The organism is Scopulibacillus darangshiensis, from assembly GCF_004341035.1.
GTDB lineage: Bacteria > Bacillota > Bacilli > Bacillales > Sporolactobacillaceae > Scopulibacillus > Scopulibacillus darangshiensis.
The window spans coordinates 56,041-113,711 of sequence record NZ_SLXK01000003.1; the positions used below are offsets into that span (position 1 = coordinate 56,041).

51 protein-coding genes and 1 pseudogene (2 of these 52 only partly in view) are annotated in these 57,671 nt (G+C 40.9%); 43 read left to right on the plus strand and 9 right to left on the minus strand.

The window, feature by feature from the left end; genetic code table 11:
- The 7 genes from dxs to EV207_RS03595 all read left to right on the plus strand — a co-directional run.
- Positions 1-282: the 3' portion of a 1-deoxy-D-xylulose-5-phosphate synthase gene (dxs, locus tag EV207_RS03565; RefSeq protein ID WP_132743728.1), read on the plus strand. Its footprint begins 1,611 nt before the window's first position; the window shows 282 of its 1,893 coding nt (coding positions 1,612-1,893); its start codon lies beyond the left edge, outside the window; the stop codon is at positions 280-282.
- A 1-nt stretch (position 283) separates the two neighbouring features.
- A complete protein-coding gene (locus EV207_RS03570) occupies positions 284-1,102 on the plus strand; it encodes a TlyA family RNA methyltransferase (RefSeq protein ID WP_132743730.1) in 819 nt (272 codons plus the stop codon).
- Positions 1,103-1,176: 74 nt separating this feature from the next.
- Complete coding sequence (gene recN / locus EV207_RS03575) at positions 1,177-2,880, plus strand: DNA repair protein RecN (protein WP_132743731.1); 1,704 nt, start codon at positions 1,177-1,179, stop codon at positions 2,878-2,880.
- Positions 2,881-3,044: 164 nt separating this feature from the next.
- Positions 3,045-4,337: a SpoIVB peptidase gene (gene spoIVB, locus EV207_RS03580; RefSeq protein ID WP_132743733.1), complete on the plus strand. Its 1,293-nt coding sequence runs from the start codon at positions 3,045-3,047 to the stop codon at positions 4,335-4,337.
- 205 nt (positions 4,338-4,542) lie between these two features.
- On the plus strand, positions 4,543-5,331 hold the full coding sequence (gene spo0A / locus EV207_RS03585) for a sporulation transcription factor Spo0A (RefSeq protein WP_132743735.1): 789 nt from the start codon (positions 4,543-4,545) through the stop codon (positions 5,329-5,331).
- A gap of 456 nt (positions 5,332-5,787) precedes the next feature.
- Positions 5,788-10,125 carry a S8 family serine peptidase gene (locus EV207_RS03590; RefSeq protein WP_481405016.1) on the plus strand — a complete coding sequence of 1,446 codons (4,338 nt, stop codon included), beginning with the start codon at positions 5,788-5,790 and terminating at the stop codon, positions 10,123-10,125.
- A 476-nt stretch (positions 10,126-10,601) separates the two neighbouring features.
- Entirely contained in the window at positions 10,602-11,423 is an 822-nt protein-coding gene (locus tag EV207_RS03595; RefSeq protein WP_132743739.1) for a hypothetical protein, read from the plus strand.
- 89 nt (positions 11,424-11,512) lie between these two features.
- On the opposite strand, the gene EV207_RS03600 is transcribed toward EV207_RS03595, so the two are convergent.
- The 5 genes from EV207_RS03600 to EV207_RS03620 are packed head-to-tail and all read right to left on the minus strand — an operon-like array spanning position 11,513 to position 14,901.
- Entirely contained in the window at positions 11,513-11,929 is a 417-nt protein-coding gene (locus EV207_RS03600; protein ID WP_132743741.1) for a hypothetical protein, read from the minus strand.
- A gap of 22 nt (positions 11,930-11,951) precedes the next feature.
- Positions 11,952-12,683 (minus strand): hypothetical protein, encoded by a 732-nt coding sequence (locus EV207_RS03605; protein ID WP_132743743.1) that lies wholly within the window; start codon positions 12,681-12,683, stop codon positions 11,952-11,954.
- 27 nt (positions 12,684-12,710) lie between these two features.
- A complete protein-coding gene (locus tag EV207_RS03610; RefSeq protein ID WP_132743745.1) occupies positions 12,711-14,216 on the minus strand; it encodes an LXG domain-containing protein in 1,506 nt (501 codons plus the stop codon).
- Positions 14,213-14,500 (minus strand): YwqI/YxiC family protein, encoded by a 288-nt coding sequence (locus EV207_RS03615; RefSeq protein WP_132743747.1) that lies wholly within the window; start codon positions 14,498-14,500, stop codon positions 14,213-14,215. Before EV207_RS03615 ends, EV207_RS03610 begins: the two co-directional genes overlap by 4 nt.
- Before the next feature lie 11 nt (positions 14,501-14,511).
- Positions 14,512-14,901 carry a YwqH-like family protein gene (locus EV207_RS03620; RefSeq protein ID WP_132743749.1) on the minus strand — a complete coding sequence of 130 codons (390 nt, stop codon included), beginning with the start codon at positions 14,899-14,901 and terminating at the stop codon, positions 14,512-14,514.
- Positions 14,902-15,127: 226 nt separating this feature from the next.
- On the opposite strand from EV207_RS03620, the gene EV207_RS22930 reads away from it, so the two are divergent.
- From EV207_RS22930 to EV207_RS03655, 8 genes are all read left to right on the plus strand, one after another.
- On the plus strand, positions 15,128-15,277 hold the full coding sequence (locus EV207_RS22930) for a hypothetical protein (protein ID WP_165886822.1): 150 nt from the start codon (positions 15,128-15,130) through the stop codon (positions 15,275-15,277).
- 195 nt (positions 15,278-15,472) lie between these two features.
- On the plus strand, positions 15,473-15,766 hold the full coding sequence (locus EV207_RS03625) for a WXG100 family type VII secretion target (protein WP_132743751.1): 294 nt from the start codon (positions 15,473-15,475) through the stop codon (positions 15,764-15,766).
- A gap of 85 nt (positions 15,767-15,851) precedes the next feature.
- Positions 15,852-16,091 carry an ESX secretion system protein YukD gene (gene yukD / locus EV207_RS03630; protein ID WP_132743753.1) on the plus strand — a complete coding sequence of 80 codons (240 nt, stop codon included), beginning with the start codon at positions 15,852-15,854 and terminating at the stop codon, positions 16,089-16,091.
- 14 nt (positions 16,092-16,105) lie between these two features.
- The gene (essB, locus tag EV207_RS03635) at positions 16,106-17,434 is read left to right on the plus strand and encodes a type VII secretion protein EssB (RefSeq protein WP_132743754.1); all 1,329 of its coding nucleotides are present in this window, start codon (positions 16,106-16,108) and stop codon (positions 17,432-17,434) included.
- A gap of 47 nt (positions 17,435-17,481) precedes the next feature.
- Positions 17,482-21,966, plus strand: coding sequence for a type VII secretion protein EssC (gene essC / locus EV207_RS03640; protein WP_132743756.1), 4,485 nt, complete (start codon positions 17,482-17,484; stop codon positions 21,964-21,966).
- Positions 21,963-24,881, plus strand: coding sequence for a type VII secretion protein EsaA (esaA, locus tag EV207_RS03645; protein WP_132743758.1), 2,919 nt, complete (start codon positions 21,963-21,965; stop codon positions 24,879-24,881). Before essC ends, esaA begins: the two co-directional genes overlap by 4 nt.
- Before the next feature lie 4 nt (positions 24,882-24,885).
- On the plus strand, positions 24,886-25,377 hold the full coding sequence (essA, locus tag EV207_RS03650) for a type VII secretion protein EssA (RefSeq protein ID WP_165886823.1): 492 nt from the start codon (positions 24,886-24,888) through the stop codon (positions 25,375-25,377).
- 4 nt (positions 25,378-25,381) lie between these two features.
- Complete coding sequence (locus EV207_RS03655) at positions 25,382-25,864, plus strand: T7SS effector LXG polymorphic toxin (protein ID WP_132743762.1); 483 nt, start codon at positions 25,382-25,384, stop codon at positions 25,862-25,864.
- A 915-nt stretch (positions 25,865-26,779) separates the two neighbouring features.
- Here EV207_RS03655 and EV207_RS03660 read toward each other — a convergent pair.
- Complete coding sequence (locus EV207_RS03660) at positions 26,780-28,702, minus strand: BglG family transcription antiterminator (RefSeq protein ID WP_132743764.1); 1,923 nt, start codon at positions 28,700-28,702, stop codon at positions 26,780-26,782.
- A gap of 190 nt (positions 28,703-28,892) precedes the next feature.
- Between EV207_RS03660 and EV207_RS03665 the strand changes: the two genes are divergently transcribed.
- The 4 genes from EV207_RS03665 to EV207_RS03680 are packed head-to-tail and all read left to right on the plus strand — an operon-like array spanning position 28,893 to position 32,306.
- Positions 28,893-29,210: a PTS sugar transporter subunit IIB gene (locus tag EV207_RS03665; RefSeq protein WP_132743766.1), complete on the plus strand. Its 318-nt coding sequence runs from the start codon at positions 28,893-28,895 to the stop codon at positions 29,208-29,210.
- 20 nt (positions 29,211-29,230) lie between these two features.
- A complete protein-coding gene (locus EV207_RS03670; RefSeq protein WP_132743768.1) occupies positions 29,231-30,463 on the plus strand; it encodes a PTS sugar transporter subunit IIC in 1,233 nt (410 codons plus the stop codon).
- Positions 30,464-30,487: 24 nt separating this feature from the next.
- Positions 30,488-30,844 carry a PTS sugar transporter subunit IIA gene (locus EV207_RS03675; protein WP_243646929.1) on the plus strand — a complete coding sequence of 119 codons (357 nt, stop codon included), beginning with the start codon at positions 30,488-30,490 and terminating at the stop codon, positions 30,842-30,844.
- 31 nt (positions 30,845-30,875) lie between these two features.
- Entirely contained in the window at positions 30,876-32,306 is a 1,431-nt protein-coding gene (locus EV207_RS03680; protein WP_132743772.1) for a glycoside hydrolase family 1 protein, read from the plus strand.
- A gap of 73 nt (positions 32,307-32,379) precedes the next feature.
- Here the strand turns inward: EV207_RS03680 and EV207_RS03685 are convergent, their stop codons facing one another.
- Together EV207_RS03685 and EV207_RS03690 are read right to left on the minus strand one after the other, a co-directional pair.
- Positions 32,380-33,573, minus strand: a complete 1,194-nt coding sequence (locus EV207_RS03685) for an MFS transporter (protein ID WP_132743774.1) — start codon at positions 33,571-33,573, stop codon at positions 32,380-32,382.
- 24 nt (positions 33,574-33,597) lie between these two features.
- The gene (locus EV207_RS03690; protein ID WP_132743776.1) at positions 33,598-34,179 is read right to left on the minus strand and encodes a TetR/AcrR family transcriptional regulator; all 582 of its coding nucleotides are present in this window, start codon (positions 34,177-34,179) and stop codon (positions 33,598-33,600) included.
- 153 nt (positions 34,180-34,332) lie between these two features.
- On the opposite strand from EV207_RS03690, the gene EV207_RS03695 reads away from it, so the two are divergent.
- The 15 genes and pseudogenes from EV207_RS03695 to EV207_RS03765 all read left to right on the plus strand — a co-directional run bounded on the left by EV207_RS03695 (position 34,333) and on the right by EV207_RS03765 (position 45,856).
- A complete protein-coding gene (locus tag EV207_RS03695) occupies positions 34,333-35,109 on the plus strand; it encodes an NUDIX hydrolase (RefSeq protein WP_132743778.1) in 777 nt (258 codons plus the stop codon).
- A 62-nt stretch (positions 35,110-35,171) separates the two neighbouring features.
- Positions 35,172-35,720: a cysteine hydrolase family protein gene (locus EV207_RS03700; RefSeq protein ID WP_132743780.1), complete on the plus strand. Its 549-nt coding sequence runs from the start codon at positions 35,172-35,174 to the stop codon at positions 35,718-35,720.
- Positions 35,721-35,735: 15 nt separating this feature from the next.
- Entirely contained in the window at positions 35,736-37,205 is a 1,470-nt protein-coding gene (locus EV207_RS03705) for a nicotinate phosphoribosyltransferase (protein ID WP_132743781.1), read from the plus strand.
- A 15-nt stretch (positions 37,206-37,220) separates the two neighbouring features.
- Positions 37,221-37,835, plus strand: coding sequence for a nicotinate-nucleotide adenylyltransferase (gene nadD / locus EV207_RS03710; protein ID WP_132743783.1), 615 nt, complete (start codon positions 37,221-37,223; stop codon positions 37,833-37,835).
- A 13-nt stretch (positions 37,836-37,848) separates the two neighbouring features.
- On the plus strand, positions 37,849-38,667 hold the full coding sequence (nadE, locus tag EV207_RS03715; RefSeq protein WP_132743785.1) for an ammonia-dependent NAD(+) synthetase: 819 nt from the start codon (positions 37,849-37,851) through the stop codon (positions 38,665-38,667).
- Between the two features lie 111 nt (positions 38,668-38,778).
- Positions 38,779-39,072, plus strand: coding sequence for a WXG100 family type VII secretion target (locus EV207_RS03720; protein WP_132743787.1), 294 nt, complete (start codon positions 38,779-38,781; stop codon positions 39,070-39,072).
- A 125-nt stretch (positions 39,073-39,197) separates the two neighbouring features.
- Positions 39,198-39,626, plus strand: coding sequence for a YwqH-like family protein (locus EV207_RS03725; RefSeq protein WP_132743789.1), 429 nt, complete (start codon positions 39,198-39,200; stop codon positions 39,624-39,626).
- Positions 39,627-39,887, plus strand: coding sequence for a DUF5344 family protein (locus tag EV207_RS03730; RefSeq protein ID WP_165886824.1), 261 nt, complete (start codon positions 39,627-39,629; stop codon positions 39,885-39,887).
- Entirely contained in the window at positions 39,884-41,893 is a 2,010-nt protein-coding gene (locus EV207_RS03735) for a T7SS effector LXG polymorphic toxin (protein WP_132743791.1), read from the plus strand. Before EV207_RS03730 ends, EV207_RS03735 begins: the two co-directional genes overlap by 4 nt.
- 6 nt (positions 41,894-41,899) lie before the next feature.
- Entirely contained in the window at positions 41,900-42,361 is a 462-nt protein-coding gene (locus tag EV207_RS03740) for an immunity protein YezG family protein (RefSeq protein ID WP_132743793.1), read from the plus strand.
- A 171-nt stretch (positions 42,362-42,532) separates the two neighbouring features.
- The gene (locus tag EV207_RS03745; RefSeq protein WP_243646930.1) at positions 42,533-43,018 is read left to right on the plus strand and encodes an immunity protein YezG family protein; all 486 of its coding nucleotides are present in this window, start codon (positions 42,533-42,535) and stop codon (positions 43,016-43,018) included.
- A gap of 39 nt (positions 43,019-43,057) precedes the next feature.
- Positions 43,058-43,474, plus strand: coding sequence for an Imm6 family immunity protein (locus tag EV207_RS03750; RefSeq protein WP_243646931.1), 417 nt, complete (start codon positions 43,058-43,060; stop codon positions 43,472-43,474).
- Positions 43,475-43,561: 87 nt separating this feature from the next.
- A pseudogene (locus EV207_RS23850) lies at positions 43,562-44,830 on the plus strand (DNA/RNA non-specific endonuclease); the annotation flags it as partial.
- An 11-nt stretch (positions 44,831-44,841) separates the two neighbouring features.
- Complete coding sequence (locus EV207_RS03760) at positions 44,842-45,306, plus strand: DUF600 domain-containing protein (protein WP_243646932.1); 465 nt, start codon at positions 44,842-44,844, stop codon at positions 45,304-45,306.
- Between the two features lie 439 nt (positions 45,307-45,745).
- On the plus strand, positions 45,746-45,856 hold the full coding sequence (locus tag EV207_RS03765; RefSeq protein ID WP_132743799.1) for an immunity protein YezG family protein: 111 nt from the start codon (positions 45,746-45,748) through the stop codon (positions 45,854-45,856).
- Positions 45,857-45,946: 90 nt separating this feature from the next.
- Here EV207_RS03765 and EV207_RS03770 read toward each other — a convergent pair whose 3' ends face one another.
- A complete protein-coding gene (locus EV207_RS03770; RefSeq protein WP_132743801.1) occupies positions 45,947-46,270 on the minus strand; it encodes a hypothetical protein in 324 nt (107 codons plus the stop codon).
- A 421-nt stretch (positions 46,271-46,691) separates the two neighbouring features.
- Here EV207_RS03770 and EV207_RS03775 point away from each other — a divergent pair, with 421 nt between their 5' ends.
- From EV207_RS03775 to eat, 9 genes are all read left to right on the plus strand, one after another.
- On the plus strand, positions 46,692-47,099 hold the full coding sequence (locus tag EV207_RS03775; protein WP_132743802.1) for an immunity protein YezG family protein: 408 nt from the start codon (positions 46,692-46,694) through the stop codon (positions 47,097-47,099).
- A 529-nt stretch (positions 47,100-47,628) separates the two neighbouring features.
- On the plus strand, positions 47,629-48,972 hold the full coding sequence (locus EV207_RS03780) for an APC family permease (protein ID WP_132743804.1): 1,344 nt from the start codon (positions 47,629-47,631) through the stop codon (positions 48,970-48,972).
- 19 nt (positions 48,973-48,991) lie between these two features.
- On the plus strand, positions 48,992-50,617 hold the full coding sequence (locus EV207_RS03785) for an amidohydrolase (protein WP_132743806.1): 1,626 nt from the start codon (positions 48,992-48,994) through the stop codon (positions 50,615-50,617).
- 222 nt (positions 50,618-50,839) lie between these two features.
- A complete protein-coding gene (locus EV207_RS03790; RefSeq protein WP_132743808.1) occupies positions 50,840-52,249 on the plus strand; it encodes a sensor histidine kinase in 1,410 nt (469 codons plus the stop codon).
- The gene (locus tag EV207_RS03795; protein WP_132743810.1) at positions 52,246-52,833 is read left to right on the plus strand and encodes an ANTAR domain-containing response regulator; all 588 of its coding nucleotides are present in this window, start codon (positions 52,246-52,248) and stop codon (positions 52,831-52,833) included. Before EV207_RS03790 ends, EV207_RS03795 begins: the two co-directional genes overlap by 4 nt.
- Before the next feature lie 84 nt (positions 52,834-52,917).
- Positions 52,918-54,360 carry an NAD-dependent succinate-semialdehyde dehydrogenase gene (locus EV207_RS03800; protein WP_279389162.1) on the plus strand — a complete coding sequence of 481 codons (1,443 nt, stop codon included), beginning with the start codon at positions 52,918-52,920 and terminating at the stop codon, positions 54,358-54,360.
- Between the two features lie 17 nt (positions 54,361-54,377).
- Positions 54,378-55,799, plus strand: coding sequence for a glutamine synthetase family protein (locus EV207_RS03805; RefSeq protein ID WP_132743812.1), 1,422 nt, complete (start codon positions 54,378-54,380; stop codon positions 55,797-55,799).
- 49 nt (positions 55,800-55,848) lie between these two features.
- Complete coding sequence (locus tag EV207_RS03810) at positions 55,849-56,616, plus strand: SDR family NAD(P)-dependent oxidoreductase (RefSeq protein ID WP_132743814.1); 768 nt, start codon at positions 55,849-55,851, stop codon at positions 56,614-56,616.
- Between the two features lie 64 nt (positions 56,617-56,680).
- A protein-coding gene (eat, locus tag EV207_RS03815) for an ethanolamine permease (RefSeq protein WP_279389163.1) crosses the window boundary here: on the plus strand, positions 56,681-57,671 show its 5' portion. It continues 440 nt past the right edge of the window; 991 of the gene's 1,431 nt are visible here — the first part of the coding sequence; it begins with the start codon at positions 56,681-56,683; the stop codon falls past the right edge of the window.

A 57,671-nucleotide genomic window follows, 5' to 3' on the forward strand; every position in this document is an offset into this window, starting at 1 on the left:
ATCAAACCTCTAGACAGTGGGATGCTGCGGAAGCTTGCTAACATGAACATGCCGATTCTTACTGTTGAAGAAAGTACGCTTGAAGGCGGATTTGGAAGCGCGGTGCTTGAATTTTTCCATGAACAGGGGTTTCACGATATGATCGTAGACCGAATGGGGATTCCAGATCGATTCATAGAACACGGCAGTGTGAAGGATTTGTTAAAAGAAATCGGATTAACAGCAGGGAATATCGCACATCATGCGAAGCTGCTGCTTCCCAAGCATCGGCAAAGGGCATAGTATGAAGGAACGTATCGATGTGTTGCTTGTAAAACAAGGTTTGTTTGAAACGAGAGAAAAGGCCAGGCGTGCAGTAATGGCAGGGATCATTTATTCCGATCAACAGCGAATAGATAAGCCCGGCACCAAAATGGATACGGATGCGGCAATTGAAGTAAAGGGCAACTCTATGCCATATGTCGGACGCGGTGGTTTGAAGCTTGAGAAAGCATTGGAGGTCTTCGATTTATCAGTCGATGGCAAGGTGATGCTTGATATCGGTGCATCAACAGGCGGTTTCACGGACTGTGCCCTGCAAAATGGAGCAAACAGTGTCTATGCCCTTGACGTCGGCTATAATCAGTTGGCTTGGAAGCTTCGCAATGATGAAAGAGTAACCGTAATGGAGCGGACAAACTTCCGTTACTGTGTCCCCGAAGATTTTAGCCAGGGGTTGCCAGAGATCGCCACGATTGATGTATCGTTTATCTCACTGACCAAGATTCTCCCTGCACTCGCTGCCATTTTATGTGTTAATGGAGAGGCCATGACATTAATCAAACCACAGTTTGAAGCGGGGAAAGATGAAGTAGGCAGGAAAGGGATTGTCAGGGATCCAAAGGTTCATGAACATGTTGTTGAAGAAATTCTGACCTTTGCGGCTTCTCTTGGTTACGATGTCATGGATCTAAATTATTCTCCGATCACAGGCGGAGACGGAAATATCGAATTTCTTGCCCATCTCAAGTGGCGCGGGCATGGGCATCAAGGGAAGATGGCAAGTCAAAGGAAAATCAACCAAGTCGTCCAAGCTGCTCATCACGAATTAAAAAAGGCGTAATTTGAAGAAGAAGCATTTATGTTTCTTCTTTTTTAAACATAAGAAGAACCGGGGGAAAGGAGCCTCTTGTTTCAATGTTATTGGAGCTACGCGTAGAAAACTTTGCGATAATTGAAAAACTGACTATACCATTTGAACAGGGATTAACTGTTTTTACAGGAGAGACCGGGGCCGGTAAATCAATTATCATTGATGCCATCGGCCTGCTTGTCGGTGGCAGGGGATCAGCCGAATATGTGCGTCATGGGGCAAAAAAGGCTGAAATTGAAGCATTGTTCGACATTCAATCCAATCATCTGGTTGCCCAGATCCTGTGTGACCTCGGTATTGAGCATGAGGATGACATGCTGATTCTAAGACGACAAATTTATGATAGCGGCAAAAGTATCTGCCGTATTAATGGCAAGCTTGTGACGCTAACTAATCTCAGGGAAGTCGGACAGCGGCTTATTGATATTCACGGACAGCATGAACACCAAGAGTTAATGCACACTGATAAACATATGGCGCTGCTTGATCGATTTGGCGGACAAGCTCTGCTAAAGCTTAAAAAGGATTTTCGAACAGCGTATGGTCAAGCAAATGATATTTATACCAAAATGAAAAGGTTCAGTCAAAACGAACAGCAAATCGCTCAACGAATCGATCTTTTGAAATATCAAATAAAGGAAATTAAAGATGCTGATTTAGAACCTGGTGAAGAGGCATCACTTCTTGAAGAACGGCGCCGTTTGAACAATTATGAAAAAATATATCAGGCCTTGCACATTAGCTATGAAGCGCTCAATGGTGAAAGCAATGGTCTCGATTATATCAGGCAGGCAGTGAATCAGCTCGAATCCGTGCAAGATCTTGATCAAGATCTGCAAAAATTGTCTGAGGCGATCTCTGGCAGTTTTTACATTTTGGAGGAAAATGCCTTTGGCTTAAGGGAGCAGCTTGAGCAATTAGAGTTCAACCCTGAGAGGTTGAATGACATAGAGTCAAGGCTGAACGATATCTCCAAGTTAAAAAGGAAGTACGGTCAGACCATTTCCGAAATCCTTGATTATTTAAGCGGGATTGAAATGGAATATGCAGAGCTTTCAGATCGCGATCAAAAGATAGATGATCTTGAAAAATCTTTAAAAGCCGTGGTCTTTACATTAAAAGAAAAAGGCGAAGCATTATCGGTCAAACGTTATGCCGTTGCGGAGAATCTTCAAAGGGAAATTAACGCTGAGCTAAAGGATTTATATATGGAGAAATCTGTATATAAAGTACATATACAGTCGTCGCAGAAGTTAGAGTCCTTCCAATCCTTTAAGCCGGACGGCATAGACACGGCCCAATTTATGATATCAACTAACCCCGGTGAACCTTTAAAACCTTTAGCAAAAATTGCTTCGGGTGGTGAGATGTCACGGATTATGCTTGCGATAAAATCTAACTTTAAATCATTAATCGGTCTGACATCCATCATCTTTGATGAAGTTGACACGGGTGTAAGCGGCCGGGTTGCTCAAGCAATGGCGGAAAAGATTCATCAGCTGTCAGATGCTTCGCAGGTTTTTTGCATTACACATTTACCGCAGGTTGCCGCGATGGCTGACCAACATCTTTATATATCCAAAAGGATAAAGAACAAACGGACTCAGACAAACGTTCAGGCACTTAATAATGAAGAACAGGCCAAGGAAATTGGCCGGATGATCTCCGGTGCGGAGATGACAGACCTTACCAAGAAGCATGCTAAAGAATTACTTCATTTAGCCAAGGAAATAAAAGCTTCTTTATGAACTGCTATCCAAATTAGGGTAGCATTTTCTTCGTCTTCAGTTATAATTATTCCCGCCAAAGGCAACCTTATAAATGCAGCACAATTTCTTTTGTTTCTGCGAAAAATGTACAATATCACTTGTTTTATATAAGGGGTGTGGGTTAGGACGAGGAGAGTGAACGAATGAGGAAGCGGGATTTTTTTAGACGGGTGACCGGTTTAATTCTACTTGTTTTATTGGTAGCATTAGGATTTTTTCAACCGGTTAGAGATTATTTAAGCATTCCGGATCAAATCACTTTGTTTGAAAATGAAACATCAGCATTTTCCGCACATTTACCGGCGTTGTCACATTTTTCACTACAAAATGAGACAGTGGCGTCATCTGCCGATGGGAAACATCTAAAAGGACAACAGACAGGTCACACTGATATGATGGTATTAATGGGGAACATGCCCGCTAAGAAGGTGGATGTTAGAGTGTTACCAGACCTTCGTTTGATACCGGGCGGGGAATCAATCGGTGTTAAGCTTAACACTAAAGGTGTTCTTGTCGTTGGGTACCATCTTGTGGATGCTGCTAATGGTGAAAAATCACCCGGCGAGAAAGCTGGAATACAAGTCGGTGATATTATAACCAAAATTAATAATAAAAAAATTGAAAGCATGTCAGATGTTAAAGAAGTGATCAGAGATTCCGGTGACTCCGGTGACCCGTTAAAGTTAAGCATTGTAAGGCATAAGAAGCATATTCAAAAAGAACTGGCACCAATAAAGGATAAGAATGACAATAAGTATCGAATCGGTCTATATATCCGTGATACTGCAGCAGGCATCGGGACATTAACCTTCTATGAACCAAAATCGGGGAAATATGGTGCGCTTGGTCACGTGATATCAGATGTTGACACAAAACAACCGATTGTTGTTAATGACGGGGAAATTGTTCGTTCGACAGTGTCATCAATTGATCGTGGACAAGATGGCCACCCTGGTGAAAAAATCGCGTCTTTCCCAGCTGATGAAAAAGCAATTGGGGATATAACCAAGAATACGCCATTTGGCATTTTTGGACGGCTAAATACAGATATCGATAACGGCTTAATGGATAAAGGGCTGCCTATTGCCTTATCGAATGAAGTGAAGGAAGGCCCCGCAAAAATACTGACAGTTGTAGGTGGAAGCAAGGTTGAAGCCTTTGACATAAAGGTATTAAGTTCGGTACCTCAGAAATTCCCCGCAACAAAGGGCCTTGTCATCAAGGTGACTGATCCGAAACTTTTGAAGTCTACGGGAGGCATTGTCCAGGGTATGAGCGGGTCGCCTATCATACAGGACGGAAAAATAATCGGAGCAGTGACCCATGTCTTTGTTAATGATCCGACATCAGGTTACGGTGTTCATATTGAATGGATGCTTGAGGAAGCAGGAATAAATATTTATCAAGGTGACCACGAAAGGAAGGCAGTGAGCTAGGAGTAAAGCTCCTCCTTTCTCCTACATATATTCGACAAAAAGAAACAAAATCTATGGTGAATCATATCGTATTCGCTCGAAAAATCGAGGAAATGGAAGGAATACAGAGAAAGAAATAATTAATCTTAAAGAAAATTATAGAGGGATACACTTATGGTTGTCGAAGTCAGTATATGTGGAATTTTGAACAAGAGGAGGAAGGGTTTTGGAAAAAATTAGAGTATGTTTGACAGATGACAACCAAGAACTTATTAAACTGATAGGGCAGTACCTTGAGCATCAAGAGGATATTGAAGTCGTTGGCACAGCGCATAATGGTGAGGAATGTCTGACAGTTATTAAAGAAGTCGAACCGGATGTCCTGGTTTTAGATATTATTATGCCGCATTTAGATGGGCTTGGTGTTTTGGAACAATTAAGAGTGGATGACAGCATGCCTCAGCCAAATGTTATTATGCTGACAGCGTTCGGTCAGGAGGATGTGACCAAAAAAGCAGTTGATCTAGGGGCCTCATACTTTATTCTTAAACCGTTTGATATGGACAATTTAGTAAATAATATTCGTCAAGTTGCCGGCAGACAAAAAACGGTTGTTCCTTCTTCCAAACGAAATAATGCAGTGATAACGAACAAGAAACCGCAAAATCTAGATGCCAGTATTACGAGCATTATACATGAAATCGGTGTCCCTGCACATATTAAGGGCTATATGTACCTTAGGGAAGCCATTTCTATGGTGTATAACGATATCGAATTGCTTGGCTGCATAACAAAAGTTCTTTATCCCGATATTGCCAAGAAATATAAGACGACCTCCAGCAGGGTTGAAAGGGCGATTCGCCATGCCATTGAAGTTGCCTGGAGCCGCGGCAACATCGAATCAATTTCATCTCTCTTCGGTTATACGGTTTCAATGACCAAAGCGAAACCTACTAACTCAGAGTTCATTGCGATGGTCGCTGATAAATTGAGGATTGAACATAAGGCCGGTTGAAAGTGAAAGCAGCTCCACTAATAGAACACCTCCGAAAAGTGGTTATTAATCATTTTTCGGAGGTGTTTTTTTGGGGTTTGTTTACAAATTTTGTATAGGACGTTAATACCATACAGTAACAGGGTACAAAGTCCGCCCTTTTTCGATTTTTTTCTTAATAATATGAGTTTAGCCACAAAAAGGCTAAATGGAAGAGTCATGCGTTATTCCCATTTTTCGAAATAATTAGAAAAATAACTGGAAATTATTATTATTTCGTTTATTATAAATACTGACAACAAGAATGTAACAAAAATGACATATTTAAAGGAGGGTTAAGGAAATTTTGTGTTCTAACATCAGGTACAGTCTTCCGGTCAGCACTGTCACACATGCCAAACCAATTTGAAGGGAGAATGGTGAGTGTTGGTTAAAAGACAAGATGTCACCCGGTTGCTAAGCCTATTGTTATGTCTCATGCTGCTGATGCCGACTTTTGCTTATAAAACAGCGGGGGCCGAATCAGGGACGAACAACCATTCAGTTTCCATGCTGGATGCTGCTAAGGTTCAGTCTAAGAACAAAATAAGCAAGAGGCTTCTTGAACGCTACAAAAAAGATGATGTTGTTACGTTTCTTGTGAAATTCAGAGACCAAGTCGATACGAAGAAGGTTGCGGGCGCCGCGGCATCCAAAGCAAAGAAGTCTAAGGCCACAGCTTACAAACTTGAGCTGATGAAACGTTCAGCAATTGTTTCCTCACTTCGAGCAAAGGCCAATGAAACCCAGCATGATGTCAAATCATATTTGACCAAGCAAAAAAAGAAAGGTGAGGTTAAATCCTTCCACTCTTATTACATTGTTAATGGAATGGCTGTTACAGCGACAAAACAAACAGCAGAAAGACTTGCCACATTCCCGGAAATCGAAAAAGTCCTTCCTAATGAAACCAGACAGCTTGATCCAATCAAGAAGAAACAAGTTAAAGCCAAAAAGTCAAAGGCTAATTCTCAGACATCCTCAATTGAATGGAATATTGAAAAAGTGGGAGCACCTGAAGTGTGGGATATGGGCATTGATGGATCCGGCACGGTCGTTGCCAATATTGATACCGGTGTGCAATGGAACCATCCCGCACTTAAGGAAAAATATCGTGGTTACGACGCAGCAAGTAACACTGTGGACCATGAATTTAACTGGTTTGATGCCACAGCGGGACAGTCAGCCCCTTATGATGATCAAGGCCACGGCACACATACCATGGGTACGATGGTCGGATCTGACGGTGACAATCACATCGGTGTTGCTCCTGGTGCTAAATGGATCGCGGTTAAGGCCTTTACAGCAGCTGGCGGGACGGATGCCGATTTGCTTGCCGCGGGGGAATGGATCCTGGCACCAAAAGATGCTGAGGGTAACCCGCACCCGGAAATGGCTCCCGATGTTGTTAATAACTCATGGGGCGGGGGACCGGGGCTAGATGAATGGTACCGGCCGATGGTGCAAAACTGGAGAGCGGCAGGTATTTTCCCGGAATTTTCGGCGGGTAACACAACGTTAACAAATCCCGGCGGTCCCGGTTCGGTAGCAAACCCGGGCAACTATCCGGAAAGCTTTACTACTGGTGCAACAGATATTAATGATCAGCTTGCAGGCTTTTCACTTCAGGGACCGTCTCCTTATGATGAAATCAAGCCCGATGTGTCAGCACCAGGCGTAAACATTCGCTCATCAGTACCGGGAAGTCAGTATGAAGGCGGATGGAATGGAACATCAATGGCCGGACCCCATGTTGCAGCGGCGGCAGCACTGCTTCTTCAAGCAGATTCATCCTTAACAGTGGACGACATTGAACAAATCTTAATGGATACTGCAGTCCCATTAACAGATGAAGAGTTTCCCGAATCGCCGAACAATGGCTACGGTTACGGACGAATTGACGTCTACAATGCTGTTCAAGCTGTTGCTGACGGTTTGGGAACAGTTCAAGGTCAAGTCACAAAAGATGGTGAAGATCTGGAGGCGCCGGTCTACCAGCATGATGGTCCAAATGAGGCATATGCCGGTGCCGCTATACCGCTCGACATCAGTGTGCAGGATAATGTCAGCATTACTAAAGTAGAACTGCAATATCGTGTGCAAGGTGCAAGCGAATGGCAGACGGTTGAAGCTGAAAAAACAAGTGGTGATTATCGCAATGCTGTCTACCAAGCCGTCATACCCGGTGATGTTGTCGCCGAACCGGCTATGGAGTATAAGTGGACCATTACAGATTATGGCCAAAATAATGTAACAAGCGATCAATATGATGTCACCATTCATCCAGCTTTGACGAATGGCTACCAGCAGGATTTTGAAGCAAATCCAATTGGCTGGCTATCCTACGGTGACAATAATACATGGGAATGGGGCAAGCCGACATCTGGACCGGCCGCAGCAGCGTCTGGTGAAAAAGTCTATGCCACAAACCTTGATCGCGACTATGAAAATAACAGTAATATGACACTCATGATGCCACCCGTTGCTGTACCTGAAGCCGGGAACATGTTCTTACAGTTCAAACAATGGTACAACATTGAAAACAATTATGATTACGGTCATGTGTTTGTATCAACGGATCAGCAAAACTGGGAGCAGCTGGCTGAATTCACCGGTGAAAGCGATGGCTGGCAATCAGCGGAAGTTGATTTATCGGATTATGCTGGACAAACTGTCTTTGTGGCTTTCCATGTCCAATCTGACGGAAGTGTGCCAAAAGCCGGTTGGTATTTGGACGATGTTGCTCTTAGCGATACGGCAATGGGTGAAACAGCCAAAGCCCATTTAGGCGTACAGCCTAAGCACGGCGACAAAGACAAAAAGGAAAATAAAATAGTGAAGAATGAGAAGGCAAAGGATAAAAAGGCAAACAAAAAGCCGGTCGATCCAAGTAAAATGAAGCCTTCCAAACCAGATGTTCTTGTTACACCTGACCATCTGAATGTGAACAAGGATGCGAAAGTAAAACCATCCTCGTTGCCGCTTGCTGCTTCGGTCACCGTGCTCGAAACTGATCGTTCGGTGAGGACGGACCCTGCTGATGGCCATTATACGATGACCCATGCTGCAGGGGATTACACATTAAAAGCTGAAGCGTACGGATTCCATCCAGTTGAGCGTTCCGTAGAGATTCCTCGTGATGGATTCGTTACAGCGGACTTCAAGCTCGATCCGATTGCGAAAGGTACCATCACAGGGACAATCACCAACAAAGCAACAGGCGAGCCTATTGCTGGCGCTGACATCATGCTGATGGAGGATGCTGCTGTTGCTCCTGTCTCGACTGATGAGAACGGGCATTTTTCGATTGAAGCATATGAAGGCGACTATACGATGCATGTCAGCGCACGAAAATTTTATAGCCAAGATGTGTCAGTTACCGTTGAAGGCGACCAATCGGTTGAAAAGGATGTCAATTTGAAGCCGTTCATTGGCTATCCTGGTGAAATCGGCTATGATGATGGCACAGCTGAAAATGCTCACGCTTTTTATGATGCAGGCAACGGCTGGGCGGTTAAAATGTCGCTTCCGGAAGGAAAAGATCATGCGCTTGTTACCGGCGGATTGTTCCGATTCTGGAATACCGAATGGCCTGTTCCAGGCGGAACGGAATTCCAAGTTGCCATTTATGATGCATCCGGTCCTGACGGGGCTCCGGGCAAAAAGCTGGCTGGACCAATCGACGCAACAGCGCTAAGGAATGATCAATGGACGAATGTTGATCTATCGGGAGAAGGGGTCGTTGTTGACGGTGATTTCTACATGGTCTACATTCAGACCCAAGCTAATCCGAATGCACCTGGCCTCGCAACAGATGAAAATGGTGAAAATCATGAACGCAGCTGGCAGCTTGTCGGTGGTGCATGGTCTAAATCACCGAAAGAAGAAGGAAACTATATGATCAGGGCTCAGGTCAGTTATGAAGCTGCGGCACCCGTGATCACCTCGCCGAAGGATGGTACGTTTACAAAGAATGACAAGGTAACCGTTGAAGGTGAAGCAGCACCGGGTATGAAAGTAACCATTTTAAATAATGGTGAGAAAGCAGCAACAACCAATGCCACGGATGAAGGGACATTTTCTAAGGAAATCACCCTTCAAAAAGGCGAAAACAAACTGACCGCAACCGTATCGACAGATAATGGCACAACTGATCCATCCGAGCCGGTGACGATTGTCCTTGATCAAATCAAACCGAAGCTCTCGATCGACAGCCCAAAGGATGATTATAAGACGAATAAAATGGCCGTTAAGGTTGAGGGGAAGGTTGATGAAACTAACCTTGCATGGGTCAAGGTCAACGGGCAAAAGGCTAAAGTGAATGATGATGGATCGTACGAACACCGCATGCTGTTAGATGACGGAGATAATACGATTAAAGTTGTCGCAAGGGATAAGGCTGGCAACAAACGGACGAAGCGGATCACCGTTCACGCCAAGTTCGATGCCCCAGTTGTGGAAAACCTGAAGCCTGATGAAGATGTTAATTTGAAATCGGGTGAATCGGTAAAAATCGAGCTGGACAGCGAGCCTGGCCTAAAAGCAACCTTCGCCATCCGCATGCCGCTTGTCAATACTATTGCGAATACGGCTAACGTCAATGAGTTGCCGATGATGGAAACCGAAGACGGCCACTATGTCGGCTACTGGACCGCACCGTCTGGCCTCAAAGCCGACGGCGGAGAGATCGAGGTTATCCTAAAAGATGATTATGGCAATGAGACAAGAGAACTTGCAAAAGGAAAGCTTCATATTAATGTGAAGAAGAAGAAGTAACCGATTGATGAAAAAAGTTGAGCGTTCCCTTTGGCGGGAACGCTCTTTTTCGTGTCAGTGGGAGGGGGGGCGGTGATGGAGGAAGACCCAAAGTCAGCAAAAAATCGGACGAAGGGTCAAATTTTAATCTCGTTTATGGTAAGAACTCCAAATTAATGATAACATAATAACATGTAAAATATACTATTTTGGGGAATTTTTATCGTCTTGGCCTGGTCAATTAGTCCGCTGGCTAGATTAATTTTTAGCGCCATGCCTATAAAATTAATAAAATAGTAAACAGGTTTTGGCTTTTTTAGTTAATCAGAAAGTATAACTTTCTGACGCACATAAGTGCACTGGCTAAAGACGTAACATCCTGTTACAACGCCAGTACTAGCACGTCCTGTGCGTCGCAACTACGCCTCTGTCTTCGCCAATCGGCGAGTTTTCTTTACATACCTTGCCAAGCAATTAGCTAATGGAGTGGATATTAGATGGAAAAGATACAAATACATTTAAGTAATAAAGAAATATTTGTGTTACTAGGGCTATTAGAAGCTCCCGCGGTAATAGGAATAGATAATCCTTTTTCTGGATTACAAGAAGAGGGATTAAAGTATGAATGGGAGTCGGTAATTAAAAACCTTAAAGATCGAGAGCTGGTTGGAAAAAGGGAAGATGGGGAACTTTGGATCGATGAAGGACTGATTTCCGCATTATCGGTTATGGCTTACTCCAATACAATTATTCAGGTTGATGCCCCTGATAAATCATCACAATCGTTTTTTTATTTTGCTGAGGAGTTTGTCATCGAATGTGGGAGAATAAACGATGATTTATACTATTTGCAACAGAAAAGTGAGCCTAAAATAGCGCTGAAAAATGAGATCTTTCCAAAGGTTGGACTAGAACATAATCAAATATCAAAATCGGGAACGTTGGTTTTACCTGGCACGTTAATAAACGATTGGTTAAATGAGAAGGGTGATTTCAACAATTTGGATAGCATTATATGTAGGATCAATAACCTAAACCAAATCCCAGCATTATGGGCTGACCTTAAGAAGTCATTACATAGAAATGAGAGAATCAATCGAATGATGATGTATCACTTTAATAAGGATCATTGGACTGCAGAAGGGCTATTTGTTGTTTTTTCGCCTTCAAATAATTGGACACTAAGAATGATAGAAAAGAATGGAAAAGAACTTTTAGAAGCAAAGCAAGTGGATTTATTTGGATTAACAAAGGAGTACCTTTCAGTGGCGGAAAGCGCTCTAAACGTTGGAAATAATAAAACAATTTTACAGAGGTAATTTAAAGAAGTTCTTATTATACCGCTCATAATTAACCAAGAGGAATGTACCCCTTGGTTAATTTAGTAGGGAATACTAAAATTATTGTATTATTGTATACCCTCAAAATAATTAATAACCTCATTTATGTTATCTGTATGGAAAACAGTATGTTCAAAATTAAGCATATAGTCTTGAGTAGCGTAGTGTAATTCGGTGGGACTTATCATTTTTAGCATATTCTTTATCCGATGCTTTTGTTTGTATTCATCTCTAATTTGATTCATTTTTTCATTTAGTCCCCGAGTTATTAGGAAATAAGGATATTTCCCGGGTTTTATGTCGTTTTTTAAAACCATGTCTTGGTTTTCTGTAATATATTTTTGTTTCATTATTGATACGTCGAGGTCATCGATATCTGTGGATACTCCAATTTCGTCAACGACTTCTTCTATTTCCTTATCGGAAAGATCATTATTAAGATCAAGTAAAATAATATTATAATGATATTCAGGGATATTGGTCACTTTATTGCTCCTTTCTTATTATTCATTTGGATTGCTTTTTGCGCTTATGTGACTTGCTATTCTTTGGTCTTTTTTGGAAAATCCTTTCTTTCTTAGGTTTGTTAAGTGTTGGGTATTTTGCCAGTAATGCATCTTTATTTTTTATGAAAAAAAAGTATTGATGCAGAAGCTTAACAAACAGAATTGGAAAAATCATTGCTCCTAAAATACATCCAACAAATATAAGTGCTTTTATATCATCGCTTTTTATAATGGAAAAGATCATTTGACCAAACACGTAACTAAAACCCGGTACTATAGCAATCCATTTCGTCCAAGCCCCGGGACCTTCCGGGATTTTAATCTTACCATTTATGGATAGATGTTGAATGATGATGACACCGCTAACACTGATTAAATATAAGGCAAGACCAAGATAAAAGAAAAGCAACGTTTCAAAGTGCAAAATGTTATACAAAAACTTTTGGGTAACTAAAAAATATAAAAATGATGTTAGCACTCCCCAAACGCCCTGAAAAAGGGTAAAGGATAATTCAAATCGATAAGGCGCGATAATATAAACGAGCAGCCAAATGTTCAAGATTATTACTGGAATGATTGCAAGATTAATAAAGAAGGGTAGCCTTGGTATCCCAAGCAACGGTAAAAAACCCAAAAGATCTGAAAAAAACAGAACATTCATCATTGCAATAAAGCGAATATCGGTAGGAAATGTTCTTAAAATCAAATATTCATTAAACGTTTTTTTATCCATAAATATTCCTTTCACAAAGGATGTTAATTAAAATAAATGTCCAAAAAAGTGTTTTACTCCTTCTATTGCTTTAGTAGTCCCTTTTTGAATGACGTCACCCACAGAATCTGATTTTCCATCACCGTCTACATCGAACCACTTTACCTCACTAAGGAAATAGGACGTTCCTGCACCTATTAAAAATCCCGCTGCCATACCCACTGGTCCTGCCCAAGCACCGGCTAAGGCACCTAATTGTCCTCCAGCAAAGGCTGAAGCACCAATTGAAGCTACACCAACGGCCACATCGCTAACAATAAGGCCGGTTATATCACTTCCTGATTGATCTTGTTTTAAACCATTTGATAAATCGGCAACTGTGGATATACCTAATCCTAACAATCCTAATTTACCTGATATTCCTTTAAATTTAAGGGCATCTTTTAAGGCGACTTTACCGTTAATTAAGGCATGCACCTCAGCTGGTTTACCATTAATTAGGTTATACTGGGTGTATGATTTTTTATTAACGCCAAATAATTCGGGTTTGGTCAATCGTAGTCTATATGTATCCTTACCGCGGGCAGTTGTGTATTTTTCTTTTAGAACACTGCCTCCCATTTTCTTTATTCTTACCTGCTTAAATACTTGGGCTCCGCCATATCCATTTTGTAGTAATGTAGCACCGGATTTTATGGGATGATTCGGATCTAAACCTAATGTATTTAACCCATTCCCAAAAACTATCCCTGCTTCTTTTGGTTTCTTTGGCAAACAAATTTGTGGCTTGGATAAAGTTGTGTTGTTTCTAACCCTTGCTAGGTTGGCGAGAGTATCATATTTATGTAATTGATTTGTTCCGGGCTCCCCAATACTAAAGTTCACATCTTCAATCATACCTTGTATAGCTTCATTTTCCCAGACACTATCTTCCATTTTGTGAATCTTGCCTGTGTCTAAGATTAGCCCATTTTTAGACCACTCGTTAAACTTTTTAACAAGGCTATTAAATCCATCTAAATTATTTTCCGATTCTTTTAATTTCGCCATACTTGCTTCATCAAGCGCATTTAATTTAGTAATTGTTTTTCTATTATGCGCTTCAGCCTCATCCATCCGCTTTACAAACGGCATGATAGTAACAGGCTGATCGTTTACCAAATCACTGACTTCCATGAAATGATCATTGATTTTCCCTACTGTTTCATGGGTCAGTTCTTCAATTCTGTCGAGGCTTTTTTTGACATCCTCAATGATGAATTCTTCGCGGACAAGGCCGTTATGATCCTCGAATTCTTTAACACTATTTTTGATATCTTTCAAACCATTTATGTACCGATCCAGGAATTGATTAAGAAGAAGAATGACAGGGATGTGGAGGACTTTGAAGTATTCCTTAATCGCATTGCCGCCTTCGCCCTTAAGGGAGTCGCCCAAATCAGTGACTTGATTCATCGCATCACGAATCGCAAGAATTTGGTCCTTTTCGTTTTCCTTCTTTTTAATCGAATGATCAATCCCTTCAGTTATTTCCGATACCTTTAATACTTTCATCGCCTTGACCCCTTGCCAATGTTTGCCGCCAACTCTTCTTCAACATCAATGAACGACTCGATGTTCGTCCAGGCGTCATCCTCAGCTTTTAAAAGAAGTGCTTTGTATTTACTAATAGCTTCATAGTAGGTGTCCTCGATATCTATAATTTTTGTCACAACATCCAGTACAGAAGTACTAAATTCGATCGTCGGATTCGAGGTGTTAAGCTCATTTATCTTCCCTTTAAGATTGCTGAAAACCGGTTCAACATCGCCTTGATTAACTTTTATTTCTGGCATCATACGCCCCCCTTTTACGCACCGTGCATATGGTTTATTCTATTTCTTTTCGATGAAATATCGTCTGACAGGTCAAGATTAGCATTCTCTAATTGTGAGATTTTGTCTTCTATGCCCTGCAATATAGATTCGACCTGTATTGTCACAATATCATTATAAGCGTTATCGATAGTTTCACGGATGTCTAAGAACTCAGCAGCATGCTTGCCGGCCCATGATTCTGATGTGAGATCAGGGTTTTTTATCAGATTTTTATACTCAGACAGATCATCTTGCCCACCAGTAATATGCCTTTTTGCTTTATGTAATCGTGCTATTTTTTCCTGGTTATCATGTAATGTACTCTGCAACGAAGCAATATCATTATTCAGCATTCTAATCATAACTTCATTATCCGGTAACACGTCATCCACTCCCGCGCATTCATTTCATATATTACAATATTACACAATTGTTTCAGAAAAATAAACATATAAAGGGAAAAACTCCCTAGATACAAGGTTACGCGTCTATCTAAATCACGACTTTTTTTGTCTTTAATCTACGATTCAAATGACAAAAGGTGACAGATTTCGAAAAATTAAATATAGCTTTTGTGGTCTCCATTATTTTCAGAAGGAATTGGTTTTAATGTGTATAAATGGTTTGGATCTGATTAAATTGGCATATTTCATCACCCTTGTCGAATCACCTAATCGGTTAAGCCAAGTCATTTTCTGGACAATAACACCTAGAATGGATGAAAATCGGCCGACATTTAAGAAGGCAGCACTAATCTAAACAGTTTGATGCGCAGATTGGTATAAATATCCATTTTATATTTTAACATACTTTATAGTTTGAAAAGTATGTTAAAATTAATCTAGATATTTTTGTCGAAAAATACGACGAATTATTTAAATTAACCGTTGTTTCCCATCTGAGTTTATTTTATAATACCAAGAGAGGGAAATATATGTAAAAGGAGAGGTTGAAATGGCAGGACAAATTCGTGTAACACCTGAAGAGCTCCGTGACATGGCAACGCGTTACAATAACGAAAGCGGTAACGTTGAGGATTTGGTTGGCCGTCTTGACACAATGAAGGGCCAACTTCAAGGCATGTGGGAAGGTGCTTCAAGCGATGCTTTTGCCGCTCAGTACGAAGAACTTAAGCCTTCCTTTGTGAAAATGGCTAATTTACTTGCTGATATTTCGAAACAGCTTGGTGATACCGCAAATATTATCGAAGACACTGATAATCAAATCGCTGGTCAAATTCGCGGTTAACTTCATCTAACAATCTAATGAAATGTGAAGTAGCGCTGAATTCCTAGGGATGAAGCGCTTCTTCCATTTCCTGGGGTGGAATACTATGTACATTGAGATCACTGTAGACCTAAAGCATTATACCGGAGAAACGTTTGACTTGCGTCTTTCAAACTACCATTCGATAAAGAAAGTTATAGATATCGTATGGCAGGCGAAGCGGATCCCTGAATTGCCGCGGGAAGGCTGCTGGGTTCGAGTGACCAACAAACGCACTGTCTTTTCAGGCGTTTATCAGCTTGCAGCTTGCGGTATTACAACAGGTGATCGTATCGAAATCTTATGAAGGAGCTTATGGGGATGTCAGTAGAGAAGCCGACTTACTTAGAAAAGAAACTCGAAGCCGCCATAACGAAAGATAACGGCTACGCCTTTATTTTTCAAAACGAAAAAATCAAGCTTGATCATGAATTGGAAATTGATATGATAAAAGAAATTGATCCTTCTTTTAATAAGGAAATTATCATGACGGAAGATGAATTGAAGATCACGATTCATCCACCCGCTGAGTATCAAAGCTTCCAACGTATACATAGCAAAGATGACAGAAGCAAGTGGCTGTTTTCCCACCACCTGGTTAAACGAGTGATGAAGCATTCCCTTCACCGCCTTCATCTTATTGTTTGCCCGGAAAATATCATGTTTGACCGAAGCCTGGAGCCGGCCTTCCTGCATTATGGTGTTATGGAGAGTCTTCCTCCATACGAAAACGAAGAGGAAAGGCTTTTGCTTGAAGTTAAAGCTACGGTTGCAGCCGCTGTTGATAAGAGTTATACATTTGAACAATATTTAAATTTCCATGAGACGTTAAAGCTTGGACCGGATACCAAAGAAATATTTACCGTAAAAGGTCTGGATGACTTGCTTGCACTGATTCAAGATCATATCGATCAATTGGAGAAAAAGGATAAGACTTTAGTGCATATCCCAAACAAAAAGTGGAAGGGTCAGCGCTACGTTATGATTGGTCTTATTGTTTGCCTCGTCCCTGCTATTATTTATACATGCTACTCAATCTTTTTTTTACAACCCAAACAAGAAGCGTTTGCAGAAAGCGGTCAATCTTTCCTTAGCAATGACTACAGTCAAGTCGTTGATGCATTAGGCCGTTACAGTGTCGATGAGATGCCAAAAGTGGTCCAATATGAGCTCGCAACATCTTACATCATTAACGAATCGCTCACTGAGGAGCAAAAGAAGAATGTCCAAAGTACGCTGACACTTCAATCAGATCCACAATATTATGCCTATTGGATTCACGTTGGCCGAGGTGAAAGTGAAAAGGCGCTTGATATCGCTCGATCGTTAGAAGATCGGGATTTAATCATGTTCGGACTGCTGAAGTACCGTAAAGAAATCAAAGCGGATGATGATCTGACAGGGGAAGAAAAGCAGCAAAAGGTTCAAGATATTCAAAGCGAAATTGATGAATATATGAAGGAACAGAAAGAACAGGAACAGCAGGATCAGCAAAGTCAAGAAACACAGGCACAGCCTGAACAGAAGGCAGATCAACAGGATGCGAAAACGCAAAAGAAACAGCCTGCTGATAATAAAAAGGAAGATAAAGCAAAGGATGCTGCTTCCAAAAAGGCTGACCAGCAAAAAAAAGAGTCCCCTAAAGAGTAGACAGGTTAAAAAACTAAAATGAAATTTCGTCACAGGATGTGAATTTAATGAGCTTCCTTTGGGTTTTCTATGATAAAACCTATCAACAACTGCCGATCAATATAGCTTCTTTAGATGTGATAACGATTGGCTCTGAACAGCAGCATATGTTGACGATTCGTTCGTTTCCTTTTTCAGGGGGATCACTTTCAGTTAAAAAAAGTAAAAACGAATCGGAATTGGCTGTTTTACAGGGCGATAAGTCCATAGGCACATTATCGGTGACTGAAGCGGTTCACCTTACAGAAGGGCAAGAAACCCTTTCATTGTGTCTAACGGACTCGCCGGCAATCACCCACAGTTATTATGTCGGCACTCGTCATGATTTGACCTTTTCAATGGCTGATGATAAGGCTGATGTTTATAAAAAAGAAGATACCCCCGCCTTAATACATGCAAAAGGGTTTAGTTTTCTAAAGGTCAAACAACAATGGTTCGTATCCCCGAGTGGTAATGGCCTCTTTTTGAATGGCCGGTTGGTAACAGAAGAAACCAACATTAATATTGGCGATATCATCACCTGGCCTTATATGACGATCAGTTTTCAAGAAGATGATGTGATGCAGATCACAAGTGTAGAAGAATGGAAGACGGAGCTTCCGTTATTCGAACCGCCGATTTCGGAAATGAAAAAGAAATATCCGCTTTACCGGCGGACACCAAGGATGATTTATGATCTCCCGGATGACAAGGTGAACTTATCCTTTCCTTCCCAAGAAGGGGAAAATAACAACCGCGGCCTGTGGTTAACTATTTTGCCGCCGCTTCTTATGCTGATTGTCATGGGTATTGTAGCTCTCGTCAGGCCGAGAGGGATCTTCATTATTATTTCAATGGTCATGTTTACAACAACTTTATTTACATCGACCGTCTATTATTTTAAAGAAAAGAAAAACCGCAAGACACGGGAAGAGAAAAGGCACAGAGTGTATACAAAATATTTGGAAGATAAGCGTCATGAATTACAGGAGCTTGCGGAACAGCAAAAACAAGTGCTTTTCTTTCATTACCCTTCCTTTGAAAGAATGAAATATTTGACTGAGCAAATTTCCGATCGGATTTGGGAGCGGACACTTGACAGCAATGACTTCCTGCAGCTCAGGATCGGCATAGGAACTGTTCCATCAAGCTATGATATTTCTTTAAGCAGCGGGGATATGGCAAACCGTGAGATTGACGACCTTCTTGAACAATCACAGGTGATGGCAAGGGTCTATAAGGATATTGAAAATGTGCCAGTCACTGTTAACCTTGCCGAAGGGGCCATGGGTCTAATCGGGAAGGAATCGGTCGTTAAAAATGACATCCATCAGCTCATTGGCCAGCTGGCATTTTCCCATAGTTATCATGACCTTCGTTTTGTTTTTATATTTAATGAAGAAGAATATAAGGATTGGGAATGGTTGAAGTGGCTGCCGCATTTTCAGCTGCCCCATGCCTTTGCTAAAGGGTTTATATATAACGAACAAACGAGAGATCAGCTGCTCTCATCTTTATATGAAGTCATTAGGGAACGCGATTTGGATGAGGAAAAAGGAAAAAGGCGGTTTTCACCTCATATCGTCTTCATCATTACCAATCAGCAACTGATATCCGAGCATGTCATACTCGAGTACTTAGAAGGAAATGATCCGCATTTAGGTATTTCAACGATTTTCGCTGAGGGAACAAAAGAAAATTTGACTGAGCATATCCACACTCTTGTCAGATATATTAACGAACACGAGGGGGATATCTTGATTCAGAACAGAAAAGCGACTCAGATTCCCTTTCAGCTTGACGTGCATAAGCGGGAAAATAATGAAACATTTGCCCGCAGGCTAAAAACTTTGAATCATCAGGTCGGAATGACCAATTCGATTCCGACGAGTGTCTCGTTCTTGGAATTGTTAAAAGCAAAAGAAGTCGAAGATCTTCAGATTGATCAAAAATGGTTCACAACTGAATCATCGAAGTCATTGGCAGTTCCAGTCGGCTTAAAAGGCAGAGAGGACATTGTGGAATTAAACCTTCATGAAAAGGCACACGGTCCTCATGGTCTACTCGCGGGAACAACCGGGTCTGGTAAAAGTGAATTTTTGCAGACGTACATCCTATCTCTAGCTGTGCACTTCCATCCACATGAAGTCGCCTTCTTGCTGATTGACTATAAAGGCGGTGGGATGGCTCAGCCGTTTAAAGACATTCCGCATTTATTGGGGACGATAACGAATATTGAAGGCAGCAAGAACTTTAGTGCCAGAGCCCTAGCCTCGATTAAGAGCGAACTGAAAAGGCGCCAGCGCTTGTTTGATCAATACCAGGTCAATCATATTAATGATTATACCGAGCTGTACAAACAAAACACGGCGGAAGAACCGCTGCCGCATTTGTTCCTCATATCCGATGAGTTTGCGGAGTTAAAGACGGAAGAGCCTGAATTTATCCGCGAGCTGGTCAGTGCGGCCCGGATCGGGCGAAGCTTGGGTGTACACCTAATTCTGGCAACGCAAAAACCAGGCGGTGTCATTGATGACCAGATCTGGAGTAACGCGCGGTTTAAAGTCGCATTGAAAGTTCAGGATGCTTCAGATAGTAAAGAAGTGTTGAAAAACGCTGATGCCGCATCCATAACGGTGACCGGACGGGGCTATTTGCAAGTCGGTAACAATGAAGTGTATGAACTATTCCAATCAGCCTGGAGCGGGGCGCCTTATATGGAAGATACGGCAAGCGGAGAAGATGATGTCGCGATCGTCACTGATCTAGGTCTTATTCCGCTATCGGATGTTTCTGGGCAAGAACATCAGAAGAAGGACGAGAATACGGAAATCGACATGATTGTGGACAAAATTGAAGAGCTCCAGCAGACATTGAACATCAAGAAACTTAACAGTCCTTGGCTGCCACCGTTAGAACAGCGGATAGCCCGATCCGCATACGTGTCAGAGAGCGAAGGCGAGTTCTACATCGGCTTAACCGATGAACCGGAAAAGCAGAGTCAAGATCCATACCCTTATCAATTAATAGAGGATGGCAATATTGGCGTATTCGGTTCTTCCGGCTATGGCAAATCGTTGACGGTGACAACATTATTGCTCGGTTTTGCATCAAGTTACAGTGCTGAAGATCTTCATTATTATATCTTTGATTTTGGAAACGGCGGCCTTTTGCCTTTAAGACAAATGCCGCATACTGCTGACTATTTCCGTATGGATGATGAGCGGAAAATCGATAAGTTCATGCGCATCATGAAAGAGGAAATTCATCGCCGCAAACAACTGCTTCAGAAAAAGGAAGTCAGCAATATCAAAATGTACAATGCATTAAGTGATGAGCCGCTTCCGCTTATTTTCATTGCCATAGATAATTTCGATTTTGCGAAGGAAGAGCTTGAGGATTTGGAAATGCAGTTGACACAGTTTGTTCGTGACGGCCAGTCACTTGGCATTTACATGATTTTCACGGCAACAAGGGTGAACGCTATTCGTCAGGCGTTGATGAACAACTTAAAGACGAAGATTGTCCATTATCTAATGGATGCTGGTGAAGCGCAAGGGGTTATAGGAAAACTTCCTTACGCGCTTGAGGCGATTCCTGGGCGTGCGATTATCAAAAAGGATCAGGCTTATCTCGCTCAAGTGTTCTTGCCTGCTGATGGTGACGATGATCTTAGTGTCTTTGAGCGGGTGAAACAAGATATTCAAATGATTAAAGCGCGAAATGAAGGGAAGAAGCTTCCTGATGCGATTCCAATGCTTGCGCCAAAGTTAACGATGGGTGATATGGAAGCTGACAACAGGGTCGAATATAAACCTGGTTTAATCCCACTTGGGCTTGATGAAGAATTTGTTATGCCGGTCTATGTTGACTTGATCAAGAATAGGCATTGTTTGATTTTCGGTCAGACGCAAAAAGGAAAAACAAATGTGCTTAAAGTGGTTTTAAACACATCCTTATCTTGGGATACGAGCAGTATCGGGGTGTTTGATTCCATTGACCGAGGGTTGTCAGAATTCGCCACGATGGAAGGCATCAGCTATGTGGAGACGAAGGAGCATATTTTGAAGTGGCTTGATGATACTGAAGCTTTACTGCAAGGAAGGGAAGAGGAATATTTGACCGCTGTTCAAAATGGGACGGCGAATCGGCTTTCCTTCGCACCGCTGCTGCTTGTCGTGGATGGCTTTGGCAGATTCCAGCAGACGGTAGATAACAAGATTCAGGATCGCTTGAGCATGTTCATGAAGAACTACAGTCATTTAGGTTTTAATTTAATCGTTGCCGGAAATCAAAATGAGTTTTCAAAAGGGTTTGATACGCTTACGACGGAAGTTAAGCAAATTCGTCAAGCTGTCATCCTAATGAAGAAATCTGAACAAAATCTCTTTACTTTTCCATTCAATCGTAAGGAAACTGATATCAATCCAGGCTTCGGTTATTATGTTGAAAACGGGAAGGATACGAAAATCCAAATTCCACTCTGTGCTGCTGAAAGGGGGATACTTGCATGACGGGAAAATGGAAGCCTATAGTTAAAGTTGTTATTACAGTCGTCATTATATTGGCGCTGCCTTCATTGTTTTTCGAATACATAGGTCAAAATCCGATGAAGGTTAAGGAAAATGCAACGCGTAAGATTGCGGTTGTTAATGAAGATCTGGGTGTTAAAAATGACAATGGAGACCCGACGCGTTTTGGGCAAGATATTGTGCCGGTTTTGGAGAAGAATTCTGATTATACGTGGACGGTTCTGAGCCGAAGTGCGGCTGATAATGGACTGGAAAGTTTGAAATACGATGCGATCATTTATATTCCGTCGCATTTCACACAAAATATTTTGACTTATGATGAGGACCAGCCGAAGAAGGCGATGCTTCATTATGAGGTGCAGGATCAGCTGAATGCGGTTAACAAAGAGAAGGTATTAAGGGAATTGAAGAGTGATACTGATAAGGTGAACAATCATATTTCGTCACTTTATTGGAGCTATGTGTCTCAGGAGGTTGATAATGTCCGCGGTCAGTTCAATGATATTTTGAACAAGGAGATTGCCTTCCAAGATGCGATGATTTCGTTTTACAGCCCGAGTTCGAAGAATTTGACAGATGAACTGAATAGGCAGAAGGAATTGTTAAAACAGCTGCAATCTAATATTAAGAGTGCTGAAGAAGGTTCTGCGGAACGAAAGGGCGACGTCCAACAGGTTGAGGACAGACTTACTAACTTCGTAGACTATGTTAATGCCTATAAAAAGTATCAGGAAAACCAAAAGAAAATTTTACAAAAGGTCCAAGGCCAAAGTGAAGAAACAATCACTCAGGGGATGGATACCATTTCCAAAAGACAAAGCCAGCTAGACCAAACATTCGGCAACCACGCCGCTCCAATGCTTGCCAATATGACAACCATACAGCAGATGATTAATGGTAATAATGAGAAGTTTGCAGACCTGAATAATATGAGATTAGACCAGATTGATGAACAAAAGGAACTATTGAAATCTCTTTTCAGTAAACCAATAGATCAAAATAGTCAAACTATGGTGGCTAAGTTAGATGGTTTACAACCAAAAATCATTACATTAAGAGAATCCTTAAAGAATTCAGATGAGCAAAACGAAAATAATAGTGAAAAAGGTGAATCAGGAGAAATTTCTCAAACTGGGTCGGGTCAAAATAATGAAGATGTTCACCCACAGTCTGGTCAGTCTGATGTGAAAGCACCTAATACTGAGACAGAACAAAGTAAACTAACAGAAATTGCTGGGAAAATGGATGTCTTGAAAAAGAAACTATCAAACTTACCGGAACCACCACCTAAAGAAACGATTAATCAATTGGATAAATTAGCTAATGAAATCCGGAAGACAAAGGATAGCCTTGCTGTACATGATAATAACGATAAGGCATGGCTTGAGAAACAACTTGGGTCACTTCGCGGTACTATTGAAGATTTGCAAGGTCAAATAGAAGACTTAGGGACTGAAAATGATAATTTAAAGAAAGTTAATAACGAATTACAATCGAAAATTAATGAATTAGAAAAATCACTTGGCGAATCAAATGCAAATGTGGATAAATTAGTTAAAAAAATTTACGATAGGGAACAAGACATCTTAAAATCAGCATTATCACAAGATAGAAAAGATAAGCTGTATCAAGCTTTCGATGCAAAAATTAAAAGTAGAAATGTAGAAAAACTTGTCCAATATTATGACTATCTTGCTCACTATCAGTCATTTTTTAATGGATTAGCTCATGATAATGCATTAAAAAACAGTATTACCGATGGTGAAATAAGTCAAGGAATTACAAATATCATTTCAATGACAGATAAGGAAAAAAGTGAATGGAACGAATTAACTGGTGGATTAAGCAGTGCCAAACAGACAATGGCTGATTTCAAGAAGTCTAACGAGGATTTTGTGAATAGTTATAACAAATACATCGATGAGCAGCAGGCGGCGGTGATGGATAGTCTTAATAGCATCCAAGAGAGTGCTGGTGTGATCGATGAGAAGCTGCAGCAGCCTGATGATATTGTGACTGACGGGTCGACAGCAACTGCGAGTCCGGACGGAACGATTTTACTCAACTTGCAAAAAGGCATGGGTCAAGAGCTGAAAAGCATGAATAAGTTGATGGACTCGATGGGTGAGCGGCAAACTAATATTGTCGATTACACCAGCCAGTTGCAGAAGAAGGTAGACGGTGTTCAGGAAAAGGCTGATACTCTGAATAACAAATGGGCAAAGAACGTGTCTTCAACGAGATTGGTTAAGAAAAACGTTTATGACATTCTTGGCAACACACTTGTTGATGGACAGGACAATGGCTATGTTTATAAGTATCTATCAAACCCGCTGCAAATCAGCGGTGAGGTGCCTACTGATAAGCAGAAAACTGTACCGCCGGTAGTTGTTCTTGTCATTATTTTAATCAGCAGCTTGCTAATAGGCTATTTCAGCCACTATTACAAAGATGCACCGTTATTAGTAAGAGGATCCTTATTCGGTCTTCTGAATATTATTGTCGGGCTTATGATCAGCGTATTTGGTTTAAATATCTACTCACTCGCTGATGACCGAGCCATTCAATGGTCCATCTTTACGATTCTATTGTTACTCGCAAGTTCAACATTAGTTCGCGTCGGCTTTGGTCTTGGATCCTTAATCGGCTGGTTTGTGAGCATCGGCCTCATTTTGTTCTACATCACACCGCTCTTAGACTTGGCAATGCCGAACTTTAATTACCAAGATCCAATTTCAAAAGTCTACATGTCAATACAATATGATCCTTCCAGCCAATTCGTTGTAGGAAGCGTGTTCTTACTTGTCATCACGGCCATGCTTACCGCTATTCCGTTTATCGCCCGACTGATCAAATCGGACACAAACCTAGAGAGCGAGCAAAGTCATGAGGCATAATAAAGTGATAAAGAGAGCCATCTTATTGATGGCTCTCCTCATCCTTATTCCCGCAGCTGTTGCCTCAGCCGAAACGGATATAGAGAAATTAAAGCCAAATGTTTTTAAAGACAAACACGTTGATTTAAACACAGATTATCTTCATGACAATTCAAGATACAAACAAAAGTATGCTATTCCGGAAGAACAGAAACAGCTTACTTTTAAAAAGGACGATAAGGATCCTTTAAAAAAGGTTAAAGAGGTTTTATTCAATGGAAGCAAAAAAGAGAACAACTCAATTACAGCAAAGTCTGCACAATTACACTTGTTTTCGGGCAAACCCGAATCAACCCTTCGTGAAATGAATGATGATAAAGGAAGCACCGGGTCATCCACCTTGATGATATTGTACCTGACAATCATAGCTGGGGGGATTTTGTTGTTATTTCTCCTCTTAATTCCATGGATGATGAAGAAGCAAGGTAAAGGACAGCCAACAATGAAGCGATGGTGAGAAAATGATACAAGTATCTTCACAAGGAGGAGGATCGTCCCATAAGGTTTATGATGCAAAGTCACTGGTCGCAGCGATGAAGGAACGCCACGGCCATTATCAAGGCCTGGAAGATCAGATGACCTCATTAAGGAATGTCATGCTTGACATGACCAAGCTGGACGATGCCTTTCAAGGCAAAGGCGCAGATGCGATCAAAGGTTTTTACGAAGCCCAAGTCGATGTTGTCGACGCCTGGCTTGACTTAATTAAAATCCAGCTCGCCTTTTGTAAAGGTGTGGCTGCCGCGACGGAAGACAAGGATTTGGATGGTGACAATAATTTTATTCAATATCCTCAGACGGGACATGGATTCACTGCTGCGGAAAATGGACGCATTGTTCCTGAATTTGAAACGAAATATATGGATGGTGCTGTTCCAACTACCGGTGAAATATATAGCATTAAAGAGGATATCGAGGAACTTGTAGGTGTTTATGATACATAATTAGAAAGATTTATTAGGATTAGGGAAGGTGATTAGAATGATTAGAAAAGGGGTTTATGGCAAATATAAAAAGAATTTTCGCTCAGGAAAATGGACGGTAGGATCCGCTTAAAATCATCAGACGCCTCCAAGGATCTCAACTTAGTATCTCATGCAAAGTATGAATATAATATAGATGTCTCTTCAAAAAAATTGGATATTATGGAAGAAAGAAGACCAATTCTTGGATTTGGAAAATAATAAAAGAAGAGGAGATGTCCTCTTCTTTTTAAGTGCCCATCAAAAATGGACTGGATAATAGCGATCTACCTTAGGGTATAAATTTATAAACATTATGGTGAAAAGTATAAGGTATTCGTAAATGAACAAAGTCATCGATTTATCAACTCTATTTTTTATGGAAGACTTTCGATTTTAATAGTCATATCTTTACCTTCCTCGGCGGATAAAGTCCGCCTATACACATTCTGTAAGCAAAAGGTAACATAGGATGGCAGCGGCTTCCACAATTATGGAATCCGCTGTTGTGTGCGGCGGGCAGTAGCACCGAATGCAGTGATTGAATTGAGGAACAATACTGTGGTAAAAACGACTCCCGAAATCTAATGCCAATGCCGCGGCAGATGGGTCTCTCCCTTATGGAAAGCTTTCCATAAGGGGAAAACACACTTGGCAACCAAATGTACAACTTACGTCCGATAAACATCTGAACAATTTCAATAAGGCAAGTAAAACTATTAAACCTAGAAATAAAACCTCCGTACCCCTAAAAAAATTGAATTAAAAAAGACAGAGTTTACCCTGCCCCGCCTTTTTATGTTCGTTGCTCTTTATAAACTCTTGATTTAATTTCATCCATGTTCCTGTAAAGAAAAAATTATAGGGTATGGTCATCCTTAAGACTAGGGGGTTCACTCAGTCTTCCATTAACGATATAAGGTTATTTATAAACCCATCATAATTTTTAGACTTTAATAACAAATAAACATTTTCTGGTTCTGATAATATTTTAATAAAACTATCATAAATATCCCGAAAAATGCTCCGTTCGTCCTTGTTAAGGGCGATTAAGGCTATGATTTGTACAGAATTATTTCCCCAATTAACAGGTTTATCGTTTAATACAATCGAAATAGAAGACTTTAATGCATCCATATGCATCGAATGTGGCACGGCAACATTATTATTAAATGAAGTGGAAGACATTTTCTCCCTTTCAATTATATCGTAAATACCTCCCGGTTCGATAAATCCCAGCTGTACCATTTTCTCACCAATGAATCTTATCATTTCAAATTCATCCTGTAGGTAAATATTTTGTTGAAACAGGTGGGGATCAAATAGACTGGCTAAATGATTTTTTAGCTTAATATGACTTCGCTCTTTTTTAATTTGGTTGATACTATTTTGGATTTTTAGAATGTCCTCTTCCAAAATAAATGGATTTAAATAAATAACCTCAAAACCAATCAAATAGGGAATCTGGATTGTTGTGATAATAATGTCGGAGTCTATATGACCCAAATCAAAATCAGCAGTTGTAATCACTCGGCTGATTTCCATTTGGAGTCCAAAAGATTTTTCCAATCTTTTTATCAAGGAAATATGCATATTATAATATTCAGGACAGACCACAGTGCATGTAATTTTATGTTCAAGCACTTTTTGACGTTCGAGAAAGGCGCCGATGTGAAAAGCTATATAGGCGATCTCATCTTCATTGATTTGGATATGTTCTTTTTTTTGTATCTCATTCGAAATAAAAACAGCCAGATCATAAATTAGTGGATAAGAAGATTTAATCTGCTTGGTTAAAGGATTTTTTGATAGATAATTATGCCTTGCCCGGTTAATTAAATTCCGAATGTGCAAGGTGAATTTTATCAGAAATTCCTCATCGTAAATATCCACAAGATAATAATCTTTAACTTTTTGAATGATTTCGTTTACTAATCGAATATATTGTTTTTCAATATATTCACAGAGATTTTCTTTGTTAAGGCTGTCATAACTCAAAATCGTTGTTTTACTAATTAAAAGAACCGATAAGTAATAAAGCTCTGCCCCTTCAAACGTTACCCCGAATTTAGTTTTTATTAACTTTGCTATATCTGATGCTGCTTTATATTCCTTCGTTTTCGTCAATGTCTTTATGTTTTCTTCCGAAATGGTTCGATGTTGGCTTATCCGTTCGGTTGCAATTACGATGTGAAGCAGGATGTTTCCAATAGTGTATTCATTTACGTATAGATTATAGGATGCGAACACTTTGACGAGCTCTTCTTTAAAATTTTTTAAATCATAACCAAAAGCTTCCTGAATGCTATCCAAATGCAAAAATTGGTCTTTTGTTTCTTCATAGAAAATATGACTCATCAATTTTCGCTTATCTTGTTCCAGTCCGTTTAAAATTATTAAATCTCCATCCCGTTTAAAAGATAAATTGAATTTTTCCAAAAGGCTTTTTGCCTTTTTTAAATCACCTTCGATTGTGGAGGTACTTACATAAATTTTTTCACTTAGGTCAAATATATCCATACCTTCAGAGTGGGTAATAGATTGCTTTAATAGGTAATAAAGACGCTCAAGAGGGGTCTGTCCTTCGGGTGTTTCTTTCTGTTTCTTCCGTTGCATTTCATAGTAATCATTTTCACTAAGTTTATAACCAAGGTTAGAGGACATGATCAAAACGGATGGAGACGTTTCATTTATTTCATTTACGTATTTCCGGATGCTTCGGCTGGACACAGAAAATTGTTTAGCCAAAATATCTGCTTTTACCCAATCATTTCTGCTTAACAAGAATTGAATAATCGCTTTTTCTCTTTCCTTTTTCATGCCATAAAACCCCCAAAGGAATATTTATCGTTAGTTACCCACTTATATAGTTTAAAAAAACACATTATAAATTAAAAGTAGAAAAAGTTCCTAACCCCCGGAATTTTTTCTACTTGAGCGGAATCATAAAAAAGTAGGACAATGGCCTCAAATAGTTTAATTCAAATTTACATCTTAGGAGGAATGTAATATGACAGAAAAAAATATCTTATTAGTTTGCGGTGGCGGTGCTTCCAGCGGATTTATGGCTCAAAACATCCGGAAGGCAGCAAAAAAAAGAAATATTGAATTAAATGTAATCGCTCGCAGTGAATCTGAAGTAGATGAATATGTAAATGACATTCATGTGCTGCTTATTGGTCCGCATCTGAAATATATGGAAGAAGATTTAAAAACAAAAGTACAACCTTATAATATTCCAGTCGCGGTGATTCCACAAAACATATACGGTCTTATGGATGGAAACAAAGGTCTGGATCTTATTTTGGAACTTCTTGGAGAAAAATAAAATAGAACGGGGGGTTGTTCATGAACACGTTCATTAATTGGATGAACCAAAACTTTACGCCTAAAATGAACAAAATCACGAGAAATGTATGGGTTTCATCGATCCAAGATGCCATCATGGCGATTTTGCCTTTGATTCTTGTTGGATCCCTGATTACATTGATTTCAATCTTGAATAACTATTTTTCAAGAATGCCTGATTTTTCACCAATCAGTACTTTTTCATTTGGACTTATCAGTATATTTATTGCGTTATTAACTCCTTATTTCATTATGGAAAAAAAGAAAAAGAACGATCGAAAAATAATCTCGGGATTAACCGGTGTTTCCCTGTTTTTAATGTTACTTATGCCAAAGCTCACAAGCGATGGTGGTATTACCTTCAAATTGGAGCGGTTTGGCGGTAATGGTATGTTTGTTGCTCTGTTCGTTGGTCTTATTGTAGGTTTGGTAATGTACCTTTTTTCAAAGTTCTCATTTTTTAAAAACTCAAGTTCTTTACCAGATTTTATTATTGTATGGTTTGACACAATTATCCCAATAACACTCTTATTATTTTGCGGTTGGTTGTTTACTTTCCAAATGCATCTTGATTTGTATGATTTAATTTTAAAAGTCTTTCAACCGATTTCATTCATCGCCCAAAGTTTTACTGGATTTGTGTTAATCACATTTATTGGCATTTTCCTTTATTCCTTTGGAATCAGTGCCTGGGTGTTGTATCCGATTATGTATCCAGTTTGGCTGGAAGGTATTCGGGCTAATGCGAAAGCATTGGCCCATGGCCTACATCCTCATAATATCCATACGTTTGAAACCCTTATGGCCTGGGTATGGGTTGGAGGTATGGGAACCACACTACCATTGGTACTAATGATGCTATTCTTTGCAAAGTCCAATCAATTAAAAGCAATTGGTAAAGTAACAATTATACCGGGTATATTCAATATTAACGAACCTTGCATTTTTGGAGCACCAGTGGCATTTAATCCAATTTTAATGGTTCCAATGTGGTTGAATGGACTGATTATACCAGCCATCACTTACATTGTTTTAAATCTAGGGTGGGTTACAATCCCAGCGAAGCTCTTTCAGCTATGGTATATGCCGGTGGGAATTTCAACGTTCCTCGTTAACTCTGATGTAAGAGGAATGATTCTTTTAGTTATAGTAATGGTTGTTTCATGGTTAATTTGGTTCCCGTTCTTTAAAGTATATGATTTACAGCAGCTTAAAACGGAACAAGAACAGTAGAAAAGAAGTGTGGGGGTTATGACATTGAATGATAATAGCTTAAGAAAAAACGACTTTAATGAAATATCGATGAAAATCATCCTAAATGCCGGAGATGCAAGATTAATTATTAAAGAAGGATTGGATTGTGTAGCTGCCTGTGAATTTGAAGCGGCCAAGGAAAAACTCACGGAAGCGAAAAAGAAAATCACAGCTGCCCATGCTGCTCAGACGGAAACCATTCAAGGTGAAGCGCGTGGTGAAAAAATAGATTTCTCGCTCTTGTTTGCTCATGCTCAAGATACATTAATGACAATCATGAGTGAGTGGAATACAGCAAATCATCTTGTTCGTTTATTTGAAACATTCGATGGCCGTTTAAGAAAGCTTGAAGAAAAATAAATCATTTGCCTTTTAAAGGAGGGTGTTATCCGTGAATTATCAAAGTTCGATAGCATTTCCAAAAAACTTTTTCTGGGCTGCTTCAACTGCTGCCTATCAGTTTGAAGGTGCCCATTTGGAAGATGGCAAAACCTTATCAATTGTAGATAAAAATATCAATCCCAACTATGCGAATACAAGTGTGACATCAGATCACTACCATCGATTCGAAGAGGATGTTGCGCTCATGAAAGAACTGGGAATAAAAGCCTATCGTTTTTCAATTTCTTGGCCTCGTGTTCTGCCAAATGGTCGTGGTGAAGTGAACCAAAAGGGGATTGATTTTTATAAAAAGCTAATCAATGAATTACGAGCTAATGACATTGAACCATTGGCCACCATTTATCATTTTGATTTACCGGCCTGTCTTCAAGAAGAATATGGTGGCTGGTCTTCCCGAAAGATTATTGACGATTTTGCTTATTTTTGTAAGGTATTGTTTAAGTATTTAGGCGGACAGGTCAAGTACTGGTTTACAATTAACGAACAAAGTAATATGTTTCTATTGCCCTATTTGATGGAATTTAATAAAGAATTACCTTTGGAAAAACAAAAATATGAAATGAATCATATTATGACACTCGCACATGCGAAAGCTATTCAGTTATGTCGGGAAATGGTTCCCGATGCCCAAATTGGTCCAGCTATCGGGCTTTCGCCAAACTATCCGGAAACATGCCGTCCTGAAGACATCCAGGCTGCTCGTGAAGCGGATGATTTCCGAACCTATTTATTTACCGATTTATATATGTACGGAAGATATCGTGATAATGTTTGGCGATACATGGAAGAAAACGGCATAACACCAACTATTCAAGAAGGAGATATGGAACTGCTTCAATCTGCAAAGCCTGACCTTTTAGGAATAAATTATTACCAAAGCCGGGTAGTAAAATATGCTTCGGAAACGATGGGGAATAAGGATATGACGATCAATGTGCACGGTAAAAAAGGAGAAACCGAGTTTGAAGTTGTTCCAGGTATTTACCAGGGAAGTTCTAATCCATATTTAGAAAAAACAGATTGGGATTGGGAAATTGATTCAATCGGACTTCGTACTTTGTTGAATGATTTAAATGACCGTTATCAAATACCAATTATCATAACAGAGAATGGGATAGGAGGAGTAGATAAATTAACTGATGACGAAAAAGTACATGACCAGTATCGGATTGATTATTTGAAAATGCATCTTGAACAGTGTCGATTAGCAATTGGGGATGGTATCCAATTAATTGGTTATTGCCCATGGTCCTTCATGGATTTATTAAGTACAACAAGCGGATTTCGCAAAAGGTATGGATTTGTATATGTTAACAGAACTGACAACGATCTAAAAGAATTACGAAGAATCAAAAAGGATAGTTATTACTGGTACCAAGAGGTTATTCGGTCCGAAATCTGTGATCAAAAAGTAACATAGGATGGCAGCGGATTCCACAATTATGGAATCCGCTGTTGTACTTGAACTTATAGTATTTTATCTAATTATTCCCCTAAGCTTTCTTCCAATTATTTATCTTCCACATGACTGTAATGCCGAAACCTATGGCAAGGATGACAGCAGAGAAAAGATAAGGATAGTTGATGTTTACGTCAAATAGAATGCCACCCATCGCTGGACCGGCGATATTGCCTAGGCTCGTATAGGTTGAGTTCATTCCGGCAACAAATCCTTGCTCTTTCTTGGCAGCTCTTGATAATAATGTCGTCAATGCGGGACGAAGCAAGTCAAATGCCAGGAAGATGAAGCTGGTTACTGTCAGCACTATCAAAAAGTTGGCTATCACGGTGGATGCAACCGCTAATATCGCGCCTATTATTAAACATAATTGGATCAGTTTCTTTTCACCAAGCATCTCCACCATTTTTCCAAATAAAAACACTTGCACAACAACACCAAAAATGGAACTTATTGTAATTATGGCAGCAATATCCTTCGCCGCGTAGCCGAATTTTTGATTAGAAAATAGACTGAAAATAGTTTCATATGCGGATAAACCGAAAGAAAGTACAAATACAATGATAAATGCAATAAAGTAAAGCGGGTTAAGTGACCTTTTTAAATCGCTAATAAAGCTTGTTTGCGCGGTCTTAGCAGAAATTTCTGCAAGCTGTTCCTTTGTTAATGGTTCTTTTAAAATGAATAGTGAAGACATGCATGCTAAAAAGGCAATGGCAGCCGCAAAGAAGAAAGGCATCCGCACACCGTATGCTGCAATAAAACCACCGATGCCAGGTCCTATAATAAAGCCGGTGCTAATAGCTGCAGAAAGATAGCCCATCGCATTAGCCCGTTCCTGAGTTGTTGTAATATCCGCAAGATATGCAGTAACACCGGGCATAATAAAGGCGGCACTAATTCCGCCTAGAACCCTTGATAGATAAAGCGCTGGTATAATCTTACCTAAACCAAAGATTAGTTCTGCTACACCAAAAAGGAATAAACCGATGATGATGATTGGCTTTCTGCCATAACGGTCAACTAAGCGTCCTGCTAATGGTGACGTAAGCAGTTGTGACACCGCAAATACGGCGACAAGATAGCCCATCGTCTTTCCTGATAAATGCATGATTTTCATAAAAGACGGCATGACGGGGATGATGAGGCCAATTCCCAGGAATGCAATGAAAATATTGCTGAGTAGAATGATTAATACCGCCTTTTGTTCTTTTATTGTTTTGTTCATCGATCAAACCTCTTTTTGTAAGAATCAGTGACGTGCAATACCTCTCCAAAATACTGACCAAGAGGCTTCTAATTTGTACTTCTGCCGCTCTTCATCATTGCCATATACAAGCTCGAGCAGAATGGAATCGACGACTCCTAAGAAGGCGAGGGTTGGCATTTTTGCTGTATCACCGACTATTAATTTAGCATCGATCCAATCTTGAAATTTACTTTCTAGTATCGCCTGCACCTTTTCCTCGATATCGATGACTTCCTTGTCGATTGCCTTTGCAAGGTGTGCTGGCGGAAAGAAAGACATGCGCAGCCAAAACTTTATCTGCTCATTTTTTTGGAAAAGATCGATGACCAATTGCAGAAATCCGTATAAATCTTTTTCGGGATTTTGTGAATCTATTTCACTGAAATATTGAAGTTTTGAAGATAGCTCTGTCTCTTTAGCATCACGTAAAACATGCAGAAAAAGATCATCTTTCCCTTTAAAATGGGCATAAATGGATTGCTTTTTCATGCCAACTTCTTCAGCTATTTGAGAAAGGGTTGCTCCTTCATACCCATGCATTGTGAAATATTTTAAAGCCGCATCTTTAATTTCGTTGCTTTTCAAAAAAAACACCTCTCACTTTACGAACGTTCGTAAGTTATGATATCAAAATAAATAAATAATGGCAAATTAACACTTGCATAAAAAATGGCAAACTGTATAATGTAATTAACAAACAACAATTTGTTAATTGAAAGCGTAAGGAGGGAAGGCGATTTGACGAACAAGGATGCACTCAAGCATTATGATGTTAACCAATATAGAACACCGGATGGGTACACATCGGACATCGCGGTTTTCACGATTACCTCCGAGAAAACCGGCGTATACAAACCACCGGAAATGACTTTGAAATTAATGCTGATCAAACGTTCCGTGAAAGATGCTGAAGACAACCCAAATATTGAAGCGGAAAAATGGGCGCTGCCGGGCGGGTTTGTAGAAACAAGCGAAACAGCCTTTGAAGCGGCGAGGCGAGAGCTTGAAGAAGAAACTAGTGTAAAGGATGTTCATTTAAAGCATTTCGGAGTGTATGACCGGCCGGGGCGGGACCCGAGGGGATGGATTATCTCTAACGCCCACTATGCGATTGTTCCCGAACATGATTTAACAGCAAGAAAGGCAAACGATGATGCTGCTGAAGTCAAATTGTTTTCCTTAGACGAGCTGAAGACGATTGCCCTTGCTTTCGACCATGACACAATTATCATAGATGCCATTAAGATGATCACAAGTGATTTATTGCAAACAACAGTCGCCAAAGCCTTTCTACCCAAGGCATTCACCTATTCGGAATTACAAGCGGTGTTGTTAACGGTGACGAATGATCCAGCTATCGCAAGCCATCAATCTTTTGCACGCAAAATCAAAACGTTACCTTTTATTCAGGAAGTCAAAGGTCAAACGACATCCAGGACATCCAAGAAGCCGACACAATTATATCAATTCAATGATATGGAAGTGGTTAAACCGATCTATACTGCTCGTTATTAATTATTGTTTGGATAATTAACAATATGTGATTGTTAATAGTAAATCCAAAGGGGGAAATTCAAATGTCCAAAGCATTGATCGTAATTGATTATACCATGGATTTTATCGGTGAAAATGGTGCGTTAACTTGCGGCGAACCAGGGCAAAATATAGAGAAGAAGATGACGGTCATCACGCGTTCTTTTATTGAAAATGGCGACTATGTTGTTTTTGCTGTTGATTGCCACTTAGAAAATGACCATCACCACCCGGAAAATGCTCTTTTTCCTCCCCACAATATTGCGGGCACAGAGGGCAGAGAATTATATGGAGAGCTTAATCATCTCTATAAGGAAAACAAAAAGAAAGAAAATGTGTATTGGATGGATAAAACACGCTATAGTGCCTTTGCGGGAACAGATCTTGAATTAAGGCTGAGGGAAAGAGGCATCACTGAGGTCCATCTTGTCGGCGTCTGCACTGACATTTGCCTGCTCCACACAGCTGTTGATGCTTATAACAAGGGATTTAAGATTACTGTTCACGAAGGAGCAGCTGCCAGCTTTAATGCAGCTGGACATGAATGGGCATTGGCGCATTTCAAAAACTGTCTGAATGCAACTATTATTTAACGGGGGTATATTCCAATGAATAAGCAATATGAAGATTGCGGTTTGGCGCTTCACACTGATCTTTATCAAATTAACATGGCAGAAACCTATTGGAATGATCATGTGCACAATCGAAAGGCAGTTTTTGAGCTTTTCTTTCGAAAGGTCCCTTTTGATAACGGCTATGCGATCTTTGCCGGATTAGAAAGAGTGATCAATTTTTTACAAGACTTCCGCTTTGCTGATGATGATATTGATTATTTGCGGGATGAGCTCGGATATGATGAAGATTTCCTTGGCTATCTTAAGGATCTTCATTTCACAGGCACGGTTCATGCGATGAAAGAAGGGGAATTGGTCTTTGGCAACGAACCTATGCTGCGAATCGAAGCACCGCTTGCTGAAGTGCAATTGCTAGAAACAGCGCTCTTGAACATCGTGAATTACCATACGTTGATCGCCACAAAGGCGGCTAGGATCAAACATGTTGTTGGTGATCAAACCGCCATGGAGTTCGGCACCCGGAGAGCGCAGGAAATGGATGCTGCTATTTGGGGAACACGGGCGGCCTATATCGGCGGATTCGAAGCGACATCCAATGTCAGAGCTGGAAAGCTGTTCGGTATTCCTGTAGCAGGTACACACGCCCATTCTATGGTTCAGGTTTACCGGGATGAATACACCGCATTTCATAAATATGCAACATGTCATAAAGACTGTGTTTTCCTTGTCGACACATACGACACGTTAAGATCCGGGGTACCTAACGCTATTAAAGTGGCCAAAGAGCTTGGAAGCAAGATCAACTTTATCGGGATTCGTCTCGATAGCGGTGACCTCGCTTATCTTTCAAAAAAGGCAAGGAAGATGCTGGATGAAGCAGGATTTAAGGATACAAAAATTGTTGCATCAAACGACCTTGATGAGCAAACGATCATGAACTTAAAATCACAAGGCGCTGAGATTGACACTTGGGGAATTGGAACCAAAGTCATCACGGCTTTTGATCAGCCGGCACTCGGAGCAGTGTATAAATTGGTTTCGATTGAAGGTGACTATGGCGAAATGGTTGATACTATTAAAATCAGCGGCAATCCTGAAAAGGTTACGACCCCTGGCCTTAAGAAAGTATATCGGATTATCAATACATTGAATCACAAGTCAGAAGGTGATTACATCGCCTTGGAAAATGAAGAACCTGAAGGAGAGGAACGGTTGAAAATGTTTCATCCTGTCCACACCTTTGTCAGTAAATTTGTCACAAACTTTGAGGCAAAAGAGCTCCATCACACGATTTTTGAAGACGGACAAATGGTTTATGAGCTGCCGAAGCTTCGGGATATTCAAAACGATGTTAAAGAAAATCTCAACCTTTTATGGGCTGAATACCAACGCGTGCTGAATCCGGAAGAATACCCGGTCGATCTCAGTCAGGCTTGCTGGGATAATAAAATGAAGAATATTGATGAAGTGAAGCAGAAGGTTCAAAAGATGAGTGCCCGATAATAGGGGGAAGATAAGATGGCTAAAATAGGAATTTACGGAAGCAGCTTTGACCCGGTAACGAATGTCCACTTATGGACAGCAAGTACAATCGCCCATCGCTGCAAATTGGATAAGGTGATCTTTTTGCCTTGCTCGAACAGGCGCAAAGACAAGGATATGAAGACGGAAGACAAACATCGCTGGCATATGCTGAAGCTTGCTATAGCAGATAATGCCACCTTTATTGCCGATGATTATGAAATGCATCAAAATGCTTGGAATGTGTATACTTATCAAACAATGGAATACTTTAAAAAGCAATTTCCTGGCGATGATCTTTATTTCATTATGGGCGCGGATCTTTTGGTGGATATCGGAAATGGCGAATGGAAGTATTCTGAACAGCTTATTGAAAGCAATAAATTTATTGTTATGGCAAGGGGCGGCATCGATATGATGAAAACGATCGCCCATTCACCGCTCTTGCGCAATAATGACGATGGATCGAGGTTTCATTTGGTCGATAAAGGTCTATCTATGGAAATATCATCAACATATATCCGCGAGGAATTTTCCAGAGGCGGCGAACCGCGTTATTTATTGCCTGAATCGTGTTATGAGTATATTAAAAAAGAGGGTTTATATCGATAGGAGGAGACCTTAGATGACAATCCAGGAAGACATTAGAGCAGCACTGCATGTTCAGTCGGAGATTGATCCCAAAAGTGAAATAAGAAAACGAATTGATTTTTTAAAACGTTATATGATAAATGCGAAGGCTAAGGGATTTGTGCTTGGCATCAGCGGTGGTCAGGATTCAACATTAGCGGGCCGCTTAACTCAAATGGCCGTCACGGAATTGCGGGAAGAAGGGTTTGAGGCAACTTTTATCGCAGTTCGTCTGCCATTCGGTGTACAACAAGACGAAGAAGATGCCCAGATGGCGCTTTCTTTCATCAATCCTGATGAGTCTCTCGTTTTTGATATAAAATCAACGGTCAGTGCGTTTACCGCGCAATACCATTTGACGTCTGGACAGGAACTGTCTGATTTTAATAAAGGTAATGTTAAAGCTAGAGCCAGGATGATTGCACAATATGCGATTGGCGGGGAACATGGGCTGTTAGTGATCGGCACAGATCATGCTGCTGAGGCAGTGACAGGCTTTTTTACGAAATATGGTGATGGCGGTGCTGACGTCTTGCCTTTAACTGGTTTAACCAAACGCCAGGGAAAAAGCCTGCTGAAAGAACTGGGTGCATCGGAACGTTTATATCTTAAGACGCCAACAGCGGATTTATTGGATGATAATCCACAGCAGGCCGATGAAACAGAGCTCGGTATCACATACGATGATATTGATGATTATTTGGAAGGAAAAGAAGTGCCAAAAGAAACGGCAGACAAAATTGAACAGCGCTATATCGTTTCAGAGCACAAACGGCAAATGCCAGCATCGATGTTTGATAAATGGTGGGAGTAAGTTAAGGTGAGATGACAATTCCGTAAACTTTGGAACATTATTGTTTTTCCCACGTAATTATTTTATAATGCAAAAAGAGGAAAATTATTCTTGTAAAGGGAGAGGATTAATTTGGCAGGACAAATCCGTGTAACGCCAGAAGAACTTCGTGATATGGCATCCCGCTATAACAACGAAAGCGGCAATGTGGAAGATTTGGTGGGCCGTCTTGACACAATGAAGGGGCAGCTGCAAGGCATGTGGGAAGGTGCTTCAAGTGATGCGTTTGCCGCTCAATATGAAGAACTTAAGCCTTCTTTTGTGAAAATGGCTAATCTTCTAGCTGATATTTCCAAACAGCTTGGCGATACAGCGAATATCATTGAAGATACGGACAATCAAATCGCAGGCCAAATCCGCGGTTAATCTTAGTCTATCAATCTCATAACACATGCGAGGCGGCGCTTGATTCTTACGAGAAGAAAGCGCTTGTTCCATTTTTTGGCAAGGTGTAAGACGTGAATGTGCGAGTGAACAGAGGTGATAATCCTATGAGTCTTTCAGGTATGTTAAGCAGTGTTCATAGTGCGATAGCAAGTCAATCGGGTGATATTGACAGGCAAATCACGAAGCTCGAACACGCCAAAAGCAGGATCGAAAGCGAACAAAATGCTTGTCTTGGCGAAATCAAAAAGGTAGAACAACCTGACCTAGGAAAAGATTGGAGCGGGACACGGGCGGGGAAGTTCGATGATGCCCGAGAAGCGGCACGGCAGGCAATGACAAATATATATGAGTATGATTATGATATGTACAAAAGCCGGATCGATGGAAGAATTAATGGGCTTAAAATCGAACGGGGCGCTTTAAACGCGGCAAGCGCGATTGCTCATGAAGCAAGCGAGCTGATGGAAAAAGGCGAGGATTTTATGGAAGCAGCCGGGGATAAGCTCAGTGAGTTAAAAGGATGGTTGTTTTAAGTGACGGAAATCAAATTAAAGCATGATGTTGTCATGAGTCATTTGGATAAAGTGAAGACCACGCTTGGCAAGCTGTCTTTGCCAGAACCCGGCTCGGTGGGGCAAAATAAGCTTGATTTCACAGAGGGCTGGCTTGAACGCGAGGCGGCGATCAAGAAGAATGTGTCGGAATACATGAAAGTGGTGGAAAAAAATGTCGAGGACACTCGGGCCAGTGTCGATTTGTTGAAACGGCAGGATGAAGCGATGGTGAGAAAATGAAAGCAGCAACCGGGGGCGGCGGAGGAACGTCCGCCCACAAGGTTTATGATGCAAAGGCACTGGTTGCGGCGATGAAGGAACGTCATGGTCATTACGAAACACTGCAAGGTGAGCTTAAGTCATTAAGGAATGCCATGCTTGACATGACCAAGCTGGACGATGCGCTTCAGGGCAAAGGCGCTGACGCGATTAAAGGCTTTTATCACGCCCAAGTCGATGTGGTTGACGCTTGGCTTGACTTTATCAAAGTCCAGCTTGCCTTTTTTAAAAGTGTGTCAGCTGCGACGGAAGACAAGGATCTCGGCGGCAACACCGTTGTTGACCTAGATTTTTTGATTGAGGATCTTTACCGTTCCGATACTCGGGCGAAGGACATTGTCGAAGGCCAGAAAGAGGATTTGCAGAAAATCTTCGACGGTATCCAGGATATCCTTTCCTTAGAGGTTTTTGATAGCGGCGAATTTGAAGACAAGATAGGCGAGGCGGAAAAGGAACGGCATAACACGATCGAAAAGGTTACAACGCTTGATAGCGAGTTAACTGACGAATACGGGCTGTCGGAAACGGAACAAAACTATGTTGGTGCTTTATATGGGGCTTTGATCAATGCCACAAGCCAAAATGGCAAGATCTCTCCGCTCAATTTTAATGCGAAAGCCTATCATTCGAGTGACATTTATAAATTGAAGGATAAGGTTGAAAAGAATACCAAAGACTATCTGACTTTCAAAGACAAGCAGGAAGAAGCGAGACGGCTTAAGAAAAAGCAGGAAGAGATGGAGAACCGCCCGTGGTATGAAAAGACATGGGATACGGTGTGTAACTTTACAGGTGAAGTCTCAGGATATTATGATTACAAGCGGGCATCCGAGGGTATCGACCCGGTTACTGGCAGGAAACTGTCCAACGCAGAACGCATCACCGCTGGAGCCATGGCAGCAGCCGGCTTCATCCCTATCATTGGCTGGGCTGGCAGAGCGCTGAAAGGCGGCAGGGCCATCTACAAGACGGCTAAAGGTTTGAGAGCTGCGGACCATATGCTTGATGCCTATAAAACGTCCAAATCGTTAGATATTTTGCGGAAATCGGAAATGGGCATTTACGGCCTTGTTACTGCAAATGGTTTTGGCGAGGCCATGACTGGCAAGGACATGTTCGGCAACAAGCTGACCGATGAGCAGCGGAAGAACAGCGCGATCAGTGCCTTTACCATGCTCGGCATAGGCGGCGCAGCACGTGCAGTCGATAAATATGGCGCCAAACTCCCTTACAGCAAGCACTACGCCGCAACCAAAGTCGCCGAAGCCAAGAAATCCATGCAAGCGCTGAAGCATAAGGTTGGGCGGTTTGAAGTGCCGACCCGCATTCGCTCCGAAGCAATGGCGACGCCAACTGGCCACACCTTCAAAATGTATCATGTCGAAAAGCAGACACTAAGCAAGGTTAAGAATAACCTAGCTGCTAGAAGAGCTGATGATGTGAGCGGTGGTGGGAGTCGGAGTGTTGGGGGAACCGGTGAAGGTATTACGAAGGTTAAATATGGTGATCATTTTACGAAGATTAATCGTAAAAAAGCATTAAAACCAAATGTGGAGTATACCAGTAAAGAAGGGTATACTTATAGAACAGATGACGAAGGACGTATAACAAGTTGTAAAGGAAAGCTTGTTTTGGGGAACGGTAAAAGAAGTGGTTATTTCCAGAAAAAAGTAGGTGGGGTTTTTAGGAAGTCTGGGGATGATGGAGGACATTTAATAGCAACTATTTTCAAGGGATCAGGCGGTCTTGATAATCTTGTACCAATGGATGCAAATCTTAATAGAGGGGCTTACAAAAGCCTAGAAAATACTTGGGGTAAAGCATTGTCTGCTGGAGATAATGTTGACATAAGCGTTAAACCTATTTATAAAGGAGATTCTTTAAGGCCAGTTAAATTTGAGATAAAATATAAAATAGGAAACGATGACCCCATCAAAGTAAAGTTAAGAAATCAGCCAGGAGGTTAAGTTTAGATGAAGGAAATTGATCAAAAGTATCAAGAGATTGCCAATATTCTTGTTGAAATGATACCTGAAGAATGGGAAAAAATTTACTTATATGCAGAGATAAATGAAGGCTATAGTCAAGTATTTTTCTATTATTACAATAAAAGGAATAACAATGAGCCAATATATAGTGTAAACATCCCCGAGGTTTTTGATTTTAATGAGGTTGAATTCGATCACTTGGATAACGAATTAGATGATTGTATAAATGAACTTTGGGAGGAATTTAGGTCAAAAAATCTGGATAAATGGACACTATTGACCTTTATCATGGATAATAATGGGGAGTTCGAAACGAAATTCGAATATTTAGATCCAAAAAAGTCCGAGCCATATGAGAACGCTGTTATTTGGAAATATGATAATTTGGGAATTAAAGGAGACAGTAAAAGGGCTCAGGAGATTTTGAACATTCATCTTGGAACATAATCTTTCAAACCTTTAAAAAACCCGAGTAACGGACACGTACTATAATATCTTTGTTCGGGTTTTTGTTTTATACTAAAACGTCTTTAGCAATGAAAATGAGAAAATCGGCAAATAATTAACTTTTGAATGTATTTTTGGTTAAGTGTTAATTGAGAGAACGAGGTTTACACGTTGAATACTAAAGCAATGAAACTAATCTATCAAAATGCTGCGCAAATTATTATTGAAATGATACCTGAAGATTGGGAAAAGATTTATTTATATGCCCAAATGGATGAAGATAGTGGCACAGTATTCTTTTATTATCTTTCCTTGGGAGAAAAACCTCAACCTGTTAAAAACTTAGACATCCCAAAGAATTTTAAAGTAGATGAAGATGAATTCTTTAACTTAAGAACTGAGTTGGATGATTGCTTTTTTGATCTGTGGGAAGAATTCCAGAAAAATGGCCAAGAATGCTGGATAAATCTTACCTATACTTTGGATAATACTGGTGATTTTAATATTGATTATGGGTATGAAGATTTAACCGGGCAGGATTCTATTCAAATCCAAACCATATGGGAATACAAAAATCTTGGTATAATACCTGAAGAAGGAAGTTATAAAAGATCTTTGTTTGAAAAATATTTGGAGAAGTTAGAATCCGAAGAATAGCAAATAAGAAGGCATGTTTAATTTTATTTTAAAAAAATCTTGTGTGGTGATAACCATTCAGGATTTTTTTATACTAAAAAATGGCTTGAAGGTGAAATAATTGATGCGGATGTTTTGTGTAACTATATAGATAGCGAAGATTATGTAGATGTAGCTGAGTTTGCAAACAAAGAAAAGGATGCACAAAAACAATATGCGTGGTATTCGGTTTTAGATGCTTTTTCTTATACAACTTATCAAGCATATAAAAAGGAAAAAAGAAAATTCGTTCCTCAAGTGGTTGAATTGATTGATGACGAAACGTTAAGAATACTAGGAGAAAATGCGATTGAATCTGGTTATTTTAAGATTGAAAGTCTAAATAATATAAAAAGTTACCTATTGGAAAACTACTCATTAAACGAAAGTTGGAAAACCGATAAATATATAAAAAGGGATAGGTTACCACTTGCCTAAAACATAAAATAGACCTTCTCCCTAATAAAGGGAGAAGGTTTTTCTTCTTAACAAATCGAATGGCACCAATTTTAAAAAAGGTAAGAAGAGGCGATACGGCTTAAGAAAAAGCAAGAAGAAATGGAAAACCGACCGTGGTATGAAAAGACCTGGGATACGGTGTGTAACTTTACAGGTGAAGTCTCAGGCTATTATGATTATAAGCGGGCATCCGAGGGCATCGACCCGGTGACTGGCAGGAAACTGTCCAACGCAGAACGCATCACCGCTGGAGCCATGGCAGCAGCCGGCTTCATCCCTATCATTGGCTGGGCTGGCAGAGCGCTGAAAGGCGGCAGGGCCATCTACAAGACGGCTAAAGGTTTGAGAGCTGCGGACCATATGCTTGATGCCTATAAAACGTCCAAATCGTTAGATATTTTGCGGAAATCGGAAATGGGCATTTACGGCCTTGTTACTGCAAATGGTTTTGGCGAGGCCATGACTGGCAAGGACATGTTCGGCAACAAGCTGACCGATGAGCAGCGGAAGAACAGCGCGATCAGTGCCTTTACCATGCTCGGCATAGGCGGCGCAGCACGTGCAGTCGATAAATATGGCGCCAAACTCCCTTACAGCAAGCACTACGCCGCAACCAAAGTCGCCGAAGCCAAGAAATCCATGCAAGCGCTGAAGCATAAGGTTGGGCGGTTTGAAGTGCCGACCCGCATTCGCTCCGAAGCAATGGCGACGCCAACTGGCCACACCTTCAAAATGTATCATGTCGAAAAGCAGACACTAAGCAAGGTTAAGAATAACCTAGCTGCTAGAAGAGCTGATGATGTGAGCGGTGGTGGGAGTCGGAGACTTGGTGGGACGGAAAACGGACCTAGAGCAGGTAGTGGGGATGGAGAACCCATTTTACGAAATGGAGATCATTTCCTTGATGGAAATAAAGCAAAATTAAAACCCAATGTTAAGTACCAAACCGGGGAATATGATTATCTGTACAAAACGGATGAATTAGGAAGGCTAAAAGAGTTTAATGCAGATGATTTAAAATTAACGACAAGAAAGGAAAGGCTTCCTCATAAGGGAAATACTCCTGGTAAAGTTTCAGGTGACCATGCAGGTCATATGGCCGGCGATAGATTCGGTGGTTCGCCTGAATTAGACAATCTAGTTTCGCAATCGAGTACCGTTAATTTAAGCAAATATAAAAAGTTAGAAAATTTATGGGCAAAAGCTCTAGATAAGGGGAAAAAGGTTACCGTTAATGTTAAAATAAATTATGATGGAAATGGATTAAGGCCATCCAGTTTCGATATAGAATATACGATCGACGGTGCCTTTGATGCAATTACAATTAAGAATTAAGAGGCGATAATGTGGAAAAAGTATTTGAAGATCATTTATCAGAATTACAAACGGATATGGTTGCAATTAGTTTAGAATATGTAGATGATCAGGCAGAAGAGATTTATATTTATTGTTCATACGAACCAGAAGCATACTATTTTAATGTTTTTTATAAAATAGCGGGGGAATTTGTACTTAAGCATCAGATTAATGATAGACTGAATCAAAAAACAAAACATGTGTATGATACCTCAATTGACAGACAAAAGGCACTTTTGAAAATAGGACGTGAGGATTTAGAATTAATTCATAAAAGATGTAAAAAGTTTAATCGTGATATGCCCACTGAAATGAAACTAAAATACAACGTAAAGGAAAATAGTTTAAATGCGAAGTATAATTATGATTTAGTATATTCAAATGATGAGGATCTACTTCCAACTGATATTTTTGAATCATGGGTTGATGAAATAAGCAATGGAAAAGCAAAATAGTAAAGAACCACACGTTCATCGCCATAAGATGTAAGTAGTGGTTCTTTTTATTGATGAATCAGAAAAGGTTAAAACCAAAAATTTTAATCATCATCTATATCTAATTGACATTTAAAGAAAAGCAGGAAGAAGCCCGATAGCTTAAGAAGAATCAGGAGGAGATGGAAAACCGCCGGTGGTATGAAAAGACTTGGGATACAGTGTGTAACTTTACCGGCAATTATAATGGGAATCAATAATAGGTAAATTAAAATTAACTTGAATAAAGGATATGAAAATAGTCCCTTATTTGGGTTTTAAATGATCTTTACATGCAAGCCATGCTGCACAAAATCGGCTAGTTTGAAGTGCCCTCCCACTAGTTTTGACATTGGATATAGAATTAGCGATGAGGAATGGGGATATCAACGATTTGATAATGTTCCGGGAGGTAAAAGAGATGGATGATAAAAAACTTGGCGCTTTATATAACCAAATTGCTAACCTAGTCATAGAAACTATTCCAGAGGATTGGTCGGAGGTCTATCTATACGGTGCGATAAAAATTTAGTATTATTCCTGAGGAAGGAAGTTATAAAAGATCTTAATAAGTCAATAACAATTTTAGGGGCTGATAATCTAACTCAACCCCCTTATTGAATTACGCCTCTATGTTAGGTTTAATTACTTCAACACTATCCTTCTGGCTGATCCCATCAACCAATAGCATTACCGCAGTGATAATATGCATAATCATCCCAACAAACGGTATCCATCCGATACATGAGGTAACAATACCTAAAATGGAACCATGCTTTTTGACACCGTCTTTACCGCTCAAGACTAATGTAGCGATATGCAGGAGAAACATTACACCGAGTGGAATCCAAGCTAATGCTAAAATAATTGTTCCACCTAACACAGGAATTCCTAATAATGCTTCAAGGGCCCCAGAAATGATTTTCAAAATTTTCGATGCTTTCACTTATAAAACACCACCTAATTTTTTTATAATTTCATCCTTAATTTTACTTAATAATTCCAGATATAACAATAGTTAAATAATTGTTGTTATAACCTTAATTTTATTCAATAAACAAAATGTGTTCCCAAGTTTCCCTATTTATAACTTGCGAACAGTGGTGAATAGTCGAAAGATATTTAGGGAACTTAGTATCCTTAGAATAATAATTGGGAAATCCGTATAAAAACTTTTATAGTCTTACTATTCTGAGTTTTATAATGCTAAATTTTATTAATATTGTTGTAGCAGATTCTTTCTCTGTATCCCGACAGTTTTCAAATAAAATATAAGTTAGGTAACTCACTAGATAAGAATTAACTTCAAAAACCATCCAGGAGGCAATTAAATGGATGAATCACGGCAAGAAAATATATAACAAAAAATTGCACAGAACGTCATAGAAACAATACAAGAAGATTGGTCAAAAATTTACTTATATGCTGAAGTCTCCGAAGATGTTCGTAAATCCTATTTCTTTTATTATCCCATTGGAAGTAATGAGCATACATACAGTCATGACATACCAGATGTGTTTGATATGGAAGATGATGATTATGATCAATTATGGTATGATTTGTTAGATTTACTGCAGGATTTGTGGAATGAATTTAAATTAAACGCTGAAGGACCATGGTCTAATTTAACTTTAATTCTGGATAATGAGGGTAATTTCAATATTGATTACAATTATGATGACCTTTCTGAAGTTGATCCGCATGAACAACAAATCATTTGGGAGTATAACGTTCTGGGGTTTAAACCAGACCTGATGAAGACATCAAATTGTTGAATGAACGAGGAAAAGTGTTTTCATCCGGGTGATGAACGCCCGAAATCGATAAAAAGTCGTAGTTGAGGTCGTTCATAAGGGTGATGAACTCCCGAAATCGATAAAAAATCGGAGTTGAGGTCGTTCATAAGGGTGATGAACGCCCGAAATCGATAAAAAGTCGGAGTTGAGGTCGTTCATAAGAGTGATGAACGCCCGAAGTCGATAAAAAGTCGTAGTTGAGGTCGTTCATAAGAGTGATGAACGCCCAAAATCGATAAAAGGTCATGTGAAAGGTCGTTCATCTGGGTAATACCTCCTTGTGAACAGATAAAAGGTGACAAGGTTTTCCTAGTAACCCCTCAGGAAAGCCTTGTCATTCTTTTTAAAATCAACACCGAATACTACCCAGAACAGCATAATCGATGCACATTCGCATAAAAAGCCAAAAATTCAAGAGCGAATCTATTGAAATAACCGGGTTGAATTTTGGCACAATTCTTGCAACTGTTGGGAGTGAGGAAATCAATACCACGAATGGGGGTTTTACATGGAACAAAAATCTGGTTTGAAACGGTCTCTGGGTCTAAGACATGTCACGTTATACGGGCTTGCATTTATGGCACCTACTACTGTTTTTTCAACTTACGGGGTAGCTGTTGAAAAAACGCAAGGCATGATGCCGACAGCGTATATCATAGCTATGATCATCATGCTTTTTACTGCTTATAGCTATGGACAAATGGTGAAGGAATTTCCTTCGGCGGGGTCAGCCTATACCTTTACACAGAAAGCTATCCATCCGAACCTTGGTTTTTTGATTGGCTGGACCATTCTTATTGATTATGTTCTTAGCCCAATGATCAGCGCCTTGCTCGTTGGCATTGTTGGGCACGCTTACTTCCCTGCTGTACCGCTGTCAATCTGGGTTATCTCGTTCATTTTAGTGATTGCCGTTGTTAATGTTCTTGGCATCAAAATAGCGGCAAACTTTAATACCTATTTTCTAATATTACAGTTGGCGTCATTCTTGTTGTTTTTCTTCATATCTATTAAGGGATTATTAGAGGGAAAAGGGGCCGGGACAGTTTTCTCAATCCTGCCTTTCTATGATCCTGATGTTAAATTATCGTCAATCATATCAACAGTGCCTATTTTATGCTTTACCTTTTTGGGGTTTGATGCTATAACGACTTTGTCTGAAGAAACCAAACATGCAAGGAGAACGTTACCGAAAGCGATTTACATTATCGTTTTTTCCGGCGGTGTATTGTATGTTATAACGACCTATTTTCTACAGACCGTCTTTCCAGGACTGCATTTCAAAGATCCGCAATCAGCCCATATGGAGATTTTTGCCTATATCGGCGGAAGTTTTTTGACAAGCTGCTTTACCGCGGTAAGTTTTACTGCCGGGTTTGCTTCAGCAACAGCATCGTGCGGCAGCGGTGCCCGCATATTGTACGTCATGGGGCGTGAAGGTGTCCTTCCAAAGAAAATCTTTGGCTATCTTTCGCCAAAATTCCATACCCCGGTTTTCAACATTTTAATCATTGGCTGCATTGCATTATCCGCATTGTTCTTAAACATTGTGACAGCATTGTCTTTTATTAACTATGGTGGGCTGTTCGCCTTCACTTTCGTAAATCTTGCAGTCATCGTTCATTATTATATAAAAAAGCGCCAGCGATCACCTAAGGGTACTATAATGTACCTTGTTATACCATTAATCGGCGCCTTTTTCACTGCCGTACTTTGGCTGCAATTAGACAATCATTCCATGATTTTGGGAAGCACTTGGCTTGCCGCTGGAGTTATTTACCTATTGTACTTAACTAAACTGTTCAGGCAGCCTCCTCCAGAACTACGCTTCGAGGAAACAGAACAGGCATAAATTAAGGAGATGAAAAGTAATGACTATTAAAAAGGCTGATGTTGTTCTATCTAGTAAAACTGTCTTCACCGGTTGCAAAAACATACCGGAACCTGCCCTTATCGCCATTCGCGATAACAGAATCATAGCGGTGGGTGAAGAACATGATTTAAAACAATATATTGGACAAGATACTGTCATTCACGACTTTGGCGATAAATTAATCATGCCGGGATTTCATGACAACCATCTGCACATTATGATGGGAGCTCTTGCGATGGACAGCGTTAATCTTTTTGACGCCCGTTCTGAAGAAGAGGCTGTGGATATGGTTCATGATTATGCAAAAGCAAGACCGGATGATCCATGGATCATAGGTTTTCAATGGGACTCTAGTTATTGGGATGACAAGCGATTCCCGAGTCGTTCGTCGATCGATCGGATCATACCGGATCGACCTGTCCTTTTATTTCATGCCGAGGGTCATTATACGTGGGCAAACAGTAAAGCATTAGAAGTTGCGGGCATCACTCGCGATACAGAAGATCCGCCGTTTGGTTCAATTGAAAAGGGGGTAAACGGTGAGCCTACCGGTATATTGATTGAGGGTGCATCGGGGCTTGCAACCAACAAAGCTTTTGATTTACCAAAGGCAAAGAAGGAAAAACTGATGCAGCGTTTTTTGAAGGAAGCGGCACGATTCGGTGTAACGTCCGTGAATGATTTGTTTGGCACAAATACAAATAAAAAACTTCAGGATTTCGAGCTGTTCAGAGAGTTTGAAGAAAAGGAGCAATTAACGGTTCGGATTCATCTCTATCCACCACTTGATGGTGATTTGAAAAAAGCCAAACAGTTACGTGAGCAATATGATTCTGAGAAGTTACGTGTTTCCGGGCTTAAGCAATTTATTGACGGCGTTATTACCAGTTATACGGCTTACATGCTTGAGCCATATGCCGATCATCCCGAAAAGCAAGGGGAACCGACCTTTTCTCCAGATACCATTAAAAAATGGGCTGCTGAAGCGGATAAAGAAGGATTCAGTATTCGCTTCCACGCCATTGGTGACGGAGCCATTCATTTAGCTTTGGATGCATTTGAAACAGCGCAGAAAAATAATGGTCCAAGAGATTCGCGTCACTCTATTGAACATGTGGAAGTGATTCATCCAGATGACATATCACGCTTTAAGGAATTAGGTGTTGTCGCTTCGATGCAGCCTGACCATTTTGCTTTATCTGAACGTGGTGTTTACACTTCAAAGATCGGTGATCAACGCGAAAAATATGTCTTTGTCATCAATACCTTGAAAAAGTCAGGAGCCAAACTCGCTTTTGGGACCGATTTTCCAATTGATATCTTAAACCCCATGCAGCAAATCTACCGCGCCGTTACAAGAATTGACAGCAGCGGTTCAGATGTATGGCATCCTGAAGAAAGGATCACGCTGTCAGAGGCTTTGCATGCTTATACGCATGGTTCAGCCTTTGCGACTTTCAGAGAAAATGAATTAGGAACACTCGAAGCTGGCAAACTGGCTGATATTACCGTCCTCGATCGCAATCTTTTTAAAGTCCCTGAAGAAGATATCTTGGACGTGAAACCTGTTTTTACAATGGTTGATGGGCAAGTCGTCTTTTCTGAAGAATTGGTGTCAAAATAAAAATGTGATTTAATCCCGATCCAACAATAAAAGCTGACGGAGCATGACAGGAATTTGAGGTTATCTTTATTTGAATATTGACAAAATGGAAAACATGATATAAACTGAATATAAAGTAAATAACGAATAAGCAAAGGGGCTATTCATTCCTATATGTTTGTATAGGGTGTGGCTCCTTTTTTGCCTTTATTCCAAATCTCCAAAGAGGGAGAAGAGACATCCATGAATCCCATCGAAGCATTGTGTCAAGAACACACGGCATTGTCACGAACCGATATTGCAATGATTTGTGAGATGTCGGAAACATTGCAGCATACCGCTGATCTGGCCCAGGCAAATTTGTTTATTGATTGTCCCTTAAAGGAAGGACAGCATGCGATTGTTGTAGCCGAAGCGGCGCCGCAAACAGTGCCAACCCTTTATAAAGAACCGGTGGTCGGAAAATTTGCGTATGAATCGTTTGAACCGGCTGTTGCCTATACGCATAATACCGGGAAGCCGGCCACACGCAAACGGGCGATCACTCAAGAAGGGAAAGTCGTTAAGCAAAGTGTAGTGCCGATTAAAAATCAACAGAATGACATTATTGGCTCACTTATCTTAGAGCAGGATATGAGCGAGCAAATTTATCACGAAAACAAAATGAAAGCGCTGTCTCAGACTACGGAGAAATTGAGTGACACCCTGCTTGGTTTAACGGATACGGATTCGATTATTTCGAACACCATTCAGGAATCATTGTTTCTTCTTGATCAAGACCGGCATGTTGTATATGCCAATGCAAGGGGGCTTCAGCTTGCCGCTGAAATGGCAGGAGTTGACCTGCTGGCAGGCCGGACGATCACTGACATTTTCCCTTTCTTGAACAACATCACATTTTCAAAGAAGGAAGTGTCATTAAAGGAAGTCGCCATTGATAAAAACGTTTTTGAAGTGAAGCGGATCCATCTTCAGAAGAACCAAGGTATTCTATTAATTCTGAGGGATTTGACTGAGCTGCGAAATAAGGAAAGGGAATTAATGGTTAAATCAGCGGTTATAAAGGAAATGCATCATCGCATTAAAAACAATCTTCAAACCGTGGCAAGCTTGTTGCGATTGCAAAAACGAAATGTCCCTAAAGAAAGTCAAGGTTATTTTCAGGAAAGCTTAAATCGGATTCTAAGCATCGCTGCGGTTCATGAGGAATTATTGGCGGCGGAGAAATTTGAAGCTATTGACATCCATCACCTATTTAAGCGGATTGGGCGTATGCTGATTCGAAATAAGAGTGATTCAAGTTCACGGATTTCCATGGCATTTGGCGGCAATTCTTTAACATTAAAGTCGGACAAAGCGGTGTCCCTTGCCTTAATTTTTAATGAATTAGTCCAAAATTGCGTCAAACATGCATTCAACGGCTATGGGGAAGGAAAAGTCGTTGTTCACTTTCACCCTTTTGATGATCAGATGGAGATGGTCATTGAAGATAATGGGATTGGTTTCAATCCTTGTGACAAACCAACACTTGGCTTAACAATCGTCCAAGCCATTGCCAATCATGATCTTGAAGGTGATTTTTCGATAGCGAAAGCGGAAATTGGAACGAGAGCGTCCGTTCGTTTTCCGGTCCAAGAGGTGATACCAACATGACAGCTCGAATAGTCTTAGTTGAAGATGAAGTGATCCTTCGTTTGGATGTCAAGAGTTTATTAGAAGATGCCGGGTATGATGTTGTCGGGGAAGCGGGCAATGGTGAGAAGGCCATTGAACTTGCCTACAAACTTAAGCCTGACTTAATCATTATGGATATCAAAATGCCTAAGTTAAATGGGTTAAAGGCAAGCCAAATTATCACAGCTTCTCAGAACATCCCGATCTTGATGCTTACAGCGTACAGTCAAAGGGAATTCATTGCAAAAGCCAAACAGAAAAACATTGTTGGTTATTTGGTAAAGCCAGTTTCTGAAGCCAATTTGATCCCGGCTGTTGAAGTGGCTTTATCGCAGGCAAGTTATGTTCGGGAATGTGAATCGAAAATCGTGGCCCTGAACGGCAAGCTCCAATCACGGAAAGTGGTTGAGCGGGCGAAAGGCATATTAATGAAAGAAAAGTCCTGGGATGAAGATCGCGCCTATCAAAAAATGAGAACAATTAGTATGAATAACCAGATATCGCTGGAAAAAGTAGCAAAAACGATCATAAAGAAATACGAATCCCAAAAACAAGTGAATTAAAGGAAGGCAATGGCGCCTTAGCTGTGCATAAGCAACCCGCACGGCTAGGGCGTTTTTTGTATCAAAAAACAGGAGGGAAGACCTTTGCTGCAAACATTAAATCATATGTGGATTAATGGTGAGAAAGTGAGCTTGGAAGAGACGTTTGAAGTCATCAATCCTGCGAGCGGTGAAGTGATTGATCACGTGCCAAGCGGAGGTGAGAAGGAAACGAGACTTGCTGTCGATGCTGCGTCCGCGGCGTTTGCAACATGGAGCAAGCTCACAGCTAAAGAACGGTCGGGCTATTTATTGAAATGGGCAGATAACCTGGAAGAAAACCGGGATCAGCTTGCCTTAATTTTGACGGAAGAACAAGGCAAGCCCTTATCGGAAGCTAAAGGGGAAATCGAAGGCTCGGCGGAATTTATTCGCTGGTATGCCGAAGAAGGAAAGCGCATTTACGGGGACGTTATCCAGGGTTCGAGTGAAGAACAGCGGATTATGGTGTTTCGCCAACCCGTCGGCGTATGTGGAATGATCACGCCTTGGAATTTCCCCGGTGCAATGATTGCAAGGAAAGCGGCACCGGCCCTAGCCTCCGGATGTACCGTCGTGTTGAAGCCAGCCTCGCAAACGCCAAGAATTGCTATAGCAATGATTGAACAGCTGCTTGCAACAGGTATTCCGGGCGGGGTTGTCAACATTGTGACAGGAAATCCAAGAGTCATTGGTAAAACCCTTTTTGAAGATGAGCGGGTCCGGAAAATATCATTTACCGGTTCGACGCACATTGGCAAACAATTGATGAGGCAAGCAGCTGATCAAGTAAAGCGCATTTCCCTTGAACTTGGCGGCAATGCACCAGTCATTGTCTTCCCGGATGCCGATCTTGATAAGGCGGCCGAAGCGATTGTCGGAAATAAATTCGAAAATTGCGGTCAGATGTGCAACGGGATCAACGTTATCTTTGCCCATCAAGATATTCAAACCGCTTTAACGGAAAAAATCGTGTCTCGCGTTCAAGAGCTTGAAGTTGGCAATGGGAAAGACCCTGTTCAACTTGGTCCGCTAGTATCCGATGATGCCGTCCTCAACGTTGAACAATTAGTTAATGATGCAAGGCAAAAAGGAGCGGACGTGCTTGTCGGCGGATCAAGATTAAAAGATGGCATGTACTCAAGCGGAGCTTTTTATGCGCCGACTGTCCTTACAAACGTCACTCTTGATATGGCAATGACGAAGGAGGAAATTTTCGGTCCGGTAGCACCGATTTTGACTTTCAAAGATGAGAAAGGTGTTCTGCAATTTTCAAGACAAAACCAATGCGGGCTCGCGGCCTATTTCTTTACGAAAGACATTAACCGGGTCTATCGGATGGCAGAAGGACTTGACGTTGGCATGGTTGGGGTTAATGGTACACAGCTTAGCGTTCCGCAAGCACCGTTTGGCGGGATTAAGGAAAGCGGGATGGGAAGAGAAGGGGGCCATTATGGGCTCGATGAATTTCTCGAAGTGAAATATATTTCGTTAACGCTTGAAGACTAATAGAGGGGGAGTCAGAAATGATTGAACAAGAAAATCTTGCTGGATGGACCGCAGGACACCGTCGTAAAGAGGCCGGGTTGATTTCTAAAGAACAATTGCTTGATGATTTGAAGTCGGGTCAGATCGACACTGTCATTTTTGCCTTTTGTGACATGCAAGGGCGATTGATGGGCAAGCGGCTGACTGCTGAGTACTGTCTTGAAAATCAGATTGATAAGGGCACACATTTTTGCAATTATTTGCTTGGCACAGATTTTGACATGAATACACCGCCTGGGTTTAAAGCGGTCAACTGGGCAAAAGGGTACGGTGACTGGACAGCCGTTCCTGATTGGTCGACCCTGCGCATCGTCCCATGGCTCGACAAATCGGCGCTTGTGTTTTGTAATGTGGAAGATGCAGGAACCGGGGCATCGGTATCGGTTGTGCCTCGAAATCTATTAAAAAGCCAATTAAAAAGAGCTGAAGAAAGAGGCTACAGTTTTATGATGGCGAGTGAGCTGGAATTTTACATGTTTAACGAGCCGTTCGAGTCGATTCACGAAAAAGGCTACCAAAATATGAAGCTAGCTGGTCACTATAATGAAGATTATAATTTGCTGCAAGGGACAAGGAATGAACCGTTTTATCAAAAAATCAGACGAGAAATGGCTGCTTGCGGTCTGCCGGTCGAATCTTCGAAAGGGGAAGCTTATTCAGGCCAGCATGAAATCAATCTTCGCTATGGTCAAGCGCTTACCGCTGCCGACAATCACATCATGTTCAAACACGGCATGAAGGAAATTGCGATTCAAGACGGGCTTTCAGTGACGTTTATGGCGAAGCCGGATCATGAGTGGACAGGGTCAAGCGGCCACATCCATATCAGCCTTTGGGATACAGATGAGGAAAACAACCTTTTTTATGATTCGAATGAGGCGGACGATCACATGTCCCAAAAGATGCGTTCATTCTTGGCAGGGGTGCTGGCATACACGAGGGACTTTGCCTTATTTTTTGCACCGCATATCAATTCATACAAACGGTTCCGAACCGAAAGTTGGGCACCGGTGAACATCGCTTGGAGCCATGACAACAGGTCGGCGGGATACAGAATCGTGGGCGACAAGAAAAGCTTAAGACTTGAAACACGGATTCCGGGAGCGGATGTTAATCCATATCTAGCTTACACAGCGCTGATTGCATCCGGTCTATACGGCATCGAACAAGGACTTGAGCTAGCTGATGAGTGCCAAGGCAATGCTTATGAGCTTGATGTGCCAAAGATTCCAGGTTCACTTTATGAAGCCATTCAATGCTTTAAAGAAAGTGATATGGTTAAAACGGTCTTAGGTGAAGACATCTATGAACATTACCTTCATGCTGCCGTTCTGGAGCAGCAAATGTATGACGGTGTTGTCACTGAATGGGAAAGAAAACGTTATTTCGAGCAAGGTTAATTCACTTTTAAATAGATTAACAGCTAAAACACCAAGGAGGAAAAAAACAATGAGATTAGCAGATAAGGTATGTGTTATTACAGGAGCCGGCGGTGGAATGGGGAAAATAGCGGCAAAAATGTTTGCTAAAGAAGGCGGGAAAATTGCCGTATTTGAGTTGAATGAAGAGCGGGGACAGGCGACTGCCGAAGAAATTAAGAAAGCGGGAGGCGAAGCAGCCTTTTTCGGGTGCAATGTCACGGATGAGGAAAGCGTCAAACGAGCCGTGGCGGGGACAGTCCGGGAGTATGGACAAATCGATACATTGTACAACAATGCCGGCATCATGATTGAAGAAGACCATTCTGTCATTGATACATCCGTCGATGTTTGGAATAAAGTCATGGATGTTAATGTCAAAGGGATCTTTCTCGCATCCAAATTTGTCATACCCGAAATGCTGAAAAGGGAATCGGGGTCAATTATTAACATTGCATCCTTTGTCGCGCAAATGGGCTGCAGTGTTCCCCAAGATGCGTATACCGCATCAAAGGGGGCCGTTGTGTCACTGACAAAATCGCTTGCGATCCAGTTCCGTCCGAAAGGAATCAGAACAAATGCGATTTGCCCAGGGCCGATTGAAACACCACTATTAATGGAATGGCTTGTCAAAGATGAGGAAGCGAAGAAAGTGCGGTTAGGCCGCCAGCCAAGCGGACGGTTTGGAAAGCCGGAGGATATCGTCTATTGTGCCATGTATTTAGCCTCAAATGAATCAGATTGGACAAATGGTGCGATTTTAAATGTCGATGGCGGCATTACGGCCAACTATTTTTAATATTAGGAAGGAATCGGACAAGTAAGTTGTTCGATTCCTAAAACCAATGAGGAGTGTGATTCAAGTGAGTGCAAATCAAGGTGAAAACCAGGGACTGCAGAGGGCGTTAAAGCCGATTCACTTATGGGCGATTTCCGTTGGCATGGTGATATCCGGGCAATATTTTGGCTGGAATTATGGGTTTGAGGAAGGGGGCGTTATTGGGTTAATTTTGGCAGCTTTGTTCATGACAATATTTTATACGGCGTTTATGTTCAGTTATGCCGAACTTTCAACATCGATTCCTCATGCAGGAGGGCCATCAGCGTATGCAAGGCGGGCAATGGGGCCGTTTGCCGGATTTATGACCGGCATCGCCGTACTGATTGAGTTTGTGTTTGCTCCTCCTGCAATCGCGGTTTCCACTGGTGCCTACCTTAACTTTTTGTTTCCGGCGGTGAACCCTGTCTATGCAACAGTTCTTGTTTTTATCTTTTTCATCCTGATTAACATGGTTGGAGTAAAGGGAGCTGCCTTAATTGAAATGGTAGCAACGATATTGGCGTTGACTGGACTTGCTATTTACTACGGGGCAGGGGTTTCTCATATAAAGCTTGAGTACATTATCAATGACAACGCGCTGCCACACGGGTTGACGGGCATGTTCATGGCGATTCCGTTTGCGATTTGGTTTTATCTTGCGATAGAAGGCGGAGCAATGGCCGCTGAAGAAGTGAAGAATCCGCAAAAGGACATCCCGAAAGGATTTATTGCCGGGATATCGACTCTTGCCCTATGCACGGTAGGGACATTAATCATTACCGCCGGTCTAGGAGGGGGAATTGGCAAGCCTTCTGACAATCCGCTTCCGGAAGCTCTAACATCAGTCTACGGCGATTCAAGCATTCTTCCAAAATTAGTTGCCTTTATCGGTCTTGCCGGTTTAATTGCTAGTTTGCATGGGATTATAATCGGCTATTCACGGCAAACATTCGCCCTTTCCCGCGCAGGTTATCTGCCAAAGTTTTTATCCAAATTGTCAAAACGCCATGTACCGACATGGGGATTGGTTGTTC

What these genes read in the sequence shown, in the direction of transcription:
- EV207_RS03655 (WP_132743762.1), top strand. Translation starts at nt 25,382, where the DNA reads ATGATACAAGTATCTTCACAAGGAGGAGGATCGTCCCATAAGGTTTAT.
- essC (WP_132743756.1), top strand. Translation starts at nt 17,482, where the DNA reads ATGAGCTTCCTTTGGGTTTTCTATGATAAAACCTATCAACAACTGCCG.
- EV207_RS03590 (WP_481405016.1), top strand. Translation starts at nt 5,788, where the DNA reads ATGCTGCTGATGCCGACTTTTGCTTATAAAACAGCGGGGGCCGAATCA.
- EV207_RS03660 (WP_132743764.1), bottom strand. Translation starts at nt 28,702, where the DNA reads ATGAAAAAGGAAAGAGAAAAAGCGATTATTCAATTCTTGTTAAGCAGA.
- essB (WP_132743754.1), top strand. Translation starts at nt 16,106, where the DNA reads ATGTCAGTAGAGAAGCCGACTTACTTAGAAAAGAAACTCGAAGCCGCC.
- EV207_RS03625 (WP_132743751.1), top strand. Translation starts at nt 15,473, where the DNA reads ATGGCAGGACAAATTCGTGTAACACCTGAAGAGCTCCGTGACATGGCA.
- EV207_RS03795 (WP_132743810.1), top strand. Translation starts at nt 52,246, where the DNA reads ATGACAGCTCGAATAGTCTTAGTTGAAGATGAAGTGATCCTTCGTTTG.
- EV207_RS03570 (WP_132743730.1), top strand. Translation starts at nt 284, where the DNA reads ATGAAGGAACGTATCGATGTGTTGCTTGTAAAACAAGGTTTGTTTGAA.
- EV207_RS03805 (WP_132743812.1), top strand. Translation starts at nt 54,378, where the DNA reads ATGATTGAACAAGAAAATCTTGCTGGATGGACCGCAGGACACCGTCGT.
- EV207_RS03595 (WP_132743739.1), top strand. Translation starts at nt 10,602, where the DNA reads ATGGAAAAGATACAAATACATTTAAGTAATAAAGAAATATTTGTGTTA.
- EV207_RS03740 (WP_132743793.1), top strand. Translation starts at nt 41,900, where the DNA reads ATGAAGGAAATTGATCAAAAGTATCAAGAGATTGCCAATATTCTTGTT.
- EV207_RS03735 (WP_132743791.1), top strand. Translation starts at nt 39,884, where the DNA reads ATGAAAGCAGCAACCGGGGGCGGCGGAGGAACGTCCGCCCACAAGGTT.
- EV207_RS03610 (WP_132743745.1), bottom strand. Translation starts at nt 14,216, where the DNA reads ATGAAAGTATTAAAGGTATCGGAAATAACTGAAGGGATTGATCATTCG.
- nadD (WP_132743783.1), top strand. Translation starts at nt 37,221, where the DNA reads ATGGCTAAAATAGGAATTTACGGAAGCAGCTTTGACCCGGTAACGAAT.
- EV207_RS03765 (WP_132743799.1), top strand. Translation starts at nt 45,746, where the DNA reads ATGGATGATAAAAAACTTGGCGCTTTATATAACCAAATTGCTAACCTA.
- EV207_RS03685 (WP_132743774.1), bottom strand. Translation starts at nt 33,573, where the DNA reads ATGAACAAAACAATAAAAGAACAAAAGGCGGTATTAATCATTCTACTC.
- EV207_RS03605 (WP_132743743.1), bottom strand. Translation starts at nt 12,683, where the DNA reads ATGGATAAAAAAACGTTTAATGAATATTTGATTTTAAGAACATTTCCT.
- EV207_RS03705 (WP_132743781.1), top strand. Translation starts at nt 35,736, where the DNA reads ATGAATAAGCAATATGAAGATTGCGGTTTGGCGCTTCACACTGATCTT.
- yukD (WP_132743753.1), top strand. Translation starts at nt 15,852, where the DNA reads ATGTACATTGAGATCACTGTAGACCTAAAGCATTATACCGGAGAAACG.
- spoIVB (WP_132743733.1), top strand. Translation starts at nt 3,045, where the DNA reads ATGAGGAAGCGGGATTTTTTTAGACGGGTGACCGGTTTAATTCTACTT.
- recN (WP_132743731.1), top strand. Translation starts at nt 1,177, where the DNA reads ATGTTATTGGAGCTACGCGTAGAAAACTTTGCGATAATTGAAAAACTG.
- EV207_RS03780 (WP_132743804.1), top strand. Translation starts at nt 47,629, where the DNA reads ATGGAACAAAAATCTGGTTTGAAACGGTCTCTGGGTCTAAGACATGTC.
- EV207_RS22930 (WP_165886822.1), top strand. Translation starts at nt 15,128, where the DNA reads ATGTGTATAAATGGTTTGGATCTGATTAAATTGGCATATTTCATCACC.
- EV207_RS03665 (WP_132743766.1), top strand. Translation starts at nt 28,893, where the DNA reads ATGACAGAAAAAAATATCTTATTAGTTTGCGGTGGCGGTGCTTCCAGC.
- EV207_RS03790 (WP_132743808.1), top strand. Translation starts at nt 50,840, where the DNA reads ATGAATCCCATCGAAGCATTGTGTCAAGAACACACGGCATTGTCACGA.
- EV207_RS03785 (WP_132743806.1), top strand. Translation starts at nt 48,992, where the DNA reads ATGACTATTAAAAAGGCTGATGTTGTTCTATCTAGTAAAACTGTCTTC.
- nadE (WP_132743785.1), top strand. Translation starts at nt 37,849, where the DNA reads ATGACAATCCAGGAAGACATTAGAGCAGCACTGCATGTTCAGTCGGAG.
- EV207_RS03615 (WP_132743747.1), bottom strand. Translation starts at nt 14,500, where the DNA reads ATGATGCCAGAAATAAAAGTTAATCAAGGCGATGTTGAACCGGTTTTC.
- EV207_RS03725 (WP_132743789.1), top strand. Translation starts at nt 39,198, where the DNA reads ATGAGTCTTTCAGGTATGTTAAGCAGTGTTCATAGTGCGATAGCAAGT.
- esaA (WP_132743758.1), top strand. Translation starts at nt 21,963, where the DNA reads ATGACGGGAAAATGGAAGCCTATAGTTAAAGTTGTTATTACAGTCGTC.
- EV207_RS03700 (WP_132743780.1), top strand. Translation starts at nt 35,172, where the DNA reads ATGTCCAAAGCATTGATCGTAATTGATTATACCATGGATTTTATCGGT.
- EV207_RS03670 (WP_132743768.1), top strand. Translation starts at nt 29,231, where the DNA reads ATGAACACGTTCATTAATTGGATGAACCAAAACTTTACGCCTAAAATG.
- EV207_RS03810 (WP_132743814.1), top strand. Translation starts at nt 55,849, where the DNA reads ATGAGATTAGCAGATAAGGTATGTGTTATTACAGGAGCCGGCGGTGGA.